The organism is Nocardia sp. NPDC003269, from assembly GCF_042888005.1.
Taxonomy (GTDB): Bacteria; Actinomycetota; Actinomycetes; order Mycobacteriales; family Mycobacteriaceae; genus Nocardia.
This window is the reverse complement of sequence record NZ_JBIAPA010000001.1, coordinates 1,933,490-1,991,160: the sequence shown is the minus strand read 5'-3', so window position 1 is coordinate 1,991,160 and position 57,671 is coordinate 1,933,490. Positions and strand designations below refer to the sequence as shown.

Genomic DNA, 57,671 nt, shown 5'->3' with positions numbered 1-57,671 from the left:
TGCCCTGGGTCGCGCCGTGCGGGTACAGCACGAAGGCCGGGTGCTGCGGCAGCACCGGGGTGCGCCGTTCGGCCCTGGTGATCGGCTCGTCGGAATAGTCGGCGAGCGGCACATCGTCGATCACGACGGACGGAATGTCGTACACCGCACCGTGATCGCGCGAGCGCACGGTGAGCACCAGCGCCGGGTTCGCGACCGGCGGCAGCACGGCGGGACTGCTCGCGGTGTCGACCGGCACCACGGCGCCACCGGCCTTGAGCACGGCGTACATCGCCACCACCAGCTCGACCGAGCGCGGAACATCGACCAGCACAGCCGATTCCGGCCCGATGCCGAGCGCGGTCAGGTGCCGGGCCAGCTGGTTGGTGCGCCGGTCCAGGTCACCGTAGGTGATGATCGAGGCCGCGCCGCCCGTGCTCGGGGCGTGCACGACCGCCGGGTCGAAAGGGGTCGCGGCGGCCTGCGCTTCGAACTCGTCGAGCAGCAGCTCACCGGGCAGTCCACCGTGCGGCGCCGCGGTGACCTCGTCGGGGTCGACGCGGCCGACGAACTCGAGTTCGGCGGTCCAGCCGTCGCCCGGCGGCCTGCGCCGCACGAGGTCGCCGGTGGCGAACATCCGGTCGTCCACCGGGCCGATCGGGTTGGCCAGGAAGGTGGCGGCGGTGGCCTGCCGCCCGAGGTACCCGCGCGCCAATTGCACACCGGAGACGTAGAGTTCGCCGATCTCGCCGTCGGGGACCGGGCACAGCTGCTCGTCGAGGATCAGCAGCTCGACATCGTCGGCGGCCGAGCCGAGCGGGACCGACTCGAGGTCGGCGCCGGTCACCTCGTGCGCGACGACCTCGCCCGCGGTCTCCGGCCTGCCGTAGACGTGCCACAGGGTCGCACCGCTCACCGCGCGCAGGGCGGCCGCGGTCTTCGCGGGCAGCGGCGCGCCGCAGCTCAGGACGATTCGCAGCGAGTCGAGCCGTTCCTCGGCGTCGGGCAGCGCGGCGAGCGCGGCGAGCTGCTCGGGATCGAAACAGGCCGCGGTGGCGCCGGTCTCGGCGATCGAGCGGGACAGCGTGTCGCTCGTCGGCAGCACCAGGGTGGCGCCGGTCTGCAGGGCGAGCAGCAGCTCCCCCACGCTCGCCTGCTCGCTCAGCGGCGCGTGCCAGAGCACCGCGTCACCGGGGCCGAGACCGCAGAGGCGCTGCCGCCACACCGAATTCGCCTGGGCGGCACGGTGTCCGACGACCACAGCGCTCGCGCCGGACACGTCGACGATCAGGTAGGCCGGATTGTCCGCGCCGGGCCCGGGCAGGTCGTCGGCGCTGCGATCGGCGGCGGGCTCGGCGTCGATCCCCAGGACCGGGACGCCGGCGGGATGGGCCACCTCCGGCGCGGTGATCACCAGGACGGGCGCGGCGAGGGCGACGGTGCGCTGCCGCACGTCGGCGGGGGCGTCCGGGTCGAGCAGGACGAACGCGCCGCCCGCCGCGATCACCGCGTGCACGGCGACGACCAGGTCGGCCGACCGCGGCAGCGCCACCGCGACCGTGGTCTCCGGCCCGACCCCGCGGGCGGCCAGGCAGACCGCCAGCGCGTCGACCCGTTCGCCCAGCTCGCCGTAGCTGAGCTCGGTCGCGCCGTCGCGCACCGCGACGGCATCGGGATCCTGGCGGATCTGGGTGGTGAAGGCGGCGAGCAACGTGGCGGGATCACGCCTGCGCTCGTCCGCCGGGTCACGCAGCAGCGCGTCGAGCGAGACAGCCGCCGTGACCGAATCCGTGTGCGACATCAGAGTTGTCCTTCCGAGTCGTCAGCCGACCCCGACCGGGCGATCACCGCGGCGGCATCGGTCACCAGTGTTTGCAGAGTGGTGGTGAGTCCGGACGCGCCGAGTGCGGCGAGCACGCCGGGCACCAGCCCGGCCAGCGCGACGTTCACCAGCGCTTCGGGTTTCATCGCGGCGCCCATCGCCTTGCTCACCGCGGTGAGCTTGGCGTCGAGCGTTCCGAACGAGATGGCGTGCTCGCCGTGGGCGAATGCCACGGTCGCCGGCGCGAGCCGAGCCGCCGAGCCGACGAGGCCCGGGAGATCGGCGATGGTGTACGTGCGCGGACGCGGGGTCTTCTCCGCGTCGGTGCGCACATCGATCGCCCGCACGGGGACGGCCGGGTCGGCCGCGACGGCCGCGAGGACCTTGCGGAACCGCTCGGCCAGAATCCGGACGGTCGAGGCGTCGAAAAGGTCGGTGGCGTACCCGAAGTGCACGTCGAGCCCGTCGAGCGCACCGGCCGCGTCGTAGCGCTGCAACGCGGTCAGGTGCAGGTCGAACTTGGCTTCGCCGAGTCCGGGGTCCAGGGTCCGCACGTGCAGGCCGGGGAGTTCGATGCCACCGGGCGGCATGTTCTGGAAGGTGAGCATCACCTGGAACAGCGGGGTGTAGGCGGCCGAGCGGGTCCGGCCCATGGCGTCGACGACCTGCTCGAACGGCACGTCGGCGTGCGCGAGAGCGGCGAGGTCGCGCCGCCTGGCCTGGGCCAGCAGATCGGTGAACGGCGCCCGCGAGTCCACCTCGGTGCGCAGGACGACGGTGTTGACGAACATGCCGACCAGGTCGTCGAGTTCGCGGGCACCGCGTCCGGCCACCGGCGCGCCGATGGTGATGTCGGCGCTGCCGGACTGCTTGGCCAGCAGTACCGCCAGCGCGCTGTGCACCAGGGTGAACAGCGTGGTGCCGTGCTCGCGGGCGACCTCGTCGAGGCGCCGGGTCAGGACCGCGTCGATCTCGAACCGCTCTGCCGCGCCGCGCATCTCGCGCCGGGTGGCGCGGGGGCGGTCGGTGGGCAGCGCGAGCAGTTCGGGTGCGCCGGACAGTTCCCTGGCCCAGTAGGTCAGCTGCTGGGTGAGCACGCTGTCCGGGTCGGCGTCGGTGCCGAGCAGCTCGTGCTGCCAGGCGCTGAAGTCGCCGTACTGGATCTCCAGTGGGGCCCAACCGGGTTCGCGGCCCTCGCTGCGATCGACGTAGGCGCGCACCAGGTCCCGGGTGAGCGGCGCGATCGAGTAGCCGTCGGCGCTGATGTGGTGCACCACGACGACGAGGACGTGGTCGTCCGCGCCGAGCCCGTAGAGCGCCACCCGCACCGGCGGCGCGGCGGTGATGTCGAACGGCTGGGCCACCAGGGCGGTGATCCTGGCCTCGACGTCCGCGGCGGCGACCGGGATCGGCGTGAGTTCGACCGCGGCGGACCAGGCGGGCAGCACCTGCTGGACCGGCCCCGCCGCCGTGTCGGGGTAGCGGGTGCGCAGGGTGTCGTGCCGCGACAGCAGGTCGCCGACCGCCGATCGCAGGGCGGGCAGGTCGAGTTCACCGGTCAGCCGGATGGCGGCCGGGATGTGATAGGCCGCCGACTGCGGTGCCAGCTGGTGCAGCACCCACATGCGCTGCTGCGCGGGCGAGAGGACCGCGGGTCCGTCGCCGGTGCGCCGGGTCAGCGGCGGGCGGGCGAGCGAGCGGTCCAGGCCGCCGAGCCGCTCGGCCAGCGCGGCCACGGTCGGGGCGTCGAACACCTCGGCGACCGGCACCTGCGCGCCGAGCGCGGCACCGAGCCGGGCGGCCAGCCTGGTCGCCATCAGCGAGTTGCCGCCGAGGGCGAAGAAGTCGTCGTCCAGGCCCGCGCTCGCGCAGCCGATCACCTCGGCGAAGGTCCGCGCGACCAGCTGTTCGGCCGCGGTGACCGGCGCGCGGAAGACCGCGTCGCCGAACTCCGGCTCGGGCAGCCGGGCCCGGTCGACCTTGCCGTTGGCATTGAGCGGCAACGACTCCAGCACCACCAGGGCGGCGGGCACCATGTACGCGGGCAGTTCCGCCGCGAGCTCGCCGCGCAGTTCCGCCGCGATCGCCTGCTCGTCGCCGGGCGCGAGATCGGCGACCGCCGCGTAGGCGATCAGCCGCGCCCCGGCCCGCTCGTCGGTCTTGGCGACGGCGACCGCCGCGCGGACACCCTCACACCGCAGCAGCGCGGTCTCGACCTCGCCGAGCTCGATCCGGAAGCCACCGATCTTCACCTGGAAGTCGGCGCGCTCGAGGTACTCCAGGGTGCCGTCGGCGCGCCACCGGACGATGTCGCCGGTGCGGTACATGCGCGAACCGGGCTGTCCCGTCGCCGCGAAGGTGCCGAAGGGGTTGGCGACGAAGCGATCGGCGGTCAGCGCCTGGCGACCGTAGTAGCCACGGGCGAGCTGGTCACCCGCGAGGTACAGCTCACCAGCCACACCGACGGGGACCGGCCGCAGGCGGGCGTCGAGGACGTACAGCGCGCTGTTCCAGGCCGGTGTGCCGATCGGAACGACGTACGAGGGGTCCTGCACCACTTCGTATTCGGTGATCGAGACAGCAGCCTCGGTCGGGCCGTACAGGTTATGCAGGCGGGCACCGGTAGCGCGGGCCCGGAATTCGGTGGCCGTGGCGGCGGGCAGCGCCTCACCGATGGCCAGGACCGCGCGCAGCGACTCCGGCAGGGCCGGTGTGGCCTCGGCGGCCAGCAGCATGCCGACCAGCGACGGCACCGCGTGCAGCACGGTGACGCCGTGCCGGGTCATGGTGTCGCGCAGCCGATCCGGATCGCGTTCGTCGCCGGGCCGGGTGACGACCAGCGCCCCGCCGGCGGTCAGCGGCGACCAGAACTCCCAGACCGACAGGTCGAAGGTGGCCGGGGTCTTGAGCAGCACCCGGTCCGCGCCGGTCATCTCGAAGCGGTCGTGCAGCCAGGCCAGCTGGTTGACGATCGCCGCGTGCGGCACGGCGACACCCTTGGGCAGACCGGTCGACCCCGACGTGAAGATCACGTACGCGGGATGGGCGGGCCGCAGTGGCGCGATGCGCTCGGCATCGGTCACCGGTGCGTCCGAAAGCTCCGACAGCGCGGTGTGATCCAGCTCGAACACCGGCACGTCCACGGTGATCGGCAGCCCGTCGGCGGCGGTGGTGAGCACGCACAGCGGCGCCGCCGTCTCGACGATGTAGGCGATCCGGTCGACCGGGTGATCGGGGTCGATCGGCACGTACGCGCCGCCGGCCCGCACCACGGCGTGCATGGCGATCACCAGGTCCGGCCCGCGCCGCATGGCCAGCACGACCGTGCGTTCCGGGCCGACGCCCTCGGCGATCAGCAGCCGGGCGATCCGGTTCACCCGCGCGTCGAAGGCGGCGTAGTCCAGCGACGTGCCGGTCGCGGCGTCGACCAGGGCGAGCGCGCCGGGGGTGGCGGCCGCCTGCCGCGCGCCGAGCTCGGCCAGGGTGACCGGCTCCACCGGATGCGCGGTGGCGTTCCAGGTGTCGAGCAGCAGCGCGCGGTCGGCGCCGAGCAGATCGAGGTCGCCGATCACGGTTTCCGGTGCGACGGTGACGGATTCGAGGACCCGGCGCAGCTGCCCGGCGAACCGCTCGGCGGTGCCCGCGTCGAACAGGTCGCTCGCGTAGCCGAGCGCCATCTCGATGCCCGCGGGCGCGCCGTCGGCCGAGTAGTGGTCGAGGGCGAACAGGTGCAGATCGAATTGCGCGACACCGGAATCGAATTCGATGTCCGAGATGGTCAGGCCGGGCAGCTCGAGCTGCCCGCGCTCGTGGTTCTGGAACGAGTAGCCGACCTGGAACAGCGGGTGCCTGGCGGTGGAGCGAGCGGGGTTGAGCACCTCCACCAGGCGCTCGAACGGGACGTCGGCGTGCGAGAACGCGGCGATGTCGGCGGTGCGGGCGGCGGCGAGCAGGTCGGTGAACGGCGCGTCGCCTGCGACCGGCGTGCGCAGCACCAGCGTGTTGACGAACATGCCGATGACCTCGTCGAGTTCGGCTTCGCCTCGGCCCGCGTTCGGCGTGCCGACCGCGATGTCGGCGGTCCCCGAGAGCCGGGCCAGCAGGGCGGCGAAGGCCGCGTGCACCACCATGAACAGCGTGGCGCCGCTACCACGGCCGAGGGCGACCAGGGCGGCGTGCAGATCGGCGTCGACGGTGAAGCTCACCTTGTCGCCGCGCAGGCTCTGCCGGGCCGGGCGGGGCCGGTCGGTCGGCAGCGTCAGCTGGTCGGGCAGCCCGGCCAGCTGGGCCTGCCAGTAGCCGACCTGCTGGGCGGCCACGGACTCCGGGTCGGCCTCGTCACCGAGCAGCTCCCGCTGCCACAGCGCGTAGTCGGCGAACTGCACGGCGGGCGGCGTCCAGCCGGGCGCGGTGTCGGCCAGCCGCGCGGTGTAGGCGCGCATCAGGTCCGCGACGAACGGCGCGATCGACGAGCCGTCGGCGGCGATGTGGTGCAGGACCGCGGCGAGCACGTACTCGTGCTCGGCCGCGGCTCCCACCTGGAACAGGCGCAGCCGGACCGGGATCTCGGCGGTGACATCGAAGGTGGTGGCGGCCAGCTCGGCGATCGCGCCGGGCAGGTCGGCCCCGGTCACCACGATCGGTTCGAGCGATGGAACCGCCTGTGCCGCAGGGGTGATCGACTGCACGGGCGCACCGTCGACCTCCGGGTACACCGTCCGCAGCGATTCGTGGCGGGCGACCAGATCGGTCACCGCCGCCCGCAGCGCGGCGACATCGAGGTCGCCGGACAGGCGCAGCGCGAACGGGATGTTGTAGGCGACCGAGGCGCGGTCGAAGCGGTTGAGGAACCACATCCGCTGCTGGGCGGGTGAGAGCGGCAGCTGTTCGGGGCGGGCCCGGCCGACCAGCGCGGGCCGGTCGACCTTCGCCTGCGCGTCCACCGCGGCGGCCAGCTCACCGACGCGCGGCGCCTCGAACAGCGCCCGCACACCGACCCGGCGATCCAGCGCGGAGCCGATCCGGGCGACCGCCTTCGCGGCGAGCAGCGAGCTGCCGCCCAGCGCGAAGAAGTCGTCGTCGGCGCCGACCGGCTGATCGTCGGCGCCGGTGCGGCCGAGCACCTCGGCGTACACGGCGGCGATGATCTCCTCGGTGACCGTGGCCGGCTTGCGGTAGACGGTGGTCTCGAAGACCGGCGCGGGCAGCGCGGCCCGGTCCAGCTTGCCGTTGACGGTCAGCGGGATCCGCTCGACCGGCACGACCGCCGCCGGGAGCATGTGCTCGGGCAGCGTGCGGGCCAGTTCCTGGCGGATGGCCGCCGCGTCGATCCGGCCGGTGTCGGGACCGGCGACCAGGTAGGCCACGATCCGCGGCTCATCGACCAGGTCGGTGCGCACCAGCACCGCGACCTCGCGCGGCGCCACCGAGCTGTGCAGCAGCGCGGCCTCGATCTCGCCGAGCTCGACGCGGAAACCGCGCAGGTTGACCTGCTGATCGGCCCGGCCCAGGTACTCCAGATCGCCGTCGGCGGTCCAGCGGGCCAGGTCGCCCGAGCGGTAGGCGATGCTGCCGGGGGCGCCGTAGGCGTCGGCGACGAACCGGCTCGCGGTGAGGTCGGGCCGGGCCAGGTAGCCGCGCGCCAATTGCGCGCCGGAGACGTAGATCTCGCCGGGCACGCCGACCGGCACCGGCCGCAGGCGCGAATCCAGCACGCGCACCGTCAATCCCGCGAGGGCGCCGCCGATGACGCTGGCCGAACCGGTCTCCGGGGTGATCTCCCGGTAGGAGGCGTGCACCGTGGTCTCGGTGATGCCGTACATGTTCACCAGCCGCGGCGAGCGCGGGTACCTGGCGAACCAGCCGGTCAGCCGCTGCGGTTCCAGCGCCTCACCACCGAAGATCACCGTGCGCAGGGCGTAGTCGCCGGGCGTGGTGGCCAGGTCGGCGGCGATGAGCTGGTAGAACGCGGACGGGGTCTGGTTGAGCACGGTCACCCGCTCCGCCAGCAGCAGCTCGCGGAACTGCTCGGGCGAGCGCGAGGTGTAGTAGTCGACCAGCACGATCGAGCCGCCGGTCAGCAGCGCGCCCCACAGTTCCCAGACCGAGAAGTCGAAGGCGTAGGAGTGGAACATCGTCCACACGTCCGACGGGCCGAAACCGAAGTGGCGCTCGCTGTTGTCCAGCAGCGCGAGCACGTTCGCGTGCGGGATCACCACGCCCTTGGGGCGGCCGGTGGAGCCGGAGGTGTAGATGACGTACGCGGTGTTCGCCGGGACCAGCGGCGCGCGCCGGTCGGTCGCCGACAGCGGCGCGGCCGCGAAGCCGGTCAGGTTCTCGGCGGCGGGGTCGATCACCGGGCCGCCGAACCAATCCCTGGCCAAGCCGGTGGCCGTGTTCGCGATCGCGCACAGCGGGCGGGCGTCGTCGAGGACGTACTCGATGCGGTCGGCCGGGTAGTTCGGGTCGATCGGCAGGTAGCCGCCACCGGCCTTGAGCACGGCCAGCAGCGCGACAGCCAGTTCCACCGAACGCGGAAGGGCAACGGCCACCAGGGTTTCCGGGCCGACCCCGGCCCCGACGAGGCGCCGGGCCAACCGGTTGGACCAGGCGTCGAGCTGGTCGTAGGTGAGCGTGGCGCCCGCGGCCTTCACCGCGATGGCGTGCGGGTGGCGCGCGGCGATCGCGGCGAACCGGTCCAGCATGGTCTCGGCACCGGTGGCGACCGCGTCGCCGGTGGTGGCCCAGTCGTGCAGCATGCGCTGCTGTTCCTCGGCGCTGAGCAGCTGGATGTCACCGACGACGACGGTCGGATCGGCGACCACCGCGGCCAGCACCTGGGTGAACCGGCGAGCCAGCACGGCGATGCTGCCCGCGTCGAACAGGTCGGTGGCGTAGGCGATCTCGATGGCCATGCCGTCGGCGCGGCCGTCGACGTCACCGGCTTCGGTGAGGGTGAACTGCAGGTCGAACTTCGCCACCGCGGCGTCGATGTCGATCGGCGCGACCCGCAGCCCGGCGGCGGTCAGCGCGGGCACGGTGAAGTTCTGCAATACCAGCGCCACCTGGAACAGCGGGTGGCGGTTGCGCGCCCGCGCCGGGTCGACGGCGTCGACGATCTGCTCGAACGGGACGTCCGCGTGCGAGAGGGCGTCGAGGTCGCCGGCCCGCACGGCATCGAGGGTGGTCTCGAACGCGGCGCGCGGGTCGATCTGGCTGCGCAGCACCAGGGTGTTGACGAACATGCCGATCAGCCCGTCGAGAGCGGCCTCGCCGCGACCGGCGACCGGGGTGCCGATGGCGATGTCGCTGCCGCCGGAGAGCCGGGCCAGCAGCACGGCCAGTGCGGCGTGCACGGTGCTGAACAGGGTGGCCTCGTGCTTGCGGGCCAGTTCGCGCAGCTCGCTGTGCAGATCGGAGTCGATCTGGAAGCGGTGCACCCCACCGTGGAAGCTGGACTCGGCCGGGCGGTGCCGGTCGGTCGGCAGCTCCAGCTGCTCCGGCAGACCGGCCAGGCCGCGCCGCCAGAACGCCAGCTGCGCGTGCGCCAGCGAGTCGGGATCGGCGGCGTCGCCGAGGTTCTCGTCCTGCCAGAGCGCGTAGTCGGCGTACTGGATCGGCAGCGGCGCCCAGTCGGGGGCGTGGCCGGCGCGGCGGGCGGCGTAGGCGGTCATCAGGTCGGCCGCCAGCGGGCCGAGGGAGAAGCCGTCGGCGGCGATGTGGTGCACCACCAGCACGAGCACGTGTTCGTCGTCGACCGCGAACAGGGCCGCGCGCAGCGGGATCTCGGCGGTGAGATCGAACCGCACCGCCGCGCGGGACCGCAGCAGCGCGGGCAGTTCGGCCGCGCTGACCGGCTCGGGCCGCAGCGCGACGCGCGCGGCGTCGGCGATCAGCTGGGCGGCGCCGTCGGGGCCGTCCGGGTAGCTGGTGCGCAGGGTCTCGTGCCTGCCGATCAGATCGGCGAGCGCCGCCTCGAGCGCGATGATGTCGAGCTCGCCGGTCAGCCGCAGGGCGACCGGGATGTTGTTCACGGCATCGCCCGAGCCGTCGGCGTCGGCGAGGTAGCGGTTGAGGAACCACATCCGGCGCTGCGCGGCCGAGAGCGGAATCCGCTGCGGGCGTTCACGGGTGGTGAGCTCGACCCGTCGCCCGGTGCCGCGCAGCGCGGTGCAGCGGGCGGCCAGCTCGACGACGGTCGGCGCGTCGAAGAGCAGCCGCACCGGCACCTGGGTGTCGAGCGCGGCGCCGAGGCGGGCCGCCACCTGGGTGGCGTTGAGCGAGTTGCCGCCGAGGGCGAAGAAGTCGTCGTCGAGGCCGACCTCCCGGTCGGCCGGGAAGCCGAGGACCGCGGCGAAGACGCCGGCCACGATCTGCTCCACCTCGGTGACCGGGGCGCGGAAGACCGCGGCCGCGAACACCGGCGCGGGCAGCGCCTTGCGATCCAGCTTGCCGGAGGCGTTGAGCGGGAACTCGTCGAGTTCGACGAAGGCGGCCGGGACCATGTAGGCCGGGAGCGTGCGGGTGAGCGAGGCGCGCACCCCGTCGACGTCGAGGTCGGCGGCGGAGACGAGGTAGGCCACCAGCAGGTCGTCACGGACGACGACCGCCGCCTGCCCGACCTCGGTCAGCCCGCCGAGCGCGGCCTCGATCTCGCCGAGCTCGATCCGCAGACCGCGCAGCTTCACCTGGAAGTCGGTGCGGCCCAGGTATTCCAGCTCGCCGTCGGCGGTCCAGGTGACCAGGTCACCGGTGCGGTACATGCGCTCGCCCGAGGCGAACGGGTCGGCGACGAAGCGGTCGGCGGTCAGGTCGACCCGGCCCGCGTACCCGCGCGCCAGCTGGGCACCCGCCAGATACAGCTCGCCGGGAACGCCGACCGGCACCGGGCGCAGCCTGCCGTCGAGGACGTAGACGCGGGTGTTGTGGACGGGCTCGCCGATCGGCACCGAGACGACGTCGGCCGCGGTCACCTCGTGGAAGGTGACGTCGACGGCGGCCTCGGTCGGCCCGTAGAGGTTGTGCACCGTGGCCCCGGTCAGGGCGTGCAACCGGTGGGCGGGAGCGGGCGACAGGGCCTCACCGGAGGCGAACACCATGCGCAGCGCGGCGCACCGGTGATCACCCGCCGACGCACCGTCGAGGGCCGCGACGAACACCGACAGCATCGACGGAACGAAGTGCGCGACGGTCACCGACTCGGCGTCGATCAGCTCGGCCAGGTAGGCCGGATCGCGATGCCCGTCCGGGCGGGCCAGCACCAGGCGGGCGCCGATCTGCAAGGGCCAGAAGAACTCCCACACCGACACGTCGAAGGTGGCCGGGGTCTTCTGCACCACGGTGTCGGCCGCGGTGAGCCGGTGGGCGTCCTGCATCCACACCAGGCGGTTGACGATCGCGGCGTGCGAGACCACGACGCCCTTGGGCTTGCCGGTCGAGCCGGAGGTGAAGATCAGGTAGGCAGCGTTGGCCGGGGTCAGGGTGGCGAGCCGGTCGGCGTCGGTGATCGGCGCGGCCGGGTAGTCGGTGGTGTCGAGCTGTTCGAGCTCGAGCACCGCGACGGAACTCGTCTCCGGGAGGTCGAGTCCGTCGACGGCGCGGGTGAGCACGCACACCGGCGCGGCCGCGTCGATGACGTGCGCGAGGCGCTCGGCCGGGTGCTCGGGGTCCAGCGGCACGTAGGCGCCGCCCGCGGCGAGCACGGCGTACATCGCGACGACCAGATCGGTCGAGCGGCGGATGCCGAGGGCGACCGTACGATCGGGCCGGACGCCGATCGAGATCAGCAGGCGGGCCAGGCGATGCACCCGCTCGGCGAACTCGCCGTAGGTGAGCGACTCTCCCTCGAAGGTCAGCGCGATCGCGCCCGGGGTGCGCGCGGCCTGCGCCGTGAACAGCGAGACCAGCGTCATCGTCTCGTCGACCGGGTACGCGGTGGCGTTCCAGGTGTCGAGGATCCGGGTGCGCTCGGCGGCACCGAGCAGGTCGATGTCGCCGATCACGACGCTGGGATCGGCGGTCACCGTTTCCAGCACCCGCAGCAGGCGGGTGCCGAAATCTGTGATGGTCTGCGCGTCGAACAGGTCGGTCGCGTACTCGAAGCGGGCGAGCAGGCCGTCGGTGGTCTCGCGCAGCGTCAGCTGCAGGTCGAATTTGGCGGTGTGGGTGTCGATCTCGATCTCGGAGGCGGTCAGGCCGGCCAGTTCGAGTGCGGTCCTGGAGTTGTTCTGGAAGTCGAGCATCACCTGGAACAGCGGGTGCCGGGCGGTGGAGCGCTCGGGGTTGAGCGCCTCGACCAGCCGGTCGAAGGTGACGTCGGTGGCGGCCAGTGCGCGCAGATCGCCGTCGCGGACCGCGCCGACGAGGTCGGCGAAGGTGGCGGCCGGGTCGACCTGGGTGCGCAGCACCAGGGTGTTGACGAACATGCCGACCAGCTCGTCGAGCGCCTGATCGCCGCGAGCGGCCACCGGCGTGCCGATCGAGATGTCCTGCTGTCCCGAGAGTTTCGCCAGGGTGGCGGCGAACGCGGCGTGCAGCACCATGAACAGCGAGGCCTGGGCATCGGCGGCCACGGCGCGCAGCCGCTCGGTGAGCGCGGCGGACACCGCGAAGGTGTGGCGGGCACCGCGACCCGAGGCGACGGCGGGCCGGGGCCGATCGGCGGGCAGCGCGAGCAGATCCGGCAGATCGGCGAGTTCCGCTGTCCAGAACTCGATCTGGCGTGACATCGGCGAGTCCGGGTCGTCCTCGGCGCCGAGGGCGGCGCGCTGCCACAGCGCGAAGTCGGCGTACTGCACGGGCAGTGGCGTCCAGCCCGGCTCGGCACCGGACAGGTGGGCGGCGTAGGCCACCATCACATCCCGGGTCAGCGGCGCGACCGACCAGCCGTCGGCCGCGATGTGGTGCAGGACCAGCACGAGGACGTGCTGCTCGGCGCCGAGGCGCAGCAGGTGCAGGCGGACCGGCGGTTCCTGGTCCACCGCGAACGGCACCGCGGCGAGGGCGCGGACGCGGTCGTCGAGCGCGGCCGGGTCGACGGACTCGGGCTCGAGCGCGATGGTCAGCTGCTCGGCGTCGAGCACCTGCTGGAAGGGGATGCCGTCGACGGCCGGGTAGCGGGTGCGCAGCGCCTCGTGGCGGGCGAAGACGGCGGCGACCGCGGCGGTCATGGCGACGTGGTCGATGGTGCCGGTCAGCCGGATCGCGGCGGCGATGTTGTCGGCGACGGAGTCGGCGTCGAACTGGTTGAGGAACCACATGCGCTGCTGCGCGTAGGACAGCGGAATCCGGTGCGGCCGTTCCCCCGCCACCAGCGGCGGGCGGGTAGCGGTGGTCTCGGCCGAGCCGAGCGCGGCCGCGAGGCCGGTGACCGTCGGCGCTTCGAACAGCGTCTTCAGCGACACCGCGCGGCCGAGCGCGGCACCGAGCCGGGAGGCCACCTGGGTGGCGATCAGCGAGTTGCCGCCGAGGGCGAAGAAGTCGTCGTCGGCGCCGACCCGTTCGACCCCGAGCACCTCGCCGAACACCTGGGCCACCACGGTCTCGGCGCCCGCGGCGGGCGCCCGGAAGGCGCGCGCGGCGAAGACGGGTTCGGGCAGCGCGCGGCGGTCGAGCTTGCCGTTCGGGGTGAGCGGCAGCGCGTCGAGCAGCACGAACGCCGACGGCACCATGTGCGCGGCGAGGGTGCCACGCAGGGTCGCGGTGAGCTCGGCGCCGAGGTCGGCCGATGCCGCGTCCGGCACCACGTAGGCCACCAGCTGGTCACCGCGATGCGCGTCGGCCCGCACCAGGACGACGGCCTGGCGCACCGACGGCTGGGCCAGCAGCGCGGCCTCGATCTCGCCGAGCTCGATCCGGAAACCGCGCAACTTCACCTGGTCGTCGTTGCGGCCCAGGTACTCCAGGGTGCCCGCGTCGGTCCAGCGGACCAGGTCACCGGTGCGGTACATGCGCGCGCCCGGCTCCCACGGGCAGGCGACGAAGCGGCCCGCGGTGAGCGCGGCCCGGCTGCGGTAGCCACGGGCCACCTGCGCGCCGGCGACGTACAGCTCACCGGCGACACCGGCGGGCACCGGCTGCAACCGGTCGTCGAGCACCCACTGCGCGATGCCGCGCAGCGGCGTGCCCAGGGTCAGCGGCGAACCCGCCGTCAGCGGGGCGCTGATATTGGTCGCGACGGTCGTCTCGGACGGACCGTAGGCGTTGACGAACGCGCGGGGCACGGTGCCGCCGGTCCAGCGGGCGACCAGATCGGGCGGGCACGCCTCGCCACCGACCATCACCATCCGCAGGTCGTCGAGCTGTTCGGGATCGAGCACCGCCAGACCGGAGGGGGTCATCAGCGCGTGGGTGACCCGCTCCGCGGCCAGCAGCTGCGCCAGTTCGGCGCCGACGTGGCGGCCCATCGGCGCGATCACCAGCGTGGCGGCCGAATTCACCGCGAGCAGCAGCTCCATCACCGAGATGTCGAACGACGGCGACCCGACCTGCAGCACCCGCGCGTCGGCGGTGCCGAACATGCGCGCGGACTCCTCGGCGGCGAACCCGGCGATGCCGGCCTGGGTCACCAGCACGCCCTTGGGCAGGCCGGTGGAACCGGAGGTGTAGATGACATAGGCCAGGTGCGTGGCGCGCAGCGGCCGCACCCGATCGGCGTCGGTGATCGGATCGCTGGAGCGGGCGGCGCACTCGGCCATCAGCTTCAGCTCGTCGAGCACCAGCCAGTCGGTCGGGCCGGGCAGCGCGGACTGCGCCTCGGACACCGTAAGACCGACTCGCGCGCCGGAATCGGTCACCATATGGGTGATCCGATCGAGCGGGTAGCTCGGATCGACGGGCAGCCAGGCCGCACCGGCCTTGGCGATCGCCCACACGGCGAGCACCGATTCGACGGAGCGCGGAATCCCGACCGCGACGATGTCGTCGGGGCCGACCCCACCGTCCACCAGCACCCTGGCCAGGCGCGAGGACGCCCGGTCGAGTTCCCGGTAGGTGAGGGCACGGTCGCCGTCGGTGACCGCGATCCGGTCCTGGTCGGCCGCGACGGCGGCGTCGAGCAGATCGGGCAGCAGGCCGGTGGCGGTGACGGGCGCGCCGCGCATGCCGGTGAGGCGGGCGTACTCGGCCCGCGACAGCAGCGGCAGTTCGCCGACGGGAGTGGCGGGCGCCGCGACGGCCGCGGCGAGTAGTCGGGTGAACCGCGCGCCCAGCTCGACGATCTCGGCGTCGTCGAACAGGTCGGTGGCGTAGAGGACGACGGCGTCGATGCCCGCGGGTTCGCCTGCGGTGCCGCGCCTTTCGTCGAGGGTGAACTGCAGGTCGAACTTGGTGATGTCGAGTTCGATCTCCCGCACCGACACCGGCGAGCCGCCCAGCTCGAAGCTGGTGTCCAGGCCGGCCTGGAAGTTCAGCGCCACCTGGAACAGCGGATGCCTGGCCTGCGAGCGCGCCGGGTTGACCACGTCGACCAGCCGGTCGAACGGGACGGTGGCGTGCGCGAAGGCCGCCAGGTCGGTCTCGCGGGTGTGCTCGAGCGCGGCGGTGAAACTCGCGGCCGGGTCGATCTCGGTGCGCAGCACGAGCGTATTGACGAACATGCCGATCAGGTCGTCGATCGCCCGGTCGCCGCGGCCCGCGACGCCGGTGCCGATGGCGATGTCGGTGCCGCCGCCGATCCGGGCCAGCAGCACGGCCAGCGCCGTGTGCAGCACCATGAACAGCGACGCGCCCGCCTCGGTGGCCAGCTCGGCCAGCTGCCGGTGCAGTCCGGCGCCGATCGTGAAGCCGGTCCGCGCGCCGCGCAGGCTCGGCGTCACCGGCCGCTGGCGGGCCGACGGCAGTTCCAGCTGATCCGGCAGACCCGCCAGTGTCCGTTCCCAGAAGGCGATTTCGCGCGAGGCCAGCGACTGCGGATCGGTCTCCGCGCCGAGCAGTTCGCGCTGCCACAGGGCGTAGTCGGCGTACTGGACGCTCAACGGCGCCCAGCCGGGTTCGAGCCCGACGGCCGCCGCCTGGTACGCGGCGAGGACATCGCGCACCAGGACCTGGAGCGACACACCGTCGGCCGCGATGTGGTGCAGCACGACCGCCAGCGCGCACTCGCCCGCCGGGTCGGCCGCCTCGCCCGCGACGACGAAGATGCGCGCCCGGAACGGCGCCTCGTGTTCGAGATCGAAACCGGCGGAAGCGAATCGGGCAAGCTCGGCGTCCAGCTCCGCGGCGGCCACCGTGGTCGGTTCGTCGATGCGGACGATCCCGGCGTCCCGCACGACCTGTTCGGCCACCTCGCCGCCGGGCACGTCCACCGCGGGGAACACGGTGCGCAGCGCCTCGTGCCGCTCGACGACCGCGTTCAGCGCCGCGACCAGCGCGGACAGATTCGCGGTGCCGCGCATCCGCACCACGAACGGCATGTTGTAGCCGGGCGCGGACGGATCGAAGCGATTGAGGAACCAGATCCGCTGCTGCGCGGGCGAGAGCGGGATCAGCGCCGGGCGCGGGCCCGCCGCGAGCACCGGCAGCTGAGCGGTGACACCCGCGTCGGCGCGCTCGGCGACCGCGGCGGCGAGCCGGGCAGGCGTGGTCGCGCCGAACAGGTCGCGGACTCCGAGCCGGAGACCGAGATCGGCGCCGAGCCGGGCCGCCACCTGGGTGGCGACCAGGCTGTTGCCGCCCAGGGCGAAGAAGTCGTCGTCGCGGCCGACCCGGTCCAGGCCGAGCACCTCGCCGAACACCCTGGCCACCGACTGTTCCACCGGCCCGACGGGTTCGGCGTAGGCGACGACGACGCGGGCGGGCGCGGGCAACGCCTTGCGGTCGAGCTTGCCGGAGGCGTTCACCGGCAGCGCGTCGAGCAGCACGAACGCGGCGGGCACCATGTACGCGGGCAGCGCGCGCAGCGCGGCCTCGCGCAGCAGGTCCACCGCGACCGCGCCCGGCTCGGCCTCCACCACATAGGCGACCAGCTGTTCGCCGACACCCGCGTCGTCGCGCACGACGACGACGGCGCGCACCGCGCCCTCCACTCCTTCGAGCACGGCCTCGATCTCGCCGAGCTCGATCCGCAGACCGCGCAGTTTCACCTGGAAATCGGTGCGGCCCAGGTATTCCAGTTCACCGTGGGTGGTCCAGCGGACCAGGTCGCCGGTGCGGTACATCCGCTCGCCCGGCGCGCCGAGATCGGCGACGAACCGCCCGGCGGTGAGCTCGGGCCGTCCGACGTAACCCCGGGCGAGCTGTACCCCCGACAGATACAGCTCACCCGGAGCCCCGACCGGTACCGGCCGCAGCCGCGAGTCGAGAACATGGAGCCGGGTGTTGAACACCGGCGCGCCGATCGGCACCGTGGAACGGTCCGCGTCGTTCACCTCGTGGAAGGTGACGTCGACCGCGGCCTCGGTCGGGCCGTAGAGATTGTGCAGCCGCGCGCCGGTGAGCAGCCGCAGCCGCTGCGCCAGGGCGGCGGGCAGCGCCTCGCCGGAAGCGAAGACCAGCCGCAGCGAGGTGCGCTCGGCGATCTCCTGCTGCGCCAGAAAGGCTTCCAGCATCGAGGGCACGAAATGGGCGACGGTGACGCCGTATTCGGCGATCACACCGCGCAGGTAGCCGGGATCGCGATGGCCGTCGGGCTCGGCGAGCAGCAGCGTCGCGCCGATCTGCAAGGGCCAGAAGAACTCCCACACCGAGACGTCGAAGGTCATCGGGGTCTTCTGCAACACCACGTCGACCCCGTGCAGCCGGTAGGCCTGCTGCATCCACACCAGCCGGTTGACGATCGCGGCGTGCTCGACCGCGACGCCCTTGGGCAGACCGGTGGAGCCGGAGGTGAAGATGACGTAGGCGGGATGCCCCGGACGCAGCGGCGCGGTGCGCTCGGCGTCGGTCAGCGGCGCGTCGGCGTAACCGGTGAGGTCGAGCGCGTCCACGGCCAGCACCGGCAGCGCGTCGGCGCCGGGCGCGCCGTCGCGCGTGGTGGTGAGGACCACGGCCGGGGCGGCGGTGGCCAGGATGTGCGCGATCCGCTCGGCCGGGTGATCCGGGTCGATCGGAACGTAGGCCGCGCCGGCGGCGAGCACCGCGTACATGGCGACGACCAGCTCCGGCGACCGCCGGATGCTCAGCGCCACCAGCGCTTCCGGGCCGATCCCGTCGGCGCGCAGCCGCCGGGCGAGCCGGTGCACCCGCTGCGCGAGTTCGCGGTAGGTCAGGGTCGCGGTGTCGTCACCCGCCATCCGCACGGCGACGTCGTCGGGGGTGCGGGCGACCTGGGCCTCGAACAGCGCGGGCAGCGTCGCGGCCGGCACCGCGCGCTCGGCCAGGGCAGCAGCGACGTCGAAGCCGGTCGCGTTCCAGATCTTGGTGCTGACCTGCAATTCCAGCTCGGTCGCGACCTCGATCGCGCCGATCGCGGTGTCCAGGTCGGCGGCGGCGAGACGTTCGAGGAAACCGAGGAAGCGGGAGTGGTGCCGGGCCAGCGTGTCCGGGTCGTAGAGGTGCGGGTTGGCCTCGAAGTCGACGTGCACGCGATCGCGGTCGCCGTAGTAGACGTTGAGGCTCAGGTCCTCGATCGGGCCGGTGGACAGCACCCGGTAGCGGCCGGTGGTGGTGCCGAGGGTGAGGTCGCTGCGGAAGAGCATGAAGTTGGCGAGCGGGCCGAACAGCGCGCGCCGGGCGGGGCGGCCGTCGTCCTCGGCGTCGCGGCGGATGTCCTCGGCGCGGTAGCGCTGATGCCGCAGCGCGCCCGCCACCTCGACGCGGGCCGCGCGCAGCAGCTCACCCCAGGTGGTGGCCGCGCCCGCCGCGCCGGTGGGCAGGCGCAGCGGGACGATATTGGACAGCATGCCCGCCGAGCGGCGCATCACCGCGGTGGTGCGCGCGGTGACGGGCAGGCTGAGCACCGCGTCCGGGCGGTCGGTGAGCCGGCCGAGGTAGGCCGCGAAGGCCGCGAGCAGCACCGCGGAGATGGTCGAATCATCGCTGGCGGCAATGGTTTCCAGCCGGTCGACGAGCTTCTCCGAGAGCCGTCCACCGGTCACCAGGTTGATCGCGGCGCGGGGCGCGGTCCGGCTGTCGAGGCTGGTCGGGCTGTCCAGGCCGGCGATGCGCTCGGCCCAGTGCTCGCGGTCGTTGGCGAAGCGGGTGCTCTCGCGGTAGCGCTGTTCGCCGTCGACGAGCTCGGCCAGGTCGCCGGGAACCGCCGCCTTGGCCTCGGTTCCGAGGAGCCGGGCGGTGTAGAGCTCGGCGATGCGCTGGGAGTTGGTGAAGGCGCCGTAGCCGTCGAGCACGATGTGATGTCCGCGCAGGTACCAGAACCAGCGGGCCTCGCCGACGCGCAGCACCGCGCCCGCCACCAGGCGATCGGTGAGCAGGTCGAGCGGCGCGCCGAATTCCGCGCGCATCCACTCGTGCGCGGCGGCGACGGGGTCGTCGTGGTGGCGCAGATCGATCAGCGGCAGTTCGCTCTCGACCGGGATGGTGTGGTCGACGACCTGGTAAGGGACACCGTCGGATTCGCCGATGCGCACCAGCGGGGAACCGTAGGCGTGCGCGGCCTCGGCCGTGACCTGTTGCAGCACAGCCGCATCCAGTTCACCGGTGATGTCGACGTACTGGGCGATGGTGATCGGGACCTCGGGGTCGAGCAGCTGCGCGTACCAGACTCCCAGCTGGGCCGGTGTCAGCGGGAACGGTGCCGACGCCGTGGCGGCGACCTCCGCTTCCTGCGGTCGCGCGCTGAACCCACCCAACTCCGTACCGTGCACCAGAGCCTCCTCGAATCGCGAAAAAAAGCAGAGGCGAACCGTTTTCGGGCAGCACGAAGACACCTAGGTACTCCGTGGAGCGAGAAATTCGCCTATGAGCGCGGTGGGCGCAACCGCCCCACCCGCGCAGGATCCCCGACAGATCATGTGGACGAGATCGACGGTCCTCCTGGACCGCCGGCGCGACGAACCGGTCTGTCCGCCGCGGGGTGCCTAGCTGTTGATCGTTCCTCCAACATCGCGGCCGCGGCCCGAACCTCGCGCCTCGGCTATGTCACTTACATCACATGGCTACCTGTCCATGCATTGCAGACACTAGGCGGTCAGTTAATAAAAAGGAACTTTTTCCGATAAAAAACTCGGACAAACGTCCAGTCTCTCCGGGGAGGTTGCCACGACCTGGGCATCAGTGTGTGCCACACCACATCTTCGGCAGATGTGTGAGCTACCACACTTTCAGAACGGGAGACTATGAGCCGAAACGTTGCATCTGCGTTGCATCGGTACCGAGGCGCCGATCGAGCACCCGGATCTTGGCCTCGATCTGCGCATACAGGGGCGAATCGCGGTCGACGGTGGACCGGTACGCGGCCCACGCGGCGGCGTCGTCGCGGCCTTCCGGGCCCGCGGTCCACCGGCGCAGCACGCCGGGATCGGCGGAAGCGAGCACCGCGGTGCGCAACCGCACCCGAAGCTCGTCGCGGATGTCGCAGATGCCCGGAGCCGACGATCTCGGGAGCACCGGACCGGCGTACAAGCGCAATGCGGATTCGATATCACCGGAGTCGAGCGCGGCCCGCAGGGCCTCCACATCGGTTGCGACATGGACGCGCAGACGGTAGGGGCGCGATCCGACGACCGACGCGCCGATCACCGACCGCAGGCGCGACATCGCCGCGCGGATGGTGCCGTTGTCCAGATCGGTGTCGTCGAGCAGCAGCGCCAGATGATCGGCGCCGAGCCCCTCGGGATGTTCGGTGAGCAACAGCAGGATCTCGGCGTGCCGCTGGGACAGCGACACCCGCTCCCCCGCCACCGTCAATTGCGGCTGGCCGAGTCCGAGGACCTCGAGTCCGAGCCGGGCCGGTTCGCTATCGGCGGCCTGCTGGCCGGCGCGGTCGGGCTCGGCCGCGGGCACCCCGCGACCCGCGCGCATCGCCCGCAGCACCAGATCCATCTCGGCCGCCGTCGCCGCGGCCTTGACCAGAGCGAGGATTTCAGGCTTGGCCACCCGCATCCCGCCGGCAATCATCAGCACGCCGATCAACCGGCCGTCCGGCTCGTGCACTGGCGCCGCCGCGCCGGTGATCTGATGCATGCGATGGAGGAAATGTTCGGGTCCGTGAATCCACGTCGCCCGGCCGGTGCGCACGACGAGACCGACCGCGTTCGTCCCGATCCGGCGCTCGCTCAGATCGTCGCCTTCGCGCACGCCGATCTCGGCGGCGGCGTCGACCTGTTCCGGATGACCGTGCACCGACAGCACCCGGCCGAACTGGTCGGCGACCGTCACGATCAGTCCGGCCCGCGCCGCGTCCTGGACCAGCAGTTTGTCGATGAGTGGCATCAGCGCGGCAATGGGATGAGCATCCCGGTAACGCACCAGATCGGCACCACGAAGACCGCGACCGTCGAGTATGTCCGTCGGATCGATTCCACCACGCGTACTGCGCAGCCAGGACTCGAGAACGAGCGGACGCAACAGGCCGGCCAGCTGGGTCAGCTGGTCACCACCGGCACTGAGAAAACCATGGGCCTGTGCGGCATAGGCTTCCAGAGCTCCGAGCTGTGCGCCCGACTCTGCTGCCTGCCGTGGGGGCCGCCCACCTGCGAGATTGCTGACCATTTGCCTTTCTTTCCCGCTACAAACTGTACCGGTGAGTTATCGGCAGCCTCGTCAGAAGTGTGGGTTTGTCCCGCAGGTCACATTGTGGTAGCAGATGTCACTTCGTCACACCCGGTGTCGACGGGCTATCACTGTGGCGAGCAGCACTGTCGCGGCCTGTGGGCCGCGGCCCAACGGGACGGGCACGATCGACAGATCGGCCACGGTCAGGCCCGCGATGCCGTGTACCCGGCCGTGGTCGTCGACCACGGCGCGCGGGTCGTCGGCGGTGCCCATCCGGCAGGTGCCCGAAAGGTGCTGGGACGTCCCCAGATGCGAGCGTAGCCAGGCGTCGTCGATGGTGCCGAGCGGCCGGTCGAGGATCCGCGCGGCGACCTCGACCCCGGCGCGCAGCCGGTCGCGGTCGGCGGCGGCGCGCAGATACCCCTGGTCGATCCGGGCGGGCACGGCCGGGTCGGCGGAGCCGAGGGTGAGCGTGCCGGTCGACTCCGGACGCATCAGCGCGACGCCGAGCCTGCGCAGGCCCGGCGTGAACATCGGGGTATACGGACGCAGTTCGAGGTCGCCGAGTTCCAGGACGTATTCGAGGGCGACCGTGCTCGTCGCCGGCGCGGGGCCCGGGTACTCGACGCCGATCTCCGGATGATCGGTGCACCACCGCCCCACCGGCGCGGGCAGCACCACCGGCACGCCGAGCGAACGCAGCAGTGGTTCCGGGCCGATGCCCGAGCGGAGCAGCAGCGCGGCCGATTCCACCGCGCCCGCGCACAGGATCACCCGGTCGGCGTAGGCCGTGCCGCGTTCGCGACCGCGCGCCCACTCGACGCCGACCACCTCGGCACCGCGCACCACCAGACGGGTCACCATCGTCGCGCCCGCGATCGTGAGGTTCGGGCGGGCGAGCGCGGGATAGAGATGGGTGAACGCGGGGCCCGCCCGGCGACCGTACGCGATCGCCAGCGGCACGCGTCCGAAGCCCACCGCACCCGGTGGGTGGCCGGGAATCTCGACCGGGGGGCGCGCTTCGGGGCGGGCGTTCAGGTCGGCGATCTCCGTGAAACCCATCGCCGCGCACCGCGCAGCGAAGTCCACGCTGACCGGAGCCGGGTCGGCCGTGCGGCGGATCGGGATCGGGCCCCTGGCGCCATGATCGGGCGCGGCGCCGAAATCGTGGTCGGTCTCCACGTCGCGGAGAAAGGGCAGCACGGCGTCGAACGACCAGCGCGCGCTCCCGGCCGCCGCGCTCCACGCCGCGAAGTCGGCGGCGGGCGGCCGGACGAAGTAGCTGCCGTTGATCGCGCCCGAACCACCGATCAGCTTGCCCCGCACGAGATCTCCCGGGTACCGCCACACCACCGCGGATTCCGGGCCGACCGGCAGGTGGCCAGGATCGAGCAGCCGAGCGGGTACCTCGGCGGCCGACGCCCAGACCGGTCCGGCCTCCAGCACCCGCACCGTACGCGCGGGGTCGGCGCTGAGCTCGGCCGCGACCACACAGCCCGCCGACCCGGCGCCGACGACGAGAGTGTCCGTCACGCGGGCGAACTCAGCGCGGGGGCACGCTCGGCTTGAGCGCCTCGAAGCTGCGGGCCCTGATCACGCCGAGCCACAGGCCGCTGCCGTAGGCCACATCGTCGAGCCGCTTGTAGGCGACGTACCGCACCGGGTCGAGGCCGCCCGCGTCACGGTGGGTGAACCAGTCGGCCAGACCGTCGGCCAGCGCCATGGTGATCGCGATCTTGCGGATCCGCCGCGAGGCGAGCACCGCGATCAGGGTCACCGGCCAGTAGTCCCGGCACATCGCCGAAGCCAGCCGCCACATCCCGGCGAAATAACCGCGCGCCAGATACACCGCCGCGATGCGTGTCGGATTGTCCAGTTCGGTGAACACCCGCCGCATCCGGACGAGCGCGGTGGCCAGCGTGACCAGCCCGCCGAGCAGGCCCCACTTGGACAGCGTCGCGAACAGGATGCTCGCCAGCACCGTCCAGGTCGGTACCGACAGCGGCGTGACCATGCCCGCGTGCCGCTTACTCAGCGGCGCGGCACCGGTGCCGTAGAACAGCCGGCGGCCGAACCACGCGCGGAAGGCCACCCGGTGATCGTGGGCGACGTGCGCGGCGGGCTCGTAGCGCAGCCGCCAGCCCGTCCGTTCCAGCCGCCAGCACAGGTCGACGTCCTCGGCCACCTGCATCGACTCGTCGAAGCCGCCCTCGCCGAGCAGCGCGGCGCGCCGGGTCAGCAGGGCCGCGCTCGGGACGTAGGACACGACACCGCGCGCGTGCACCGCGGACTCGCGCCTGCCCAGATCGAGCGAGGACCGGGTGTGCTCGTAGCGGGCCAGCGCGTTGGATTCCTTGTCCAGCGCGACGATCCGCGGCGCGACCAGCGCCACCTGCGGATCGCTGAAGTGCCCGAGCATGACCTCGAGCCAGCCGCTGCGCGGCACCACATCGGAGTCCAGGAACGCGACGAAGCCCGTTGTCGCCGCCCGTAATCCGGCATTGCGGGCGGCGGCCGGGCCGAGCGGGGACTCGTGCCGCAGCACGGTCACCTGCCCGCGGCCCTGCCGGGGCGGGATCAGCACCGGCTCGTCGGAACCGTCGTCGACGACGATCACGTTGTGCCCACGCAGGGTGGCCAGCAGCCGCATCAGCCCGTCGGCGTTGTTGTACAGCGGGATGACGACGGTGACGTCGTCGAGCGAGGGCAGCAGTCGCGGCCGCGGGTTCGCCACGCCGGAATCGAGCAGCCGGCGGGCGACGATCGCGGACTTGGTGTCGGTCACCTCCAGGTACCCGTCGCCGATCAGCTCGGCGGCCTCCGGGGCCAGGCGCATGATCCGCGCGGGAGATCCACCGATCAGGATCCGACCCCCGGAAAATGCGCGTACCCGTGGATCGATCCGTACCCCGAAGCCGTCGGGCAGACGATCATGGCGCATTCCTCGCATGCTATTCGCACTCGAGCTCGCAGACATCATCACCCCACAAAAAAGGAGGAAAGTCCGCCAGAAATGCCGCCGTGACCGAAAACCGGGCGCGTCAACAAGATCGGCAGCGCACTTTCGGCAACCGGCCTGTCTATCCGAGTGGACTCTCGTTGCACGCCTTGGCAGGAGCGCGCTTGACCGTCAACGGCAGCGAGACCCGACCGCGGGTACGAACCGGGCGCGAATGGTCGACCGCGGGTCGCGGAATCGTGCGCCCCGGCATCGACAGCGCCGCTTCGCCGTAGCCCTGCACGCATTCCGGGTCGGGACCGTTGGCGGGCAGGCCGGTGAAGAACTTGGCCGCCATGCAGCCGCCACGGCACGCGTCGTAGTGCGAGCACTTGGTGCACGCGCCACCGTCGACCGGCTCGCGCAGTTCGGCGAACAGCTCCGAGGTGGTCCACACCGCGTCGAAACCACCGTCGGCGACGATGTTTCCGGCCTTGAACCGGTCGTGGATGGCGAACGGGCAGGCGTAGACGTCACCGACCGGATCGACCAGGCACACCACCCGGCCCGCGCCGCACATGTTCAGGCCGGGCAGCGCCGAACCGAACGCGGACAGGTGGAAGAACGAGTCGCCGGTGAGCACGCCCTCGCCGTTGGCGACGAGCCAGTCGTAGAGCTCGCGCTGTTGTTCGGGCAGCGGGTGCAGCTCATCCCAGACGTCGGCGCCGCGGCCGGACGGACGCAGCCGGGTCAGCCGCAGGGTCGCGCCGTAACGGTCGGCGATGGCCTTGAACTCGTCGAGCTGGGCGATGTTGTGCCGGGTCGCGACGACCGAGAGCTTCGCGTCCTTGAAGCCCGCGTTGTGCAGGTTCTCCAGTGCGCGGATCGCGGTGTCGTAGGAGCCGGGGCCGCGCACGGCGTCGTTGACCGCGGCGTCGGCGCCGTCGAGCGAGATCTGCACGTCGACGTAGTCGCTGGCGGCCAGCCGCGCGGCGACCTCCTCGTTGATGCGAACGCCGTTGGTGGAGAACTTGACCCCGACGTGGTGGGCGGTCGCGTAGTCGACCAGTTCCCAGAAGTCGGGCCGCACCGTCGGCTCACCGCCGCCGATGTTGACGTAGAAGATCTGCATACGCTCGAACTCGTCGATGAGCGCCTTGCACTGCTCGGTGGTCAGCTCGTTCGGATCACGGCGACCCGACGAGGACAGGCAGTGCACGCAGGACAGGTTGCACGCGTAGGTGAGTTCCCAGGTGAGACAGATCGGCGCCGCCAGACCGGATTCGAACCGGTCGATCAGCTTGCCGCCCTGGGTGGTGTCCGTGGAGGCAGGCAGGCTCACCGGCGTGACCGGCGTGACCGGGCCCGGCGCGGGCACGATCATGTCGGTGTCGGCCAGCTGTGCCAGCGCCTTGATGTGCGCGTCGGACACGCCGACGCCCTTGGCTCGCAGCGCGTCCCGCACCGAGGCGTGGGCCGGCAGCGACTGCACCACGTCGACCAGATCGCGGCTCTTGAGGAACGAGAGCTTGCGGGTGCCGAAGTGGTACAGCAGCGCACCGAAGGACTCCGGGCGCAGCGAGACGCGCGGATGCAGCGCCCAGCGGGTGTCGAGATCGAGCACGCCTGCCTCCATCGTCAGTACACGCCGCACATGCCGTCGATGCTGACCTCTTCGATCAGCGTCTCGGTGACCAGGTCGGCGTCGGATTCGACGGTCGCAGGCGTTGCGTTCTCGGGCATGACTACCTCCATTGTGTTGCCGGTCACCGCCGACTTTAACGTCAGTGACTGCCATAAAGGGCGGAATTCGAAAATCTCGATGGCCGCGAGCGCCTCGGCGCACCCCTCTAGACTTCCGGGAGCAGGACGGGAACGGGCCGATGAGCCCGGTGGCAGTAGAGGTGAGGCGGAAGCTTGCGTAACCACGGAGGGGCAGGGAGCGGCGCGCATTCCACACTCTCGGAGTCGGAGATCGTCGAGGCGGCGCTGCGCGTCGTGCGCGAGGACGGCGTGGAGAAATTGTCGATGCGCAGACTCTCCCGCGAGCTCGGCGTCTCGCCGATGGCGCCGTACTACTACGTCGCCGACAAGCGGGAACTGCTCGATCTGGTGGCCAGCGCGGCGCTGCTCGGGGTGCGCAAGCCCACCCGCGAGTCGGGACCGTGGCAGGAGCGCCTGCGCGACCTCATCGATCAGATAGACGATAAACTGCGCAGGCATCCCGGCCTGGGCGACATCCTGCTCGAGCAGATGCTCGGCAAGCAGCTCGACCTGATCGACGCGGTGATGGAGATCCTGTTCGACGCGGGCTTCAGCGACCGCAACGTGCTGGCCGCGTATGCGACCATCCACACCTACCTGTTCGGGCGCAGCCGGGTGAATCCGCGTGACCGCTCCGCCCCCGCGGACGTGCTGTTGCCCGAGGCGGTGGCGCGGGCCACGAAGTACATGGCGGACCTGCGCGGCAAGTACTCCTACGACTTCGGGATGGAGGTGCTGGTCGCCGGTCTCGAGGCACAGCTTGCCCTGCAGGCGCGTCCCGACCTAGCATGAAACTGAAACACGTTCTAGTTTTGTTCGAGAGGACGACATGACCACAGTCGAGGTTCCGCACGGTTCGCGCTCGGTGGTGCTGCGGGTCGCCGCGGTGATCGCCGAAACGGCCGACACCCACTCCGTGGTCTTCGAGGTGCCCGCCGACCTCCGCGAACGCATGGCCTACACCCCGGGCCAGTTCCTGACCCTGCGCATCCCCAGCGACCAGACCGGCTCGGTCGCGCGCTGCTACTCGCTGGCCAGCTCGCCGTTCACCGACGATCTGCCCAAGGTGACGGTCAAGCGCACCGAGGGCGGCTACGGCTCGAACTGGCTGTGCGACAACATCTCCGCCGGTGACGAAGTCGAGGTGCTGCCGCCCTCGGGCGTGTTCACCCCCAAGAACCTCGACGAGGACCTGCTGCTGTTCGGCGCGGGCAGTGGCATCACCCCGGTGATGTCGATCCTGAAGTCGGCGTTGTCGCAGGGCAACGGCAAGATCGTGCTCGTCTACGCCAACCGCGACGCCGACTCGGTGATCTTCGCCGACGAACTGCGCGACCTGGTCGGCAAGCACCCGCAGCGACTGTCGGTCATCCACTGGCTGGAACCGCTGCTCGGCCTGCCCACCGCCGACATGCTGGCCACCCTGGTCGCCCCCTACACCGCCTACGAGGCGTTCATGTGCGGCCCGAAGCCGTTCATGGACCTGGTCCACGACGCGCTGGCCACCCTCGAGGTGCCGCGTGCCCGCACCCACGCCGAGGTGTTCAACTCGCTGGCGGGCGATCCGTTCGCCGACCACGCCCCCGTGGAGATCTCCGACGAGGAGGCCGCCGACGCCGCGACCGTCGAGGTGGAGCTCGACGGGCAGGTGCACGAGCTGTCCTGGCCGCGCAAGCAGACCCTGGTCGACATCATGCTCGACAAGGGCCTGGACGTGCCGTACTCCTGCCAGGAGGGCGAGTGCGGCTCCTGCGCGTGCACCGTGCTCGAGGGCAAGGTCGAGATGGGCAACGCCGAGATCCTCGACCCCGAGGACATCGAGAACGGCTACATCCTGGGCTGCCAGGCCCGGCCGGTCACCGACCACCTCAAGATCCAGTTCTGAGCGGGCGGGCCGCCTAGCGCATCGCGCGGTAGGCGGCGCGTTCCTCCGGGGTCAGGTGCTCGGCGGCGTAGCTCAGCGCGGTCCGGCCCATCCTCGCCGCGTTGGCGTCGAGGAAGCCGGTGAGGACCGCGGGATCGACGCGCTTGCCGATCTCGCGCAGCATCCAGCCGAGCGCCTTCTGGATGAGGTCGCGGCGGTCGTCGAGCAGCTCGCTCGCCAGTTCCAGCGTGGTGCTCGGATCGCCCGCCTTGATGAAGGCGAATGTGGACAGCAGCGCCACCCGGCGCTCCCACAGCGAGTCCCGCCGCGCCAGGTCGAAGAGCAGGGTGCGGTCCTTGTCGAGCAGCCACGGACCGACGATGTTCTCGGCGGAGGCGTCGACCAGATCCCAGTTGTTCACCCGGCCCCGGCGCACCGCGTCCAGGTAGAACTCAACCATCTCCGCGCGCGCCGCGTCGTCGCGGGTGCGCGGTTTCGACGCCGTGGCGAAGCGGGCGTTCAGGACGAACAGCGCGGCCAGGCGTTCCTCGTGCACCGGGCTGTCGAGCAGATCGCCGACCTGCTTCAGCGGGAGCGTGCCGAACCGCTTGGCGACCTTGCGCGTGGCGGGGACACGGACGCCGAGGAAGACGTCGCCCTCGCCGTACTCGCCCGCACCGGTCTTGAAGAACCGTTGCAGGTGGATGGCATCGGCGGGATCGGCTTGCTCGGCGAGCGCCGCCCGCACCTGCGCGGCAGTGGGGAGCTCGGACACAGGGCACCTCCGGCGTCTGGGAATCCCTCGCATTCAACACCGGCGGGCCGACAGATTCGCGCCGACATCCGGCAGGCGTCGGCGCTTTTCCGGCACCGGCGCTCGTGGGGATGGCTTCAGCCGGGCAGCGCGCCGACCACGCGGCCGGACTCGAAAGTGGCGGCGCTGCTGGGCAATTCCCCCGGCCGGCCGCTGGTGCGTACCGTGACGCTGCCGCTGCCGATGGTCGGGCGGCCCAGTTCGTCCATCTTGCGGATCGTCTGGGCGGCGACGGCCTGGGCACTGTCGAACAGGCGGACACCGTCCGGCAGCGCGCCGATGATGGCATCGATGACCAGCGGATAGTGCGTACAGCCGAGGACGACGCCCTCCACGTCGGCGGGTGTGCGGGCGGCGGCGTCGGCGATGGAATCGGCGATGGCGGGCAGGTCGCCGCGGTCGATGGCGTCGGCCAGGCCGTGACAGGCCACCCCGACCACCTTCGCGTCACCGGCGAACCGGGCGATCAGGTCGGCCTGATAGCTGCTGGCGGTGGTCGCCGCGGTGGCCCACACGGCCACCGACCGGCACTGGGCCGCCGCGGGCTTGATCGCGGGCACGGTCCCGATCACCGGCACCGCGTCGCCCACCTCGGCCCGCACGTGCGCCAGCGCCGTCACGCTCGCGGTGTTGCACGGCAGCACGATCACTTCGGCGCCGAGTTCGAGCGCCTGACGTGCCGCGCCGAGCACCCGCTCGACCACCCAGTCCTCCGGCTTGGGCCCCCAGGGCGCGCCGTCGGGGTCGAGCAGGAGCAGCAGATCCACGTCGGGACGCATTGTGCGCAACCACGCCGCCGTCGGCAGCAGGCCGAGGCCGGAATCGATAAGCGCGACGATCACGGGGTCCACCGTATTACAGGCCGCCGAATCGCCCTGTCGCGCCCGTATCCCCGCCCGGCTACACCAGTTCGATCTCGTCGAACCCCACCGTCAGGGTGTGCCGCCGTTCCCGCAGGACACCGCCTTCGCGGTGCACGCTCCCCTCCGCGAATTCCAGCCGCACCGTGGCGCGGCGGACATCGACCTCCTTGACCACACCGCAGACACCGCTGAACGGGCCCTCCGGGAAATAGACGACATCACCGGCCGAGTACTCGGTAAACCCCACGGCGCCACAGTAATCCAGGCCGGTGACAAGTTCGGCGGCCTCGGCCGGTTCTGTGCCGCCGTCCCGACGAATCGGCGCGGCGGCTGTGAACCTTTCCGGATCAGCCCGCGGCGGCGAGCAGATCGGCGACCGGAGTGTCGGTGGCCAGCTTGGCGCGCAGCTTCATCACCTGACCGGTCAGGCCTGCGCCGAGAACGGCGGTGAGGATGCCGTCGCGGGAGTAGTAGACGAGGAACTTGCGGCCGTCGTCGCTGACGACGGTGACGTCGTCGGCGGGCGACGGGGTGCCCAGCGCCTGGATCTTGACGTCGTACTGGTCGCTCCAGAAGTACGGCACCCGCGCCGCGGTCGGGGCCGCACCGCCGAGCATCGCGGTGACCAGCAGCTTCGCCTGCTCGCCCGCGCTGGTCCAGTGCTCGACGCGCTTACGGACGCCGGTGTCGTGCTGCCAGGCGGCGACGTCGCCGACCGCCCAGACGGCCTCGGCGGAGGTGCGGCCGACCTCGTCGGCCAGCACGCCGCCGCCGGCGGACGGCTCGGCCAGTTCGATGCCGGAATCGGCCAGCCAGTCGGTCACCGGGACCGAACCGACCCCGATCACCACCAGATCGGCCTCGACCTCGGTGCCGTCGGTGAGCAGCGCGCCGCGCACCCGGCCGGAGTCGTCGGACCGCAGGGTGTCGACGCCGACGCCACAGCGCAGGTCGACACCCTCGGCGCGGTGCATGCGACCCACCAGGCCGCCGATCTGCTCGCCGAGCACCGAGGCCAGCGGGGTCGGCTGCGGCTCGACGAGGGTCACCTCGACACCCGCGGCCCGGAAGCTGGCGGCCAGTTCACAGCCGATGAAACCGGCGCCGATGATCAGCGCCCGGTTGGCGCCGTCCAGTTCGGTGCGCAGGGTCTGCGCGTCCTCGTGCGCGCGCAGCACGTGCACGCCCGCCACTTCGGGCAGCCCGGGCAGCCTGCGCGGCCGCAGACCGGTCGCGATGATCAGCTGGTCGTAGCCGAGCGCGCTGCCGTCGGCGAGGGCGATCGTGCGGGCGGCGGTGTCGACGCCGGTGACCGCGGTCCCGAGGCGCAGCTCGATGTCCTTCTCCGCGAAGAACTCCGGCGGACGCAGGGTGGTGTCGTCGGTCTCGCCGCGCACGAACTGCTTCGACAGCGGCGGGCGGTCGTACGGCGGGCGCGACTCGTCGCCGAGCAGCAGCACGCCGCCCTCGTACCCGGCCCGGCGCAGTTCCTCCGCCGTGCGCAGACCTGCCAGACCCGCTCCGACGATCACGATGGGCGCGCTCATACCTGTGTCCTCTCGGCATGTGCGGCGCCCGCCGCGCTCGCGCGAGCCACCGCCGCCGGGAGCTGACCGCCCATGCCATGTCCTTGTGTCGCGGGCCACTACGGCCCCCCGAATGTTTGTACCAGTGCGCCCCGCCACAGGTGATACCCACGTCGCAACGCAACCGTGCCGGTTCCGATATCGACCGGGCGGTCAATCAGGAGTAGACCGAGGTCAGAAGTATTTTTCGTCTCTCGAGGAGGCAGTTCCCATGTTCACAGACAGCCGCGCACAGGATCTTCTCGCCGTCGTGCTCGGCGCATTCACCGCGCTGTCGCCCCTGTGGGTCGACACCAACGACAACGCCCGCTGGACCCTCATCGTGCTCGGCGTCCTCATCGCCGCGGCCGGACTGGTCCAGATGGCACGGGCGAGCATGACCGGCGCCGACTACGCGATGGGCCTGTTCGGCGTCCTGCTGTTCATCTCGCCGTGGGCGATGGACTTCACCGCGTTCAGCGGCGCATCCTGGACCGCATGGGTGGTCGGGGTAGTGACGGCGGTGGTGGCGGTCGCCGCGCTGCCGGCGATGAACGAGCGCCTGCACAAGATGGCTCCGCATCACTGATGCCGGGCCGACGCGTCGGGCGCCGCAACGCGAAACGCGATGGCGACGCCCGGCAACTCATTCTGGATGCCGCCGAGAACCTGTTCGCCGCACAGGGATTCGACGCCACCCCGACCGCGGCGCTGGCCGCGGCCGCCGGTGTGCCCAAGGGCCTGGTCTTCTACTACTTCCCCACCAAGAACGCGATCCTGTCGGCACTGATGCGCGAACGCGTTCCCACCCAGCCGCTCGACGACCTCGACGCCGTCGTCGCCCCCGGTGATCCCGCCACCAGCCTGGTCAACCTCGACACCGCCATCAATCTGCGCGATCACCACTCCTCGGTCCTGCGCGTGATCATGTGGCGCGAGGCCGACACCCACCCCGACGTCCGGCGCACCCTGCGCAACCTGCGCGACCAGCTCCTCGACGCCACCGCCCGCGTCCTGCAGGCCAGCGTGCCGACACCGGTGCGCCCGAGCACCCTGCACGCGTGCGCGGCGGCCTGGGTCTCGGCCATGTTCGCCATCGCCAGCACCGACCGCCTGCACGCCCTGGACGGCGTCCCCGTGCCGACCCCCGACGATCTGCTCGATGTCGCCCAGGTGGTGGCGGCGGGGATGACCCAGCTGGGCTGAGGGCCGTCCTCAGCCCAGCGCGGCCACCCGCTCGTCACCGGTCACCCCGACCGCGTCTCTCCTGCCCCGCAGGACCCGCACGGCCGCCACACCCAGCACGACGTGCAGGACCGCCGCGACCGACGCGACCGCGTGCAGTCCCGTGACGAAGGCGCCGCGCGCGTCATCGAGCACCGCGGGACCCATCCCGGGCAGCCGCAATGTCTCGCCGAGCGTCGGCGCGAGATCGGGTCCGGCCAACCGGAACACCAGCGCGGCCAGCGAGCCGAAGACCGCGATCCCGAAAGCGTTGCCCAGTTCGTTGCCGGTCTCGGCGAGCGCCGCGGCCGACCCGGCCCGCTCGGGCGGCACCGCCGCGACGGCGATCTCGGCCACCACGCTGAACGAGATCCCGTAGCCGATACCGGCGACGGCGGTCGAGGCGATGTACCAGCCGCTGCCGCCCGTGTCGTCGGCGAGCAGCAACAGCGCCAGCCCCGCCGCGATGCAGAAATGCGCGCTGATCAGCGCGTTCGACGGGCCGATCCGGGCGACCACGGCCGGTGTCACGACCGCGGCCACGGTGAGCACGACAGCGCCGGGCACCGCGAGTGCCGCGGCCTGGGCGACCGTGAGCCCGAGCACGGATTGCAGGTAGGTGCTCGCGAGATAGGCGGTCGCCGACCACGCCGCCAACGGCAGGAACCCGGTGACGATCGCGATCGCGAACACCGGATTGCGGAACAGCCCGAAGTCGACGAGCGGGTGCGCGAGCCGGAACTGCCTGCGCGCGAACCAGCCGAGCAGCACCACGCCCGCCACCCCGGCCACCGCTCCGACCGCCGACGGACCGGCCGCGGCCGCGTGCTTCACCGCGTACATGGTGAGCAGCAGCCCGGCCGCCGAGGCGAGCACACTCGCCACGTCGACCCGGCCGGTCGACGGTGCCCGCACCTCGCGCAGCAGGATCGGCGCCAGCAGCAGGAACACCAGCAGCACCGGCAGATTGAGCAACAGCACCGAACCCCACCAGTACCGGGTGAGGAGCTGCCCGGCCACAATCGGCCCGATCGCGAAGCCCGCGGCGAAGGTCGCGGCGAAGATCCCGATGGCCTGCGCCCGCGCGCGTGGATCGGCGAACAGGGTGCTCAGAATGGCCAGCGCCGACGGCAACAGCGTCGCCCCGGCCACGCCCATCAGCACGCGCAAGCCGATCAGGATCTCCGCGCTCGGCGCGAAAGCCGCTGCCGCCGAAGCGATGCCGAAGACCGCCGCGCCCACCAGCAACAGCCGCAACCGGCCGTACCGGTCGCCGATCGCGCCGAAGGCGATCAGCAGCGAGCCGACCGCGAAGCCGTAACTGTCCAGGATCCACAGGGATTGGTCCGCGGACGGGGTGAGCGCGTCGGTGATCGCGGGCATGGCCAGGAACAGCACCGAGCCGTCCATGGCGACCAGCAGCACCGGGCCGAGAATCACCAGCAGGCCGAGCCAGGCCCGCAGCGGTGTGGGTGGGGTGTCGAGTCGAGTCATACCTCGAATCTGCGGTGGTCCGCGCCCGGCAACCAGCCCCCGTGATGGGTACACCTCGCGGGGATACCCGGCGGCTCGCGTTCCTGCCTACGATCGGAAGGCATGGAGCTGGAAAGCCTCGGCACGTTTCTCAAGGCCCGCCGCGACCGGGTCACGCCCGAGCACATCGGGCTGCGGACCTACGGCGCGACCCGCCGGGTGCCCGGCCTGCGCCGCGAGGAGCTGGCCCAGCTGGCCGGGGTCAGCGCCGGGTACTACACGCGGCTGGAGCAGGACCAGGCGGGAACGGCATCGGCGCAGGTCATCGATGCTATCGCGCGGGTACTGCGGCTGGATGCCGCCGAGACCGCGCACCTGCACAATCTGGCCGGATCGCCCGCCACGCCGCGGCTGACGCGGGCCGCGCCGGAACGCGCGCACCCCAGGGTCCTGGCCCTGCTCGACGCGCTCGGCGAGAGCATGCCCGCCGTGATCCTCGGCCGCCGCGGTGACGTCCTGGCCTGGAACCGCACCGGGCACGCCCTGTTCGCCGATCACCTCGACTTCGCCGCGCCCGCCGATCCGTCGGTGCGGCCGTCGATCCCGCGCATGTTCTTCCTCGATCCGCTCAGCCGGGACCGGCACCGCAACTGGTCCGAGCTGGCCCGCGTCCACGTCGCGTACCTGCGCCTCACCGCGGGCCGCTACCCCACCGACGCGCACCTGGCCGAACTGATCGGTGAACTCGCCATGCGCAGTACCGAATTCGCGACACTGTGGGCCGAAGGGGAAGTCGCCGATTGCACCGTCGGCGCGATGCGGCTGCACCATCCCACCGTCGGCGATGTCGATGTCGACTACCAGGTGTGGTTGCAGCCGGACAGCCCCGACCACCGGCTCGAGGTCTACACCCCGCGCGACGCGAGCTCCGCCGACGCGCTGCGGCTGCTCGCCCGGGCGACAGCGGAGAGTGCGACCCACCAGGATCGGGTCGTCATCACCGAATGAGCGACTACCTCGGCATCCACGGGCAGACAACACCGACGTCCCGTCACGCCCGCGACGACGTTCGACCGCGCGCGGTCCGAGCCGGTGGCGCCGCATCCGTGGATACGACGCCACCGGGTTCGATCAGCCGCCGGCGATGACCGACTCCGCGAGCGCCGCCGGTACCGGCGCGTAGGAGTCGAACTCCATGAAGAAGTAGCCCCGGCCGTGCGTCCTGGAACGGAGGTCCCCGATGTAGCCGAACATCTCCCGCATCGGCACCAGCGCGTGGACGGCCTGCGCGCCGCGGCGTTCGGAGAGGCCGGTGACCCGACCGCGCCGAGCGTTCAGATCACCGATCACCTCGCCGAGGTGCTCCTCCGGAGTCACGACCTTGACGGCCATCACCGGTTCGAGCAGCACCGGCTTCGCCCGCGCGACCGCGGCACGCACCGCCGCCGCACCGGCCAGCCGGAACGCCAGGTCCGACGAATCCTGCACGTGGGCGGCGCCGTCGAGCAGCGTCACCCGCACGTTCACCAGGGGGAACCCGGCGAGCGCGCCGACCCGCAGCGCGTCCTGCGCGCCCGCGTCGACCGCGGGGATGTACTCCCGCGGCACGCGCCCACCGGCCACCCGGCTCTCGAATTCGTAGACCGCGCCGTCCTCGGCCACGTGCGGCGCCACCGCGATCACCACCTTGGCGAACTGCCCGCGCCCGCCCACCTGCTTGCGGTGGGTGTACTCGAACTGCTCGACGGCGGCGGTGATGGTCTCGCGATAGGCCACCCGTGGTGCGCCGATCTCGGCCTCGACCCGGAACTCCCGGCGCATCCGGTCGACCAGGATCTCCAGATGCAGCTCGCCCATGCCACCGATGACCGTCTGCCCGGTCTCGGCGTCGACCTGCACGGTGAACGTCGGATCCTCCTCGGCCAGGCGCGCCAGGGCGGTGCCCAGCTTGTCCTGATCCGCGCGGGTCCGCGGTTCGATCGAGACCGCCAGGACGGGTTCGGGGAAGACCATCGACTCCAGCACGACCGGCTGGTTCCGATCGCACAGGGTGTCGCCGGTGCCCGTCTCCTTCAGGCCGATGACAGCGCAGATCTGCCCGGCCTGCACCCGGTCGACGGCGATCTCGGTGCTCGAATGCATCTGGAACAGCTTGCCCAGGCGCTCCTTTCGTCCAGTGGTCGAATTCAGTACGGTCGCACCGGGTTCGGCGCGGCCCGAGTAGACCCGCAGGTACACGAGCTTGCCGAAGAACGGGTGCAGCGCGACCTTGAACGCCAGCGCCGCGAACGGCTCGGCGACATCGGGTGCGCGCTCGATGTACTCGCCCTCCGGCGAGAACCCGTGCACGGCGACGACATCCAGCGGCGACGGCAGGTAGTCGACGACCGCGTCCAGCAGCGGCTGCACGCCGATGTTGGCCAGCGCCGAACCGCACAGGACCGGGTAGGCGCGCGCGTCGATCGTCATCGTGCGGATGGCGGCCTTGAGCACGTCGACCGGGATCGGCGCACCGGCGAGGTAGCGCTCCAGCACCGCCTCGTCGGCCTCGGCGACCGCGGCCACCAGCGCCTCGCGGTGCAGTTCGGCCTCGACGCGCAGTTCGTCCGGGATCTCGACGATCTCGAACCGCGCGCCGCGGTCGGTGTCACCGCGCCACACCTTCGCCGTCATCTCGACCAGGTCGACGATGCCCTCGAACGCGCTCTCGGCGCCGATCGGCAGCTGGATCACCAACGGCCGCACGCCGAGTCGCTCCGCGATGGTCCGCACGGTGAACGCGAAGTCCGCGCCGAGCTTGTCCATCTTGTTCACGAAACAGATCCGTGGCACGCCGTAGCGATCGGCCTGCCGCCACACCTGCTCCGACTGCGGCTCGACACCTTCCTTGGCATCGAACACGGCGACCGCGCCGTCGAGCACCCGCAGCGACCGCTCCACCTCGACGGTGAAGTCGACGTGGCCGGGGGTGTCGAGGATGGTGATCTCGTGCTCGTTCCACCGGCAGGTGGTGGCCGCGGCGGCGATGGTGATGCCGTGCTCGCGCTCCTGGATCATCCGGTCCATGGCGGCGGTGCCGTCGTGGACCTCACCCAGGGTGCGGGTGACGCCGGTGTAGAACAGGATGCGTTCGGTGGTGGTCGTCTTGCCCGCGTCGATGTGGGCGGCGATGCCGATATTGCGCAGGCGGGCGAGGTCGGTCCGTCTCGTGGTCATGGGAATCCCCCAGTACGTCAACTAGTTCGGTCGAAGAAGTCGACGCTCGCCAGTTACGCGTTCCACCGGACGGCACGGGCATCGAATCACGCGCCGCCCCACCGGCGCCCGAGGACCCGATGCGAACTAGCGCCGCGACAGCGGACGTACCGTAACCATGCCCCCAGTTCTACGCGCCCGGAGCGGGCCTGTCGACCGGTTTTCCGGAGGGTGCGGGCATAAAACCACCGGCACGGCAGTTCGTCTCGACGAGGGGACATCGCCGTTCGGAGCGGTGGCCTCGTCGTCCAGCGCGTCAGCCCACCCAGAGGAGACCCACCGATGACAGCGGCATTCGACCCGCACGATCTGCTCGCGGCAGCGAAGCTCGGCGTACTCGCCACCATCAAGGCGGACGGACGGCCCCAGCTGTCCCCCGTCACCCCCTACTACGACCGCGCGGCCGGGGTCATCTACGTCTCGATGACCGAGGGCCGCGCCAAGACCAGCAACCTGCGCCGCGACCCCAGGGCCGCCTTCGAGGTGACCGCGCCCGACGGCTGGTCCTGGGCCACCGCCGAAGGCAGCGTCACGCTGACCGGGCCCGGCACCGATCCCGACGGGCCGGAGGTCGCCGCCCTCGTCGACTACTACCGCGCCGCCGCGGGCGAACACCCGGACTGGACCGAGTACCGCGAGGTGATGGTCGCCGATCGCCGGGTGCTCATGGCGCTCACCGTCGAGCACGTCTACGGCGCCAAGATCCGCTGATCGCCGGAACCGCCTCGGCGCCAAGAACTCTCAGGGCACTGCCAGAGCAGCTCGGTACCGTGGGCGAGACCAGCCCGTTCGTCATCATCATCAGGCAGGAGAAATCGTTGAGTCAGGAATCGTTGTTGCACCGGGTCGTGCGGGGGATGAACGCCGGCGTGGTCGCGCTGACCGAAGCCCCCGTCGTCGGGAAGTTCCTCGGTAAGGCGTTCGCACAGGTCAGCTACGTCGGGCGGCGCTCGGGACAGACCTTCAGTACCCCGGTCAACTATCGCCGCTCCGGCGACGAGTACATCATCGGCGTCGCGCTGCCCGACAAGAAGAAGTGGTGGCGCAACTTCCTCGGCGAGGGTGGCCCGGTCACCCTGCGCATCGACGGCGTCGACAAGCCCGGCCACGCGGTGACCCACCGCGACGACCGCGGCCGGGTCACCGTCCGCGTCCGGCTCGCCCCGGCCTGATCCCGCCGCTCAGCCGCCCGGCGTCGTCAGGAACGCGGTGACGTCGGGCGCGAAGCGCTCGTGCTTGATCGCGCCGAGGTGGTTGGTGTCCGGGTAGACCACGAGCCGGGCGCCCGGGATGCCGTCGGCGGTGTGCCGGAAGGTGTCGACGGAGTAGTACTCGTCCCGGTCGCCGCCGACCACCAGGGTCGGTGCGGTGATGTCGGCCAGCCGGCCGTCGAGGTCGAAGGTGTCCTCGGCCCGCACGAACGCGAGGGTGTCGGCCGGATTCTTCGGCCGCACCAGCGGATCGGCCAGCCACGCGACCGCCCCGGCCAGCCGCGCCTTGACCGGCGACTCGATGCCCTGGGTGGCCAGGTGCTGGAGCGACCGCTTGCCCGCGGCCGCGGCCGTCGCGTACTTCATCTGCGATGCCCTGGCCGCGTCCTCGAGCCGATACCCCGACGAGGCGACCACCAGCTTGCGCACCGCCGCCGGCTGATCCGCGGCGAGCTGCAACGCCAGCGACCCGCCCGAGGAGATCCCGAGCACGTCCACCGGCGCACCGAACTCCGCCAGCAGCCCCTCCGCGTGCTCCCGCGCGATATCGGCCATCGTGGTCCCCGCCGCCATCCCCGGCGCCCGATTCACCGCATACACCCGAAAGTTCCTGGCCAGCGGCGCCATCGTCTTGACCTCCGCCCGCCGCACCAACCCGGTCGGATTGGCATGATCCGGCATGAACCACCGCAGGAACACCAGCGTCGGCCCCTCCCCGAACGCCAGATACGGCATCCCCCGCCCGAGCACACCCTCAGTGACTTCGAACCCTCGCACCACCGCCACGCCACCCTCCACTCCATCGGAAGTACCAGCCCCGCACGCTACCGAGCCCGCCGCTGCCACACGATGACCTCCCGGGTCACGGACCGCCCAGCCGCTCACGCCCTCTGGCCGAAATGCGTCCGAATATCCACTACAACAACGACTTTCAGACATCTCGGGTCGATATTGTCGATCTTGAAAGACGCCGACGTGTACCAATCGAAGTGGCAGCGATCCGGCTGCCGACGAGGTTCGCCTCGGTGAGCAAAACAAGGACGACGATGAAGTACACACGTGCCTGGAGTATCGGCTTCGCCGCCCTCGGATCTGCGATGGCGGCGGCCCTGGTGGGGGTAGCCCCGGCACAGGCCAATCCGATCAGCATGACGGTCTCGAGCAACGACGTCTATGTCGGCCAGGCCTACACCCTGACGATCACCTGCGACTTCCGATCGACCGTAGCGGTCATCGACAACGGCGAAGTCCTCGGAAACACACCTGTCGCGCCTGGCGAGAATCTGATCGCCACCGCACAGTGGACACCTACCTCGGCGGGCAAGCACACCCTCGTCGCCGAGGGCTGCATGAGCGCCTTCCAGACCAACACCCCGATCCAGATCGAGGTGCAGGTCAAGGAAGCGCCCCCGGCCACGCCCGCCTGGCAACTGGGCGCCACCTATCAGGTCGGCGACAAGGTGACCTACGACGGCGCCGAGTACCAGTGCCGCCAGTCCCACACCGCCCACGCCCCGAACTGGACCCCGCCCAACACCCCGGCCCTCTGGCAGAAACTCTGACCGTCCACCGGTGACCTGAAACGCCGAACGGCGCCGCTCCCGGGGGAGCGACGCCGTTGCGGTGTCAGTCAGTCAGAGACTCACTTGATGATCTTCGTGACGCGACCGGCGCCGACGGTGCGGCCACCCTCACGGATCGCGAAACGCAGGCCCTCGTCCATGGCGACCGGCTGGATCAGCTTGACGGACATCTCGGTGTTGTCACCGGGCATGACCATCTCGGTGCCCTCGGGCAGGGTCACAACGCCCGTCACGTCAGTCGTACGGAAGTAGAACTGCGGACGGTAGTTGTTGAAGAACGGGGTGTGGCGGCCGCCCTCGTCCTTCGACAGGATGTACGCCTGGCCCTCGAACTCGGTGTGCGGGGTGGTGGTGCCCGGCTTCACGACGACCTGGCCACGCTCGACATCTTCGCGCTTGATGCCACGAACCAGCAGACCGACGTTGTCGCCCGCCTGGCCCTGGTCGAGCAGCTTGCGGAACATCTCGATACCGGTGACGGTGGTCTTGGTGCTCTTCTCGCGGATGCCGACGATCTCGACTTCCTCGTTCACGTTCACGATGCCGCGCTCGACGCGACCGGTGACGACGGTGCCACGACCGGTGATCGTGAAGACGTCCTCGACCGGCATCAGGAACGGGAGCTCGGTCTCGCGGACCGGGTCCGGGATCGACTCGTCGACGGCGTTCATCAGCTCGAGGACCGCGTCGGCCCACTTCTGGTCACCCTCGAGGGCCTTCAGGCCGGAGACACGCACGACCGGCGCGTCCTCGTCGAACTCCTGCGAAGCCAGCAGCTCGCGGACCTCCATCTCGACGAGCTCGAGGATTTCCTCGTCGTCGACCATGTCCGACTTGTTCAGCGCGACCAGGATGTAGGGCACGCCGACCTGACGGGCGAGCAGCACGTGCTCGCGGGTCTGCGGCATCGGGCCGTCGGTGGCGGCCACGACCAGGATCGCGCCGTCCATCTGGGCGGCACCGGTGATCATGTTCTTGATGTAGTCGGCGTGACCGGGGGCGTCGACGTGCGCGTAGTGGCGCTTCTCGGTCTGGTACTCGACGTGGGAGATGTTGATCGTGATACCACGAGCCTTCTCCTCCGGCGCCTTGTCGATCTGATCGAACGCGAACGCGGCGTTCAGATCCGGGTACTTGTCAGCCAGCACCTTGGTGATCGCCGCAGTCAGCGTGGTCTTGCCGTGGTCGACGTGACCGATGGTGCCGATGTTGACGTGGGGCTTCGTCCGCTCGAACTTCGCCTTCGCCACTGTTGTCCTCCTGGACTAGTTAGTGCGTGCTTTTTTGCAGCAGTGCGGTTATTAAGGGGGGTCGTGCTGACGCCCGGTTGCCGGGGCCAAGCGTACTTGGCCCCGGCAAGCGAATTACTCGCCGGTCGCCTTGGCGATGATCTCCTTGGACACGTTGGCCGGAACCTCCGCGTACTGGGCGAACACCATGGAGTAGTTCGCGCGACCCTGGGTCTTCGACCGCAGGTCACCGATGTAGCCGAACATCTCCGAGAGCGGAACCAGCGCCTTGACGACACGGGCACCACTGCGTTCCTCCATGGCCTGGATCTGGCCACGGCGGGAGTTGAGGTCGCCGATCACGTCGCCCATGTAATCCTCGGGCGTGATGACCTCGACCGCCATGAGCGGCTCGAGGATCACCGGACCGGCCTTACGGGCCGCTTCCTTGAGGGCCTGCGAGCCCGCGATCTTGAACGCCATTTCCGAGGAGTCGACGTCGTGGTACGCGCCGTCGAGCAGGGTGACCTTCAGGTTCACCAGCGGGTAGCCGGCGAGCACGCCGTACTGCATGGCGTCCTGGGCACCCGCGTCGACCGACGGGATGTACTCACGGGGCACGCGACCGCCGGAGACCTTGTTCTCGAACTCGTAGTGCGCGCCGTCCTCGCCGACGAAGGGCTCGACCGCGATGATGACCTTCGCGAACTGGCCGGAGCCACCCGTCTGCTTCTTGTGCGTGAACTCGAGCTTCTCGACGGCCTTGGTGATCGTCTCGCGGTAGGCCACCTGCGGCTTACCGACGTTCGCCTCGACCTTGAACTCGCGCTTCATGCGGTCGACGAGGATGTCGAGGTGGAGCTCGCCCATGCCGCCGATGACGGTCTGGCCGGTCTCGGCGTCCAGCTTGACCGAGAACGTCGGATCCTCGCGCGCCAGCTTCTGGATCGCGGTGCCGAGCTTCTCCTGGTCGGACTTGGTCTTGGGCTCGATCGAGACCTCGATGACCGGGTCCGGGAACGTCATCGACTCGAGGACGACCTGGTTCTGCGGGTCGGAGAGGGTGTCACCGGTGGTGGTGTCCTTCAGACCGATCACGGCGTAGATGTGGCCGGCCGACGCGGTGGTGACCGGGTTCTCCTTGTTGGAGTGCATCTGGAACAGCTTGCCCAGGCGCTCCTTCTTGCCCTTGGTCGAGTTGACGACCTGCGAGCCGGAGTCGACCTTGCCCGAGTACACGCGGACGTAGGTGAGCTCACCGAAGAACGGGTGCACCGCGATCTTGAACGCCAGCGCCGCGAACGGCTCGTCGACGTTCGGCTTGCGGGTGACGAGCTCCTCTTCCTTGCCCGGGATGTGGCCGGTGGTGGCCTCGACATCCAGCGGGGAGGGCAGGTAGTCGATGACCGCGTCGAGCATGGGCTGCACGCCCTTGTTCTTGAACGCGGAACCACACAGCACCGGGTACAGCTCGGAGTTGACCGTCATCTTGCGGATGGCGCCCTTGATCTCCTCGACCGAGAGCTCCTCACCGCCGAAGAACTTCTCCAGCAGCGACTCGTCGGACTCGGCGACGGTCTCGAGCAGCTCCTGGCGGTACTGCTCGGCCTTGTCCTTGAGATCGGCCGGGATCTCGACGACCTCGTACTCTTCGCCGAGCTTGGTCTCGCCCTTCCAGACCTTGGCGTTGTTCTCGACCAGGTCGACGATGCCCTCGAAGTCGTTCTCCGCGCCGATCGGCAGCTGGATGACCAGCGGCTTGGCACCGAGACGGTCCTTGATGGTCTGCACCGTGAAGTAGAAGTCGGCGCCGAGCTTGTCCATCTTGTTCACGAAGCAGATACGCGGCACGTCGTACTTGTCGGCCTGACGCCACACCTGCTCGGACTGCGGCTCGACACCCTCTTTGCCGTCGAACACGGCGACCGCACCATCGAGCACGCGCAGCGACCGCTCCACCTCGACGGTGAAGTCGACGTGCCCGGGGGTGTCGATGATGTTGATCTGGTTGTCTTTCCAGAAGCAGGTGGTAGCGGCGGAGGTGATGGTGATACCACGCTCCTGCTCCTGCTCCATCCAGTCCATCGTGGCCGCGCCGTCGTGGACCTCACCGATCTTGTACGTGATACCGGTGTAGAAGAGGATGCGTTCGGTAGTGGTGGTCTTGCCCGCATCGATGTGGGCCATGATGCCGATGTTGCGGACCTTGTTCAGGTCGGTGAGCACGTCCTGTGCCACGGAAATCTTCCCCGCTCGTTAGCTAGTTGGAATTCTCGGGAACGACCCTGGTTCGGGTCGTCACAATGTCAACGCCGGGGGCGGCACCGAAGTGCCGCGTCCCGACTGAAAGCCTTCCGGCGCCGACACTAGCGACGGGCCGGGCGGCAATCACCAGCGGTAGTGCGCGAAGGCCCGGTTCGACTCGGCCATCTTGTGGGTGTCCTCGCGACGCTTCACCGAAGCGCCGAGGCCGTTGCTGGCGTCGAGGAGCTCGTTGGCGAGACGCTCGACCATGGTCTTCTCGCGACGGGCGCGGGAGTAGCTGACCAGCCAGCGCAGCGCCAGGGTGTTGGCGCGGCCCGGACGGACCTCGACCGGCACCTGGTAGGTGGCGCCACCGACACGGCGGGGCTTCACCTCGAGGGCGGGCTTGACGTTGTCCAGCGCACGCTTGAGGGTGACGACCGGGTCGGTGCCGGTCTTCTCACGCGCCTGCTCGAGAGCACCGTAGACGATGCGCTCGGCGGTGGACTTCTTACCGTCCAGCAGGATCTTGTTGACCAGCTGAGTGACCAGCGGCGACCCGTAGACCGGGTCGTTGATCAGCGGACGCTTGGGTGCGGGGCCCTTGCGTGGCATATCAGCTCTTCTCCTTCTTGGCGCCGTAGCGGCTGCGGGCCTGCTTGCGGTTCTTCACACCCTGGGTGTCCAGCGAGCCACGGATGATCTTGTAGCGGACACCGGGGAGGTCCTTCACACGACCGCCACGGACGAGCACCATCGAGTGCTCCTGCAGGTTGTGGCCCTCGCCGGGGATGTACGCCGTGACCTCGACTGCGCTGGTCAGGCGAACACGCGCGACCTTACGCAGCGCGGAGTTCGGCTTCTTGGGGGTGGTGGTGTACACGCGAGTGCACACGCCACGACGCTGCGGGCTCCCCTTCAGGGCCGCAGTCTTGGTCTTGGAGACCTTGTCGCGGCGACCCTTGCGGACCAGCTGGTTGATGGTTGGCATAGACCGGCTTTCCTTATTGGTAATTGCGGCTGTCGGAACACATGTCTTCAGTTCATCGAGCTTTCACTCGCACGTCCGACCGTGTTTCCGTTTACCCGCGGTCGGGCGTGTCGCGCGCAGCTCAGGGCCCTTTTTCTGGGCACGCTGGAACGTTCCGGCCGCTCTCGCTGGCCTACGTTCACGCACGAACTTGCCCGTAGCAATCCGGGCACAGGGATCCACGATACCCGCGTGCCCGAATCCGGGTCAAAGCGGGGTGGCCCGTCAAGGCTTCTACCGGGCCAGATCCAAGGTCAGCTCCACCAATTTCTGGGCGGCGGCGCACGGATCCGGATGGGCCGAACCGGGTTTGTAATTGATCCACCAGCCGACGACCCCGACATCGGCGGCCGGGGCGGTGACGCCGCAGGAGTCGTTGTCGTTCGGCCTGCGCACCTGCAGCGCCCTGCGGCCCTGCACGGTGATGTCGCCGGTGAGGTAGCCCAACTTGTCGTTGGTGGTCTTCTCGTTGTTCAGCGTACCCATCTCGTACCAGTTGAGCGTGGCCATGGCACTGCCGCCGGGGGCGTCCTCGATGTTCCACATGCAGACGGCGCCGCTGAACGAGGTGTTCACGTAGTCGGCGTTGCCGACGATCTCGCCGATCTTCTCGGGCGCGACCACCTCGCACTCGCGCAGCAGCTTGTCGAAGTTGGTGTTGATCGACTCGTCGCCGCCACCGCTGCCCAGTGGCTGCGCGGTGCCGGGAACCTTCGCACCACAGCCGGCCAGCGCCGCGGTGAGCACCAGCGCGGACGACAGGGCGGCAACGATCCGGCGCGCGCTCACTGCAGCCGTCCCACGGTCAGTTCGGCCAGTTGCCTGGCCTTGTCGCACGGATTGCCCGCGGCCGCGAACGCGCCGTACGACATCGACCACTCGAAGAAGTCGTCGTCCAGCTGAACGGCGAGATCACAGATCGTGCCGTCGGGGTCGAGGGCCTGGAAGCCGGGACGCCCGCCGACATCGATGGCCTGCGGGTTGCGGCCCACGTTGGACACCCAGGCCTTCTCCCGCTCGATCGGACTGCCGCGATAGGAGGCGAACGTCACACTGGGCGAGGACAATCCGGCCGACTCCCAGTTGCAGCCGGTGGCGTTCTTGTAGACCCGCGAGAGCTGGCCGATACCGGCCATGGTGCGCACCTCGTCGTCGGTGACGTGGCCGCACTCGCCGACGAACGGGCCGAGCGAGGCCACCTTCGGTGGTGGTCGCATCGGGCCGGTCGGCGTATCGGAGTCGCCCCCCGATCCGCACGACGTCAGCACGACAACCAGAGCCATGCCGGTGATGATCGCCGAGGGGATCCGCATGCCATGAACTGTAATGGCAACGCCGCGGCACTCACAGGTTGCCGCGGGCCTCCTGCTCGCGTTCGATGGCCTGGAAAAGGGCCTTGAAATTGCCCTTTCCGAAGCCGAGTGAGCCGTGTCGCTCGATGAGTTCGAAGAAGACCGTGGGGCGGTCGGCGACGGGGCGGGTGAAGATCTGCAGCAGGTAGCCGTCCTCGTCGCGGTCGACGAGGATGCCGCGGCGCTGCAGCTCCCCCACCGGGACGCGCACGTGCCCGATCCGTTCGCGCAGTTCGGGGTCCTCGTAGTAGGCGTCGGGGGTGGGCAGGAATTCGACGCCCTCGGCGCGCAGCGCGTCGACGGTGGCGATGATGTCGCCGGTGGCCAGGGCGATGTGCTGGACGCCGGGGCCGCGATAGAACTCGAGGTACTCGTCGATCTGGGATCGCTTGCGGCCCACGGCGGGTTCGTTGAGGGGGAACTTGACCCGGTGGTTGCCGTTGGCGACGACCTTGCTCATCAGCGCGGAGTACTCGGTGGCGATGTCGTCGCCGACGAACTCGGCCATGTTCGTGAATCCCATGACGCCGCGGTAGAAGTCGACCCAGCGGTCCATCATGCCGAGCTCCACATTGCCGACCACGTGATCGATCGCCTGGAACAGCCGGGCGGTGCGCCGCTGATGGGTGGAGGTTCGCGTGACGTAGCCGGGCAGGTACGGACCGTAGTACCGCGACCGGTCGACCAGCGTGTGCCTGGTCTCGCCGTAGGTGGCCAGCGCCGCGGAGCGGACGGTGCCGAATTCGTCGGTCGCGTCGTGTGGTTCGACCAGGATCCGCGCGCCGTGGTCGCGGGCCCAGGCGATGCAGCGGTCCACGTCGGGCACCTCGAGCGCGATGTCGACGATGCCGTCGCCGTGCCGGTCGTGGTGGGCGACGAGCGGGCTGTCCGGGTCCACCGCGCCCTGCACGACGAAGCGCGCTCCCCCGCTGCGCAGCACGAACGCCTTGTGGTCGCGGTTGCCGGTCTCGGGACCGGAGTACGCCTCCAGCCGCATCCCGAACGCCGACTGCAGGTAGTGCGCGCTCTGGGTCGCGTTGCCGACGACCCACACCAGCGCGTCCCACCCGATCACCGGAAACGGATCGACACTGTCGTCGTGCTCGATCAGCCCGACGAGCTGCTGCTCAATGGTCATGACCAAGGAAATCCCGCCCCGGCCGAGCTAGGCAACTACACCGCCGAACCCTGAACAGGCTGACACGAGAAGCCACCGATTCCCCGCCGATGGTGGACAATTTGAATAGCACCCGACCGCGGACGGCACGGAGGTCTCCCGCATGCGCACGCCGGCGAAACTGGACGAACTCGATCTCGCGATCCTGACCGCGATGCACACGTATCAGAAGGCCGGAATCCTCGAGCTGTCGCGCCGCACGAAGGTCGCGCGGGCCACCGTGCAGGCGCGGATCAACCGGATGGAGGAGTCGGGGGTGATCGCCTCCTACGATCCGCAGATCGACGTCACCGCGGCCGGATTCGATGTGCAGGCCTTCGTGACGCTCGAGATCGCGCAGGGCGCGCTCGACACCGTCAGCGCCGAGCTCGCGGCCATTCCCGGCGTGCTGGAGGCCTACGCGACCACCGGTTCCGGCGACGTGCTGTGCCGGATCGGCGCCGACTCGCACGCCGGTCTGCAAGCGGTGCTGCTCAGCATCGACCGGACCGGTTCGGTGGTGCGTTCGCACAGCGTGATCGTGCTGTCGACGGTGATCGCGCGGCGCACCATGCCATTGCTGCGCACGCTGACCCCGGCGGGCACCGCGAAGGCGCCCGCCTACCGCGAGCCGCGCTGAACCGTCACTGCCTGCCCAGGCGGGTCAGCAGGCCGTGCACATGCGCCTCGGCGGCCGCGCGGGCCGACTCGGGATGCCCGGATTCCAGCGCCTCGACGATGCGCCGGTGTTCGCGCAGGGCGACGCGGCGGTTGCGGGCCGAGCACCACAGGTCACCGCGGTAGAGGTGGGCCTTGGCTTCCAGCCGAGCCAGTTCGTCGACGACGCAGCTGTTGCCGGAGGCCTCCCGGATGAAGGTGTGGAACTCCAGGTCGAGCTGGGCGTCGCGGGCCGCGTCGGTGGCGTCGTCGAGGTTGGCTTCCTGGGCCGCGATGATGCTCGCGAGCTTGTCCAGGTCGGCCTCGGTGAGCCGGGTGGCGGCGGCCGCGGCGGCGAGCCCGTCGAGCGCGGCGCGGACCGCGAGGACATCGCGGATCTGCGCCGCGTCGACGGCGGCCACCTTCGCGCCCGCGTGCGGCGCGCTGACGGCCAGCCCCTCGTAGATCAGCTGCTGCACCGCCTCGCGGACGGGGCTGCGGCTGACCCCGAGCTGGGTCGCCAACGCGGGCACGCTGAGTGATCGGCCAGGGGCCAGCTCGCCGGAGAGGACCATCTGCCTGATCTGCCGGTGCACCGACTGGCCGAGCAGCGCGGAGTTCATGCGCCGATTATCCCTGGGGCCGGTAGTTCGCCTGTACCCGCTGTGCCAGGAAGTCGGCGGCGGTGACGGGCGGGTACTTGCCCGCGGGGCCCTGGATGATCGCGTCGCGATCGGCCTGGGCGAAGTAGGCGATGCTGTAGCGCTCACCCTGGTACTCGCCCTCACCCGGGCTGCGGACGCGGTGGAAGTTCGACGGCAGCAGGTCGTCGCTCCAGCGGGTCAGCATGTCCCCGATATTGCAGGTGATCAGGCTCGACGACGGGGTGATGGAGGTCCATTCCTGCTCGTCCATCTCCTTGCCGGGGCACACCTGCAGCCCGCCCTGCCCGTCGCGCTGGAACAGCAGGGTCAGGCAGTCGAAATCGGTGTGCGCGCCCGCCCGCCAGCGGCCGGGGACGCCGCGCAGTTCCGCGGGCACCGCGAAGTAGTGCAGCAGGCGCAGCGCGCTCTGGTAGTCCGGCGAGGCGGGATCGTGCGCGGCGGTGAAGTGGTCGCGGGGCAGGCCGAGCCGGTCGGCGAAGCAGGACAGCACCCGCATCGCCACCGCCCAGGCGCGTTCCTCGAAATCGAGGACACGGGCACGGAATCCGGCGAGTTCGGTCTCGCTGGGCCAGAGCTGGTCCATGTGCGGCCGGGTGATCTGGTAGGACTCCTTCTGGTCCGGCACGCCGATCGACGGCCGCACCTGGCTCAGGCTCTCCCACCCCGCGTTGTTCTTCTTGACCAGCGGATACTGCCCTTTGACCGCCTCGGGCAGTGCGAAGAAATCGGCTGTCGCGCCGAACATCTCGTCGATCAGGTCCTGCGGGATGCCGTGGCCGGAGAGCTGGAAGAAGCCGATCTCGGTGGCGGCGGCCCACAGCTCCTCGGTGATCTCGGCGCGGCGGTTCTCGAAGTCGGTGAGGTCGACGACGCGGATCTCGCGGGCGTCGGTCTCCTTCCCGAGGCCGCCCATCTGCTTCTCGCGGGAGACCTCGGACAGGTCGTAACTGGTGGTCATGGGGTGACTCCTTATCCGGTGACGGAGATGGCGGGATCGAGGAATTCCTTGGTGACCAGGTCCTTCGCGGTCAGTCCGGTCGGCACGTTCGCGCCGCCCTTGCGCAGGATGGGGCCGAATTCGTCGATGATGCGCTGGACGCGGGCCTCGTCGAAACTGCCGAGGACACCGTCGGTGTCGTTGCCGATCAGGCCGCCGTCGATGAGGGCCGTCGACCCGAACGCGGCCAGTTCCGCGCTGTAGGGGTTGAGCTTGGGGTTCTTCGACACCACGTCGACGACGACGTCGTTGACGGGTGCGGGATCGGCCTTGAACCGCGCGGTCGCCTGCTGGATCATCGGCACCAGCTTCTGCAAGCAGGGCCGCAGTTCGGCGAGCTTGTCGGCGCGCACGTTCACGGTGCGGGCGTAGCCCTCGTATCCGACGTCCTTGAGCAGCTGATAGGCGACGGGCTTGTGCCAGGCCCGCACCTCGTGCTCGTAGGTGAAGGGCTCGGCATTGGCGAAACCCTGCTGGGCGAAGGACGGATCGGTGACGAACCGCGACGGGGAGTTGTCGTAGGAGGCGTCGACCTGGCTCTGCTGCACCAGCCCGCGAGCGACCAGCCAGTCCGGGTACAGCTGTCCCTTCGACACCACGATCGGCTTGCCCGACTTGCCGATATCGGCGATGCCCTGCCACTCCGGGTGCGTCTTCGGATCCCACATCAGCATCTGCGGACTGTTGCGCAGCAGCGTGGTGACCGCGACGATCGGCTGCTGACCGGCGGCGGCGATGGCGTGCTCGGAATGGGCCAGCCCCAGGGTGATGCTCTGGTCGACATACATCTGCGACGGCACCGTCTGGAAGCCGATCGCCGGGCCGCCCGCCCGGATCTCCAGCTTCACCCCCGTGTCCTTGCCGTCGGCGACCAGCGGTCCGGTGATCTTGTTGTTGTCGGCGTCGACCCGGTAGCCGGGACCGAGCAGGCCGAAGATCGGCCCGGAGTCGGTCTCCGGCGCCCACTGCAACTGGACGACGACGGTGCTCGGGCAGGCCCCGGCGAGCTGCTGCTCGGCGGGCGCCGGTTCCAGTGCGACGGCGGGACCGTCGGCGGTGTCGTCGGAACAGGCGGTCGCGGCGCCGGCCAGCAGCACGGCGAGCGCGGCGATGCCGACGCGCCGCAGGGGAAGTGTCTTCATGGTTGATCCTCTGTGCGGGGGGACGAGCTAGTGCGCGGAGTTGTGCCAGCGGCCGACGCTGACCTTCTGCACCACGGTGAAAACGGTGAACACGAGCACGCCGAACAGCGCGGCCAGCAGCAGCGCGCCGATCAGGTCCTCCGATTGCAGGCGGGCGCGGTAGGTGTCGAGCAGGGTGCCGATGCCGGGTTTGCCCTGCGCGAAGAACATGTCGCCGATGATCGCGCCGGTGACCGAGAGCCCGGCGGCGGTGCGCAATCCGGTCAGGGTCGAGGGCAGCGCGGCGGGCAGTTGCAGCGACCAGAGCCTGCGCAGCCTGCCCGCGCGGCCGAGGGTGAACAGTTCCTGGAGGTTGGCGTCGACGGATTTGATGCCGAACAGGGTCATCGCGATGATCGGGTGGATGGCGATGAGCACGCAGACCGTCGTGCGGGCGGCGAAACCGTAGCCCAGCCACAGCCCGATCAGCGGCACCACCGCGAGCACCGGAATGGCCTGCAGGACCACGGCATACGGGTAGACGACCTGTTCGATCGGCTTGGCCTGGCTCATCAGCACCGCGATGGCGACACCGAGCACCGCCGAGATCAGCAGCCCGGTGAGCGCGACGCGGGCGGTGACCGCCAGCGCCTCGACCATCACCTCGAGCTTGGCCGGGTCGGCGAGGGATTCGCCGAACACGACGTGCGGCGGCGGCAGCAGGAAGCGGCGGCTTTCGCTGAGCACCAGCATCGACACCGCGTACCAGGCGGCCAGCGCCAGCGCGATCGACACCGCGGGCGCGACGAGCACGCGGGCGAGCTTGCGGAGCTGTGGCACCGGCAGAGCCGGGCGCGAACGGGCGGGAGCGACGGCGCGGGCCGCGATACTGACCATCAGGCAGCCTCTTTCAGCGAGCGCGAGACGCGCGAGACGAGTTCGGTGAAGGCGGGGTCGAAGCGCAGCTCCCGGTCCCGCGGGTACGGCAGGTCCACGTCGATCACCTCGTGGACGCGGCCCGGCCGGGCCGACATCACCACCACCCGCGAGGCCAGGAACACCGCCTCGGAGACCGAGTGGGTGATGAACAGCGCGGTGAAGGCGTTGTCCCGGTAGAGCCGCAGCAGTTCCTCCTGCATGTTCAGCCTGGTCATCTCGTCGAGCGCGCCGAACGGCTCGTCGAGCAGCATCAGCCGCGGTTCCAGCGCGAGCGCCCTGGCCAGCGAGACGCGCATCCGCATGCCGCCCGAGAGCTGGTGCGGCAGCTTGTTCGCGAAGTCGGCGAGACCGACCGCCGCGATGGCGCGCTCGACCCGCTCGCGGCGCACCGCCCGGTCGACCCCGGCCAGCTGGGCCGAGAGTTCGACATTGCGGCGGACCTTGCGCCACGGCAGCAGGGTGGCCTCCTGGAAGATGAAGCCGATCGAGTCCGTGCGGACCGCGACGGCGCCCGTGCTCACCGCTTCGAGGCCGGCGGCCAGGCGCAGCAGCGTCGACTTGCCGCAGCCGGACGGGCCGACCACCGCGACGAATTCGCCCTCGCGGAGGTCGAGGTCGATCTCGGTCAGGGCGAGCGTGCCCTCGTCGCCGCCGAATCGCTTGCCGACGCCGGCGAAGGAGACCTCCAGGCCGGACAGCAGCGTCCTCGCGTCGGCGTCGTTCACCGTGTCGTAGAGCGTCACCGTGATCACCTTCCCCTGCGGGTTGTCGATGTTGCGTGCAACTTGTGATTGATATGAGTGTGAATTGCCAGAATTACATGCAATGTGTTGTTCGTTTCCGACGTATTAACAATCAGCGCATGCGAAGCAGGCGCGATGCGAGGTCCTGCGCGTCGACCCGGGTGCTGACGCCGTCGCGGAGCACGGCCTCGCCGTCGACCCAGACGGTGTCGATCACCCGGGGCGACGCGGCGGTGAGCAGCGTGGCGCCGGGGTCGAGTACCGGCAGGCAGGCGAAGTCGCGATCGAAGCGGACCAGGGTGAGGTCGGCGCGGTCACCGACGGCGACGCCGGTGCGGCTCGGCCCGCCGAGGACGCGGCCCGCCGCGCCGGTGGCCATGTGCAGCATGTCGGCGAAGCCGAGCAGATCGGCCCGCTTGTTGGCCGCACGCTGCAGGAACGCGCCGAAGCGCAGCGCCAGCAGCATGTCCTGGGTGTCGTTGCTGGCGGCACCGTCGACGCCGAGCGTCACGTCGACGCCCGCGGCCAGCAGCTCCGGCACCGGGGCGACGCCGCTGCCGAGACGCATATTGGAGACCGGGTTGTAGGACACGGCCACACCGCGCTCGGCGAAGACCGCGCGGCCGTGCGCGTCGAGGTTGACGCAGTGCACCGCCAAGGTGCGATCCCAGAGGAAACCGCTCGCGTCGAGGTAGTCGACGGCACCGGCGCCTGCATGCAATCGGCACATGTCGTCGTCGGTGGTGGTCTCCAGAACATGTATCGATACCGTCTTGCCGGTCGCCTTGGCGTATTCGCGGGTGGCGGCCATCCCCTCCGGGGTGAGGCAGCGGGGGTTCGGCACGGCCAGCGCGGTGGTGATCCGGGTGCCGCGCAGTTGCGCATCGAGGGCGTCGACGTGGGCCAGCGCCTCGTCCAGCGGCTGCAGCAGGCGCGGATCCAGGCCCCACTTGCGGGTGATATCGGCGCGATCGGCGATGCCGCGACCGAGCACGACCCGGATACCGAGCTCGTCGAGCGCCCGGATCATCGCCTGGTGGACCGCGTCCGACGGGTTCGGCCACAGGTGCTCGACCACCGTGGTGACCCCGCTGCGCAGCAGTTCCAGACCACCGGCCAGCGCCGAGAGATAGGTCTGCTCCGGCGTAGCCGCGACCGTGAACTCACCGACGCAGCGCAACCATTCGAGCAGCGGCAGACCCTCGCCGGCACCGCGCAGCACGGCTTGTTGCAGGTGGGTGTGGGTGTTGACGAAGCCGGGCAGCAGATAGCCGGAACCGCCGTCGAAACGGGGCAGACCGGCGTGTTCGGGACCGGCCGCCAGGGCGACGACGACACCGTCGCGGACGACGACCTCGCCGGGCGCCCAGCCCTGTTCGGTGTAGACGGTGACGTCGGTGATGACAACGGACGCGGGGGAACCCATGCGCGCACCTCTTCTGCGGATGCGGCTGGTTCGCCCGCCCGGATCAGCGGAGCACGTCGTCCGTTGCAGCCATGAACGTCGTGGCACCGACCCTAGGAAGCCGGTGTTGCCACGGCGTTAAACGCGTGTCACGGCCGGACGTCCGCGCCGGGCGCCAGGATCTCCACGGCGGGCGTGGATTCCGGTTCGAGGAAGGCGAGCAGCGCCGCGGCCTCCGCTTCGACCTGCGCCGCTTCGGCTTTCGTCCAGGCACGGACCGGGCTGATCCGCAGTCGCGCGGTGCCGGACTTCACGAAGACCTTGTACATCCCCGCGAGGAAGCCGTCGATGAGCACCGGGGAGACCCAGGAGGCGAAGGCGCGCAGCGGCGGCGCGGAATCGTCGCCGAGGACGCGGCTGCGGTCCTGGTGGGACAGCAGCAGGTTGTCGTACCAGCCGAGCAGGCGGACCGGCGCGGGCTGATCGGGGTCGGCGAGGGTGAGGTCGGCGGCGTCGTAGAGGGTGCGGCCGCGTTCGTCGGTGTAGGTGCGGACCCGGTCGCCCAGCGCGGCGACGGCCTGCTTCATGGCGGGCAGCCGGGACCAGGTCTGCATGTCCATCGTGCTGGCGGGCCCGAACGCGCGCAGGTAGCGCAGGATCAGTTCGGCCACCGGATAGTCCGGGTCGAGCGGGGCGCCCAGCCAGGGTTCGACCCGCGACCACACCGGCCTGCTGTTGTCGCGCCAGCGGCCGCGCGGCGGGGTCTGCAGGACCGGGAGCTGGTAGAGCCAGGTCTGCACGACCGGGCCCGGATCGCGGTCGGGGTAGCGCCTGGCCGCCTCGGCGCGCAGGTCGGCGGCGGCCATCGGCGCGTCGCCGAGCACGGATTCGCCGTGCGCGCGCAGCTCCTCGGGATCGAGACCGACCATCGCCCCGTAGTTGAAGCCCTTGCGGAACGGCACCTTCTCCAGTTCCGGCTGGATGTGCGGCGCGATCCGCAGCGCGTCCGGCGGAGTGACCAGGTGAATGGTGCCGCGCATCAGGGTGATCCGCACCAGCGACCGATCCTCCAGCCCGGCCGACACCGTCGCCGGATCGAAATCGGTGATCCGGCTCCACAATCCGACGAACGGCGGCGGCACATCCTGGGCCTGCAGGCCGATGAGGTGATCGCACATCTGCGGGGTGCTCAGCGTCGAGCGCTCCAGCAGGTGCTGCCGCGCGAGCAGCGTCCGGTTCAGCACCCGATTCGACAGCTGCATGCGACTCCTTCGACGGCCCGGTGACGAGGTGGACGATACTGGCCCACCCCGGTCCGCGCTCAGCGCAGCTGGACGACGACCTTGCCGGTGGCGGTCCGGTTGTCCAGCGCCGCAACGGCTTCGGCGGTCTTCTCCAGCGGGTACAGCACCGGCTCCGGCGCGGGGATGGCACCGGAGGCCAGCAGCGGCTCGACCTCGGCCCACTGTTCGGCCAGGTAGGTCGGGTGCGTCATCACCCACTCGCCCCACGCGGCCCCGACCACCTCGACGTTCTTGAGCAGCAGCCGGTTCACCTTCACGGTCGGGATCTCGCCCGCGGTGAAACCGACCACCAGCAGCCTGCCGCCACCGGCCAGCGAGCGGACGCTGTCGGTGAAGCGGTCGCCGCCCACCGGGTCGAGCACGATGTCGACGCCGCGGCCGTCGGTGAGCTCCTTCACCGCGGCCAGCCAGCCCTCGGTCAGCACGACGTCGGTCGCGCCGTTGGCCTTGGCCACCTGCGCCTTCGACTCGGTGCTCACCACGGCGATCACCCGGCCCGCGCCCAGCGCCCTGGCCATCCGCAGGGTGGAGGTACCGATGCCGCCCGCCGCGCCGTGCACCAGCACCGTCTCGCCCTGGGCGATCCGGCCGCGCTTGGTCAGGCAGAAGTGCACGGTGAGGTCGTTGAACAGGATGCCGGCACCCGCGTCGAGCGAGACGTTGTCGGGCAGCTTGAACACGGCGTGCTCGGGCGAGACGGCCACTTCGGCGACGGCGTTGCCGAGCATGGTCAGCGCGGCGACCCGATCACCGGGACGCAGCGCCGAGCCCTCCGGCGCCTCGCGCACCACGCCCGCCACCTCACCGCCGACGACGAACGGCAGGCCCGGCTTCATCTGGTACAGGCCGCGCGTCATCAGCACGTCCGGGAAGGCGATGCCCGCGGCGTGCACGTCGATCAGGACCCCGCCGGGATAGGCCACCGGCTCGGGCAGGTCGACGATCTCGATCGCCGACGGACCATCCAGCTTGCCGACCTGGGCTGCGCGCATTTTCCAAAACCTCTCTCGGTGACACCCTCTACCGCGAACATATCCCGGCGGGCCGATCAGCGATGGGCGAATTCCGTCACCGACTCGCTGGCCAGCACGGATCCACCCTTGACGATGGTGAGCCCGGCGGGGCTGAGCTGATACTGCGTGCCGTCGGTCGGGTTGGTGGCGGTGAAACCGCCGCCGCCGGTCGGCACCGGGTCGTCGAGTTCGATGCCGAGACCGTCGCTGGCCCTGGCGCCCTTGTAGTAGTAGCGGTTGTCGCCGGTATGGCAGATGACCACGCGCGAACCGGTGGTGCGCGCGATCGTCATCGCGGCGTCGTTGTCGTTGCAGCGTGGGCTGTTCAGGAAGCCCTGGCCGTCGGCGCCGCTGACACTCGATTGCAGCGGCGGCACCGTCGTCCTGGTCGGGGTCGGCACGACCCGCGTGGTGGTGACGGTCTGGCTGACCGTGTCGATCACCGGCGGCGGGACGAGCTCACCGGTCGTCGTGATCGGTGGATCGGCGATGGTCTTCTGCTTGTCGTCGCCGACGCTCAGCATCACCCACACCGCGGCGCCGACCACGGCCACCACGATCAGCGCGCCCAGCGCCCCGGCCAGGATCGGCGTCGACGAACCGCGCTGCGGCGGCAGCGGCAACGGCGCGGACGGATGCGTGTAGCCGCCGACCCGGGTGGGTTGCTGCGGGGCGGAGACCTGATAGCCCGGCGGCGGGGTCCACTGCGGCTGCGGACCGGAGACCTGCGGAACCACCACCTGGGGGCCGGACACGGTCGGCGGTGGCGGCGCACCGGTGTCGTAGGACCGGGGCCCGGTCACCGGGCCGACCACGGTCGCCGCCGCCACCTGCGGACCCGGCGCGGTACGCGGGGCGGCCCGCTCACCCTGCACCAGCGCCGCGCGGGCGGCGCGGGCCAGGTCACCGGGGGTGGCGTAGCGCTGCCCCGGCCGCTTGGCCATGCCGCGATCGATCACCGGATCGAAGAACTCCAGCGCCGGGTCGACGGCGCTCGGCCGCGGCGGTGGCGCCATCTGATGCGAGCCGATCGCGCCCGCGAGGCTGTTCACCGGGTACGGGACCCGCCCGACCAGCGCCTCGTAGAGCACACAGGTGAGCGCGTAGGTGTCGACGGCGGCGGTCAGCGGCGCGTCCTCGAAGCGCTCCGGCGCCATGTAGGCCATCGAGCCGACGGCACTGCCGGTGCTGGTCAGCTGCGGATCGGAGTCGGTGTGGGCGATGCCGAAGTCGACCAGGTAGGCGAACATGCTGCTGGTGAGCAGGATGTTGGCCGGCTTCACGTCGCGGTGGATCAGGCCGATCTCGTGCGCGGCGTCGAGCGCGGCGGCGATCTGCTCCACCACCTGCACCGCCTCGCCGGGCGTCAGCCTGCCGTGCCGCTGCAGGCGGTCCTTGAGATCGGTGCCCTTGACCAGCCGCATGTCGATGTAGAGGACGCCGTCGACCTCGCCCCAGTCGTGCACCGGGATGACGTGCGGTTCCTGCACACTCGCCATCGCGTGCGACTCCCGGCGGAATCGCTGCACGTAGACGGGGTCCCTGGCCAGCTCGCGGTTGAGTACCTTGACGGCGACAGTGCGACTCTTGGAGGTGTCGTAGGCCTCGTAGACCTCCCCCATACCGCCGACTCCGAGGAGTCTGCGCATCTCATAGCGCCCGAACATCGAGCCCGCCATCGCCCCGCCGGCCATTCCTGCAGGCTACCGGGAGCCGGTGGAATCCGATACCGCTTGCCCCGGCTCCGCGTGAGGGTGTGATCTGCGCCCCGTAAAGTCGTCAGCAGAACTACGCAAGAAGTCGCGGCACACCTGGTGCGCCGTGCAAGGAGCACACGTGTCACTCGAACAGCC

General features: G+C 70.6%; 40 protein-coding genes (2 of these 40 running past the window's edge). 10 read left to right on the top strand and 30 right to left on the bottom strand.

Going from position 1 to position 57,671, the window contains the following annotated elements; all coding sequences use genetic code 11:
* The 7 genes from ACFYWJ_RS09290 to mftA form a co-directional block, all read right to left on the bottom strand.
* Positions 1-1,780 carry the 5' portion of an AMP-binding protein gene (locus tag ACFYWJ_RS09290; RefSeq protein ID WP_355273667.1) on the bottom strand. It extends 1,319 nt beyond the left edge of the window, so the window shows 1,780 of its 3,099 coding nt (coding positions 1-1,780); the start codon lies at positions 1,778-1,780; the stop codon falls past the left edge of the window.
* Positions 1,780-19,560 carry a non-ribosomal peptide synthase/polyketide synthase gene (locus ACFYWJ_RS09285; protein WP_355273670.1) on the bottom strand — a complete coding sequence of 5,927 codons (17,781 nt, stop codon included), beginning with the start codon at positions 19,558-19,560 and terminating at the stop codon, positions 1,780-1,782. Before ACFYWJ_RS09285 ends, ACFYWJ_RS09290 begins: the two co-directional genes overlap by 1 nt.
* A 469-nt stretch (positions 19,561-20,029) precedes the next feature.
* Positions 20,030-21,127, bottom strand: coding sequence for a GAF domain-containing protein (locus ACFYWJ_RS09280; RefSeq protein WP_355273673.1), 1,098 nt, complete (start codon positions 21,125-21,127; stop codon positions 20,030-20,032).
* A gap of 384 nt (positions 21,128-21,511) precedes the next feature.
* Positions 21,512-22,942 carry a mycofactocin system GMC family oxidoreductase MftG gene (gene mftG, locus ACFYWJ_RS09275; protein WP_355273676.1) on the bottom strand — a complete coding sequence of 477 codons (1,431 nt, stop codon included), beginning with the start codon at positions 22,940-22,942 and terminating at the stop codon, positions 21,512-21,514.
* A gap of 10 nt (positions 22,943-22,952) precedes the next feature.
* Positions 22,953-24,350: a mycofactocin biosynthesis glycosyltransferase MftF gene (mftF, locus tag ACFYWJ_RS09270; protein WP_355273679.1), complete on the bottom strand. Its 1,398-nt coding sequence runs from the start codon at positions 24,348-24,350 to the stop codon at positions 22,953-22,955.
* A 139-nt stretch (positions 24,351-24,489) separates the two neighbouring features.
* Positions 24,490-25,983, bottom strand: coding sequence for a mycofactocin radical SAM maturase (mftC, locus tag ACFYWJ_RS09265; protein ID WP_355274632.1), 1,494 nt, complete (start codon positions 25,981-25,983; stop codon positions 24,490-24,492).
* Positions 25,984-25,985: 2 nt separating this feature from the next.
* A complete protein-coding gene (gene mftA, locus ACFYWJ_RS09260) occupies positions 25,986-26,090 on the bottom strand; it encodes a mycofactocin precursor MftA (protein WP_355273682.1) in 105 nt (34 codons plus the stop codon).
* A gap of 174 nt (positions 26,091-26,264) precedes the next feature.
* On the opposite strand from mftA, the gene mftR2 reads away from it, so the two are divergent.
* Both mftR2 and ACFYWJ_RS09250 read left to right on the top strand, forming a co-directional pair.
* On the top strand, positions 26,265-26,903 hold the full coding sequence (gene mftR2 / locus ACFYWJ_RS09255) for a mycofactocin system transcriptional regulator MftR2 (protein WP_218719662.1): 639 nt from the start codon (positions 26,265-26,267) through the stop codon (positions 26,901-26,903).
* Between the two features lie 37 nt (positions 26,904-26,940).
* Complete coding sequence (locus tag ACFYWJ_RS09250; RefSeq protein ID WP_355273685.1) at positions 26,941-27,996, top strand: ferredoxin--NADP reductase; 1,056 nt, start codon at positions 26,941-26,943, stop codon at positions 27,994-27,996.
* A 13-nt stretch (positions 27,997-28,009) separates the two neighbouring features.
* Here the strand turns inward: ACFYWJ_RS09250 and ACFYWJ_RS09245 are convergent, their stop codons facing one another.
* The 4 genes from ACFYWJ_RS09245 to ACFYWJ_RS09230 form a co-directional block, all read right to left on the bottom strand.
* Positions 28,010-28,783 (bottom strand): DNA alkylation repair protein, encoded by a 774-nt coding sequence (locus tag ACFYWJ_RS09245; RefSeq protein WP_387161258.1) that lies wholly within the window; start codon positions 28,781-28,783, stop codon positions 28,010-28,012.
* 83 nt (positions 28,784-28,866) lie between these two features.
* Positions 28,867-29,631, bottom strand: coding sequence for an aspartate/glutamate racemase family protein (locus tag ACFYWJ_RS09240; protein WP_355273694.1), 765 nt, complete (start codon positions 29,629-29,631; stop codon positions 28,867-28,869).
* Positions 29,632-29,689: 58 nt separating this feature from the next.
* Positions 29,690-29,899: a hypothetical protein gene (locus tag ACFYWJ_RS09235; protein WP_355273697.1), complete on the bottom strand. Its 210-nt coding sequence runs from the start codon at positions 29,897-29,899 to the stop codon at positions 29,690-29,692.
* A gap of 100 nt (positions 29,900-29,999) precedes the next feature.
* On the bottom strand, positions 30,000-31,199 hold the full coding sequence (locus ACFYWJ_RS09230) for an FAD/NAD(P)-binding oxidoreductase (protein WP_355273700.1): 1,200 nt from the start codon (positions 31,197-31,199) through the stop codon (positions 30,000-30,002).
* A 250-nt stretch (positions 31,200-31,449) separates the two neighbouring features.
* Between ACFYWJ_RS09230 and ACFYWJ_RS09225 the strand changes: the two genes are divergently transcribed.
* Together ACFYWJ_RS09225 and ACFYWJ_RS09220 are read left to right on the top strand one after the other, a co-directional pair.
* Positions 31,450-31,806 (top strand): SPW repeat protein, encoded by a 357-nt coding sequence (locus ACFYWJ_RS09225; RefSeq protein WP_355273703.1) that lies wholly within the window; start codon positions 31,450-31,452, stop codon positions 31,804-31,806.
* Positions 31,806-32,423 carry a TetR/AcrR family transcriptional regulator gene (locus ACFYWJ_RS09220; protein WP_355273705.1) on the top strand — a complete coding sequence of 206 codons (618 nt, stop codon included), beginning with the start codon at positions 31,806-31,808 and terminating at the stop codon, positions 32,421-32,423. Before ACFYWJ_RS09225 ends, ACFYWJ_RS09220 begins: the two co-directional genes overlap by 1 nt.
* Positions 32,424-32,432: 9 nt before the next feature.
* Here the strand turns inward: ACFYWJ_RS09220 and ACFYWJ_RS09215 are convergent, their stop codons facing one another.
* Positions 32,433-33,935: an MFS transporter gene (locus tag ACFYWJ_RS09215; RefSeq protein WP_355273708.1), complete on the bottom strand. Its 1,503-nt coding sequence runs from the start codon at positions 33,933-33,935 to the stop codon at positions 32,433-32,435.
* Between the two features lie 102 nt (positions 33,936-34,037).
* On the opposite strand from ACFYWJ_RS09215, the gene ACFYWJ_RS09210 reads away from it, so the two are divergent.
* Positions 34,038-34,922, top strand: coding sequence for a helix-turn-helix transcriptional regulator (locus ACFYWJ_RS09210; protein WP_355273711.1), 885 nt, complete (start codon positions 34,038-34,040; stop codon positions 34,920-34,922).
* A gap of 123 nt (positions 34,923-35,045) precedes the next feature.
* On the opposite strand, the gene fusA (ACFYWJ_RS09205) is transcribed toward ACFYWJ_RS09210, so the two are convergent.
* Positions 35,046-37,130, bottom strand: a complete 2,085-nt coding sequence (fusA, locus tag ACFYWJ_RS09205) for an elongation factor G (protein ID WP_355273714.1) — start codon at positions 37,128-37,130, stop codon at positions 35,046-35,048.
* A 321-nt stretch (positions 37,131-37,451) separates the two neighbouring features.
* On the opposite strand from fusA (ACFYWJ_RS09205), the gene ACFYWJ_RS09200 reads away from it, so the two are divergent.
* Together ACFYWJ_RS09200 and ACFYWJ_RS09195 are read left to right on the top strand one after the other, a co-directional pair.
* A complete protein-coding gene (locus ACFYWJ_RS09200; RefSeq protein ID WP_355273717.1) occupies positions 37,452-37,880 on the top strand; it encodes a PPOX class F420-dependent oxidoreductase in 429 nt (142 codons plus the stop codon).
* A 146-nt stretch (positions 37,881-38,026) separates the two neighbouring features.
* Positions 38,027-38,341 carry a nitroreductase/quinone reductase family protein gene (locus tag ACFYWJ_RS09195; RefSeq protein WP_355274635.1) on the top strand — a complete coding sequence of 105 codons (315 nt, stop codon included), beginning with the start codon at positions 38,027-38,029 and terminating at the stop codon, positions 38,339-38,341.
* A 9-nt stretch (positions 38,342-38,350) separates the two neighbouring features.
* Here ACFYWJ_RS09195 and ACFYWJ_RS09190 read toward each other — a convergent pair whose 3' ends face one another.
* On the bottom strand, positions 38,351-39,166 hold the full coding sequence (locus ACFYWJ_RS09190) for an alpha/beta fold hydrolase (protein WP_355273719.1): 816 nt from the start codon (positions 39,164-39,166) through the stop codon (positions 38,351-38,353).
* A 260-nt stretch (positions 39,167-39,426) separates the two neighbouring features.
* Between ACFYWJ_RS09190 and ACFYWJ_RS09185 the strand changes: the two genes are divergently transcribed.
* Positions 39,427-39,942, top strand: a complete 516-nt coding sequence (locus ACFYWJ_RS09185; protein WP_355273722.1) for a carbohydrate-binding protein — start codon at positions 39,427-39,429, stop codon at positions 39,940-39,942.
* Between the two features lie 80 nt (positions 39,943-40,022).
* Here ACFYWJ_RS09185 and tuf read toward each other — a convergent pair whose 3' ends face one another.
* The 7 genes from tuf to hppD all read right to left on the bottom strand — a co-directional run bounded on the left by tuf (position 40,023) and on the right by hppD (position 46,956).
* Positions 40,023-41,213: an elongation factor Tu gene (gene tuf, locus ACFYWJ_RS09180; RefSeq protein WP_355273724.1), complete on the bottom strand. Its 1,191-nt coding sequence runs from the start codon at positions 41,211-41,213 to the stop codon at positions 40,023-40,025.
* 114 nt (positions 41,214-41,327) lie between these two features.
* Positions 41,328-43,430, bottom strand: a complete 2,103-nt coding sequence (gene fusA, locus ACFYWJ_RS09175; protein ID WP_355273726.1) for an elongation factor G — start codon at positions 43,428-43,430, stop codon at positions 41,328-41,330.
* A 150-nt stretch (positions 43,431-43,580) separates the two neighbouring features.
* Positions 43,581-44,051 (bottom strand): 30S ribosomal protein S7, encoded by a 471-nt coding sequence (rpsG, locus tag ACFYWJ_RS09170; RefSeq protein WP_019049358.1) that lies wholly within the window; start codon positions 44,049-44,051, stop codon positions 43,581-43,583.
* 1 nt (position 44,052) lies between these two features.
* A complete protein-coding gene (gene rpsL / locus ACFYWJ_RS09165; protein WP_019049359.1) occupies positions 44,053-44,427 on the bottom strand; it encodes a 30S ribosomal protein S12 in 375 nt (124 codons plus the stop codon).
* A gap of 273 nt (positions 44,428-44,700) precedes the next feature.
* A complete protein-coding gene (locus tag ACFYWJ_RS09160; protein WP_355273730.1) occupies positions 44,701-45,255 on the bottom strand; it encodes a DUF3558 domain-containing protein in 555 nt (184 codons plus the stop codon).
* Positions 45,252-45,779, bottom strand: coding sequence for a DUF3558 domain-containing protein (locus ACFYWJ_RS09155; RefSeq protein ID WP_355273733.1), 528 nt, complete (start codon positions 45,777-45,779; stop codon positions 45,252-45,254). Before ACFYWJ_RS09155 ends, ACFYWJ_RS09160 begins: the two co-directional genes overlap by 4 nt.
* Positions 45,780-45,810: 31 nt before the next feature.
* Positions 45,811-46,956 (bottom strand): 4-hydroxyphenylpyruvate dioxygenase, encoded by a 1,146-nt coding sequence (gene hppD / locus ACFYWJ_RS09150; protein WP_355273736.1) that lies wholly within the window; start codon positions 46,954-46,956, stop codon positions 45,811-45,813.
* 142 nt (positions 46,957-47,098) lie between these two features.
* Here hppD and ACFYWJ_RS09145 point away from each other — a divergent pair, with 142 nt between their 5' ends.
* A complete protein-coding gene (locus ACFYWJ_RS09145; protein ID WP_355273739.1) occupies positions 47,099-47,614 on the top strand; it encodes an Lrp/AsnC ligand binding domain-containing protein in 516 nt (171 codons plus the stop codon).
* 4 nt (positions 47,615-47,618) lie between these two features.
* Here the strand turns inward: ACFYWJ_RS09145 and ACFYWJ_RS09140 are convergent, their stop codons facing one another.
* The 9 genes from ACFYWJ_RS09140 to ACFYWJ_RS09100 all read right to left on the bottom strand — a co-directional run bounded on the left by ACFYWJ_RS09140 (position 47,619) and on the right by ACFYWJ_RS09100 (position 57,512).
* Positions 47,619-48,254 carry a GntR family transcriptional regulator gene (locus tag ACFYWJ_RS09140; RefSeq protein ID WP_355273742.1) on the bottom strand — a complete coding sequence of 212 codons (636 nt, stop codon included), beginning with the start codon at positions 48,252-48,254 and terminating at the stop codon, positions 47,619-47,621.
* A 7-nt stretch (positions 48,255-48,261) separates the two neighbouring features.
* Positions 48,262-49,254 (bottom strand): 2-oxoglutarate and iron-dependent oxygenase domain-containing protein, encoded by a 993-nt coding sequence (locus ACFYWJ_RS09135; RefSeq protein WP_355273745.1) that lies wholly within the window; start codon positions 49,252-49,254, stop codon positions 48,262-48,264.
* An 11-nt stretch (positions 49,255-49,265) separates the two neighbouring features.
* Positions 49,266-50,435, bottom strand: coding sequence for a nitrate ABC transporter substrate-binding protein (locus ACFYWJ_RS09130; protein WP_355273748.1), 1,170 nt, complete (start codon positions 50,433-50,435; stop codon positions 49,266-49,268).
* Between the two features lie 27 nt (positions 50,436-50,462).
* Complete coding sequence (locus ACFYWJ_RS09125; protein WP_355273751.1) at positions 50,463-51,311, bottom strand: ABC transporter permease subunit; 849 nt, start codon at positions 51,309-51,311, stop codon at positions 50,463-50,465.
* On the bottom strand, positions 51,311-52,096 hold the full coding sequence (locus tag ACFYWJ_RS09120) for an ABC transporter ATP-binding protein (protein WP_355273754.1): 786 nt from the start codon (positions 52,094-52,096) through the stop codon (positions 51,311-51,313). The genes ACFYWJ_RS09125 and ACFYWJ_RS09120 overlap by 1 nt, the downstream gene beginning before the upstream one ends.
* 112 nt (positions 52,097-52,208) lie before the next feature.
* The gene (locus ACFYWJ_RS09115) at positions 52,209-53,522 is read right to left on the bottom strand and encodes an amidohydrolase family protein (RefSeq protein WP_355273757.1); all 1,314 of its coding nucleotides are present in this window, start codon (positions 53,520-53,522) and stop codon (positions 52,209-52,211) included.
* Positions 53,523-53,650: 128 nt separating this feature from the next.
* The gene (locus ACFYWJ_RS09110; RefSeq protein WP_355273760.1) at positions 53,651-54,763 is read right to left on the bottom strand and encodes a winged helix DNA-binding domain-containing protein; all 1,113 of its coding nucleotides are present in this window, start codon (positions 54,761-54,763) and stop codon (positions 53,651-53,653) included.
* Between the two features lie 59 nt (positions 54,764-54,822).
* Positions 54,823-55,797, bottom strand: coding sequence for an NADPH:quinone oxidoreductase family protein (locus ACFYWJ_RS09105; RefSeq protein WP_355273763.1), 975 nt, complete (start codon positions 55,795-55,797; stop codon positions 54,823-54,825).
* Positions 55,798-55,853: 56 nt separating this feature from the next.
* The gene (locus ACFYWJ_RS09100; protein WP_355273766.1) at positions 55,854-57,512 is read right to left on the bottom strand and encodes a protein kinase; all 1,659 of its coding nucleotides are present in this window, start codon (positions 57,510-57,512) and stop codon (positions 55,854-55,856) included.
* A gap of 142 nt (positions 57,513-57,654) precedes the next feature.
* Between ACFYWJ_RS09100 and ACFYWJ_RS09095 the strand changes: the two genes are divergently transcribed.
* Positions 57,655-57,671, top strand: the 5' end (the start) of a protein-coding gene (locus ACFYWJ_RS09095; protein ID WP_355273769.1) for an acyl-ACP thioesterase domain-containing protein. Its footprint extends 757 nt past the window's final position; the window shows 17 of its 774 coding nt (coding positions 1-17); the start codon lies at positions 57,655-57,657; its stop codon lies beyond the right edge, outside the window.

Coding starts and splice junctions, on each gene's coding strand:
- ACFYWJ_RS09280 (WP_355273673.1), bottom strand. CDS start 21,127: ATGCCACTCATCGACAAACTGCTGGTCCAGGACGCGGCGCGGGCCGGA.
- mftF (WP_355273679.1), bottom strand. CDS start 24,350: ATGCGCCATGATCGTCTGCCCGACGGCTTCGGGGTACGGATCGATCCA.
- mftC (WP_355274632.1), bottom strand. CDS start 25,983: ATGGAGGCAGGCGTGCTCGATCTCGACACCCGCTGGGCGCTGCATCCG.
- mftA (WP_355273682.1), bottom strand. CDS start 26,090: ATGCCCGAGAACGCAACGCCTGCGACCGTCGAATCCGACGCCGACCTG.
- ACFYWJ_RS09250 (WP_355273685.1), top strand. CDS start 26,941: ATGACCACAGTCGAGGTTCCGCACGGTTCGCGCTCGGTGGTGCTGCGG.
- ACFYWJ_RS09245 (WP_387161258.1), bottom strand. CDS start 28,783: ATGCGAGGGATTCCCAGACGCCGGAGGTGCCCTGTGTCCGAGCTCCCC.
- ACFYWJ_RS09230 (WP_355273700.1), bottom strand. CDS start 31,199: ATGAGCGCGCCCATCGTGATCGTCGGAGCGGGTCTGGCAGGTCTGCGC.
- ACFYWJ_RS09225 (WP_355273703.1), top strand. CDS start 31,450: ATGTTCACAGACAGCCGCGCACAGGATCTTCTCGCCGTCGTGCTCGGC.
- ACFYWJ_RS09220 (WP_355273705.1), top strand. CDS start 31,806: ATGCCGGGCCGACGCGTCGGGCGCCGCAACGCGAAACGCGATGGCGAC.
- ACFYWJ_RS09215 (WP_355273708.1), bottom strand. CDS start 33,935: ATGACTCGACTCGACACCCCACCCACACCGCTGCGGGCCTGGCTCGGC.
- ACFYWJ_RS09210 (WP_355273711.1), top strand. CDS start 34,038: ATGGAGCTGGAAAGCCTCGGCACGTTTCTCAAGGCCCGCCGCGACCGG.
- fusA (WP_355273714.1), bottom strand. CDS start 37,130: ATGACCACGAGACGGACCGACCTCGCCCGCCTGCGCAATATCGGCATC.
- ACFYWJ_RS09200 (WP_355273717.1), top strand. CDS start 37,452: ATGACAGCGGCATTCGACCCGCACGATCTGCTCGCGGCAGCGAAGCTC.
- ACFYWJ_RS09195 (WP_355274635.1), top strand. CDS start 38,027: ATGAACGCCGGCGTGGTCGCGCTGACCGAAGCCCCCGTCGTCGGGAAG.
- ACFYWJ_RS09185 (WP_355273722.1), top strand. CDS start 39,427: ATGAAGTACACACGTGCCTGGAGTATCGGCTTCGCCGCCCTCGGATCT.
- rpsG (WP_019049358.1), bottom strand. CDS start 44,051: ATGCCACGCAAGGGCCCCGCACCCAAGCGTCCGCTGATCAACGACCCG.
- rpsL (WP_019049359.1), bottom strand. CDS start 44,427: ATGCCAACCATCAACCAGCTGGTCCGCAAGGGTCGCCGCGACAAGGTC.
- ACFYWJ_RS09155 (WP_355273733.1), bottom strand. CDS start 45,779: ATGCGGATCCCCTCGGCGATCATCACCGGCATGGCTCTGGTTGTCGTG.
- hppD (WP_355273736.1), bottom strand. CDS start 46,956: ATGACCATTGAGCAGCAGCTCGTCGGGCTGATCGAGCACGACGACAGT.
- ACFYWJ_RS09145 (WP_355273739.1), top strand. CDS start 47,099: ATGCGCACGCCGGCGAAACTGGACGAACTCGATCTCGCGATCCTGACC.
- ACFYWJ_RS09140 (WP_355273742.1), bottom strand. CDS start 48,254: ATGAACTCCGCGCTGCTCGGCCAGTCGGTGCACCGGCAGATCAGGCAG.
- ACFYWJ_RS09135 (WP_355273745.1), bottom strand. CDS start 49,254: ATGACCACCAGTTACGACCTGTCCGAGGTCTCCCGCGAGAAGCAGATG.
- ACFYWJ_RS09130 (WP_355273748.1), bottom strand. CDS start 50,435: ATGAAGACACTTCCCCTGCGGCGCGTCGGCATCGCCGCGCTCGCCGTG.
- ACFYWJ_RS09125 (WP_355273751.1), bottom strand. CDS start 51,311: ATGGTCAGTATCGCGGCCCGCGCCGTCGCTCCCGCCCGTTCGCGCCCG.
- ACFYWJ_RS09115 (WP_355273757.1), bottom strand. CDS start 53,522: ATGGGTTCCCCCGCGTCCGTTGTCATCACCGACGTCACCGTCTACACC.
- ACFYWJ_RS09110 (WP_355273760.1), bottom strand. CDS start 54,763: ATGCAGCTGTCGAATCGGGTGCTGAACCGGACGCTGCTCGCGCGGCAG.
- ACFYWJ_RS09105 (WP_355273763.1), bottom strand. CDS start 55,797: ATGCGCGCAGCCCAGGTCGGCAAGCTGGATGGTCCGTCGGCGATCGAG.
- ACFYWJ_RS09100 (WP_355273766.1), bottom strand. CDS start 57,512: ATGGCCGGCGGGGCGATGGCGGGCTCGATGTTCGGGCGCTATGAGATG.